The sequence below is a fragment of the Spirosoma litoris genome (assembly GCF_054776755.1).
On record NZ_BAAHBI010000040.1, the window covers coordinates 57672 to 115342 of the forward strand.

The 57671-nt window shown below is 48.0% G+C and carries 35 protein-coding genes (2 of these 35 cut by a window edge); 13 read left to right on the forward strand and 22 right to left on the reverse strand.

All coding sequences use genetic code 11. The annotated features are described in order from the left end of the window. From ACYVGR_RS24790 to ACYVGR_RS24825, 8 genes are all read right to left on the reverse strand, one after another. A protein-coding gene (locus tag ACYVGR_RS24790; RefSeq protein ID WP_460961816.1) for an ABC transporter permease crosses the window boundary here: on the reverse strand, window positions 1-2126 show its 5' portion. It extends 337 nt beyond the left edge of the window; 2126 of the gene's 2463 nt are visible here — the first part of the coding sequence; the start codon lies at window positions 2124-2126; the stop codon falls past the left edge of the window. Between the two features lie 72 nt (window positions 2127-2198). After that, window positions 2199-4625: an ABC transporter permease gene (locus ACYVGR_RS24795; protein ID WP_460961818.1), complete on the reverse strand. Its 2427-nt coding sequence runs from the start codon at window positions 4623-4625 to the stop codon at window positions 2199-2201. A 73-nt stretch (window positions 4626-4698) separates the two neighbouring features. Next, window positions 4699-7134: an ABC transporter permease gene (locus ACYVGR_RS24800; protein ID WP_460961820.1), complete on the reverse strand. Its 2436-nt coding sequence runs from the start codon at window positions 7132-7134 to the stop codon at window positions 4699-4701. A gap of 281 nt (window positions 7135-7415) precedes the next feature. Next, the gene (locus ACYVGR_RS24805; RefSeq protein WP_460961822.1) at window positions 7416-9794 is read right to left on the reverse strand and encodes an ABC transporter permease; all 2379 of its coding nucleotides are present in this window, start codon (window positions 9792-9794) and stop codon (window positions 7416-7418) included. A 77-nt stretch (window positions 9795-9871) separates the two neighbouring features. Beyond that, window positions 9872-11164 carry an amidohydrolase family protein gene (locus ACYVGR_RS24810; RefSeq protein ID WP_460961824.1) on the reverse strand — a complete coding sequence of 431 codons (1293 nt, stop codon included), beginning with the start codon at window positions 11162-11164 and terminating at the stop codon, window positions 9872-9874. Window positions 11165-11470: 306 nt separating this feature from the next. Beyond that, window positions 11471-13855 (reverse strand): ABC transporter permease, encoded by a 2385-nt coding sequence (locus ACYVGR_RS24815; RefSeq protein WP_460961826.1) that lies wholly within the window; start codon window positions 13853-13855, stop codon window positions 11471-11473. A 92-nt stretch (window positions 13856-13947) separates the two neighbouring features. Beyond that, complete coding sequence (locus tag ACYVGR_RS24820) at window positions 13948-16353, reverse strand: ABC transporter permease (RefSeq protein WP_460961828.1); 2406 nt, start codon at window positions 16351-16353, stop codon at window positions 13948-13950. 261 nt (window positions 16354-16614) lie between these two features. Beyond that, window positions 16615-19017: an ABC transporter permease gene (locus ACYVGR_RS24825; RefSeq protein WP_460961830.1), complete on the reverse strand. Its 2403-nt coding sequence runs from the start codon at window positions 19015-19017 to the stop codon at window positions 16615-16617. Window positions 19018-19070: 53 nt separating this feature from the next. On the opposite strand from ACYVGR_RS24825, the gene ACYVGR_RS24830 reads away from it, so the two are divergent. After that, window positions 19071-19550, forward strand: a complete 480-nt coding sequence (locus ACYVGR_RS24830; protein WP_460961833.1) for a Uma2 family endonuclease — start codon at window positions 19071-19073, stop codon at window positions 19548-19550. 18 nt (window positions 19551-19568) lie between these two features. Here the strand turns inward: ACYVGR_RS24830 and ACYVGR_RS24835 are convergent, their stop codons facing one another. Together ACYVGR_RS24835 and ACYVGR_RS24840 are read right to left on the reverse strand one after the other, a co-directional pair. Then, on the reverse strand, window positions 19569-21995 hold the full coding sequence (locus tag ACYVGR_RS24835) for an ABC transporter permease (RefSeq protein WP_460961835.1): 2427 nt from the start codon (window positions 21993-21995) through the stop codon (window positions 19569-19571). A 203-nt stretch (window positions 21996-22198) separates the two neighbouring features. Next, complete coding sequence (locus ACYVGR_RS24840) at window positions 22199-22915, reverse strand: DUF5020 family protein (RefSeq protein ID WP_460961837.1); 717 nt, start codon at window positions 22913-22915, stop codon at window positions 22199-22201. 225 nt (window positions 22916-23140) lie between these two features. Here ACYVGR_RS24840 and ACYVGR_RS24845 point away from each other — a divergent pair, with 225 nt between their 5' ends. Then, window positions 23141-24313 carry a hypothetical protein gene (locus tag ACYVGR_RS24845; protein WP_460961839.1) on the forward strand — a complete coding sequence of 391 codons (1173 nt, stop codon included), beginning with the start codon at window positions 23141-23143 and terminating at the stop codon, window positions 24311-24313. Between the two features lie 86 nt (window positions 24314-24399). On the opposite strand, the gene ACYVGR_RS24850 is transcribed toward ACYVGR_RS24845, so the two are convergent. The 12 genes from ACYVGR_RS24850 to ACYVGR_RS24905 all read right to left on the reverse strand — a co-directional run bounded on the left by ACYVGR_RS24850 (window position 24400) and on the right by ACYVGR_RS24905 (window position 37299). Then, window positions 24400-25302 carry a helix-turn-helix domain-containing protein gene (locus ACYVGR_RS24850; RefSeq protein ID WP_460961841.1) on the reverse strand — a complete coding sequence of 301 codons (903 nt, stop codon included), beginning with the start codon at window positions 25300-25302 and terminating at the stop codon, window positions 24400-24402. Window positions 25303-25521: 219 nt separating this feature from the next. Continuing rightward, window positions 25522-26319, reverse strand: a complete 798-nt coding sequence (locus ACYVGR_RS24855; protein WP_460961843.1) for an SDR family NAD(P)-dependent oxidoreductase — start codon at window positions 26317-26319, stop codon at window positions 25522-25524. Window positions 26320-26415: 96 nt separating this feature from the next. Further along, window positions 26416-29040 carry a phosphoenolpyruvate synthase gene (gene ppsA / locus ACYVGR_RS24860; RefSeq protein WP_460961845.1) on the reverse strand — a complete coding sequence of 875 codons (2625 nt, stop codon included), beginning with the start codon at window positions 29038-29040 and terminating at the stop codon, window positions 26416-26418. A gap of 2 nt (window positions 29041-29042) precedes the next feature. Beyond that, window positions 29043-29489 carry a MarR family winged helix-turn-helix transcriptional regulator gene (locus ACYVGR_RS24865; protein ID WP_460961847.1) on the reverse strand — a complete coding sequence of 149 codons (447 nt, stop codon included), beginning with the start codon at window positions 29487-29489 and terminating at the stop codon, window positions 29043-29045. A 104-nt stretch (window positions 29490-29593) separates the two neighbouring features. Further along, complete coding sequence (locus tag ACYVGR_RS24870) at window positions 29594-30175, reverse strand: dihydrofolate reductase family protein (RefSeq protein ID WP_460961849.1); 582 nt, start codon at window positions 30173-30175, stop codon at window positions 29594-29596. Between the two features lie 265 nt (window positions 30176-30440). Then, a complete protein-coding gene (locus tag ACYVGR_RS24875; RefSeq protein ID WP_460961851.1) occupies window positions 30441-31349 on the reverse strand; it encodes a helix-turn-helix domain-containing protein in 909 nt (302 codons plus the stop codon). A gap of 14 nt (window positions 31350-31363) precedes the next feature. Further along, a complete protein-coding gene (locus ACYVGR_RS24880) occupies window positions 31364-31708 on the reverse strand; it encodes a hypothetical protein (RefSeq protein ID WP_460961853.1) in 345 nt (114 codons plus the stop codon). A gap of 20 nt (window positions 31709-31728) precedes the next feature. Further along, window positions 31729-32175: a DUF2147 domain-containing protein gene (locus ACYVGR_RS24885; RefSeq protein WP_460961855.1), complete on the reverse strand. Its 447-nt coding sequence runs from the start codon at window positions 32173-32175 to the stop codon at window positions 31729-31731. Between the two features lies 1 nt (window position 32176). Beyond that, window positions 32177-32965, reverse strand: coding sequence for an SDR family oxidoreductase (locus tag ACYVGR_RS24890; protein WP_460961857.1), 789 nt, complete (start codon window positions 32963-32965; stop codon window positions 32177-32179). A gap of 294 nt (window positions 32966-33259) precedes the next feature. Further along, complete coding sequence (locus ACYVGR_RS24895) at window positions 33260-34258, reverse strand: hypothetical protein (RefSeq protein WP_460961859.1); 999 nt, start codon at window positions 34256-34258, stop codon at window positions 33260-33262. 48 nt (window positions 34259-34306) lie between these two features. Then, complete coding sequence (locus tag ACYVGR_RS24900; protein WP_460961861.1) at window positions 34307-35548, reverse strand: MFS transporter; 1242 nt, start codon at window positions 35546-35548, stop codon at window positions 34307-34309. Between the two features lie 491 nt (window positions 35549-36039). After that, window positions 36040-37299: an arsenic transporter gene (locus ACYVGR_RS24905; protein ID WP_460961863.1), complete on the reverse strand. Its 1260-nt coding sequence runs from the start codon at window positions 37297-37299 to the stop codon at window positions 36040-36042. Between the two features lie 574 nt (window positions 37300-37873). Here ACYVGR_RS24905 and ACYVGR_RS24910 point away from each other — a divergent pair. From ACYVGR_RS24910 to ACYVGR_RS24960, 11 genes are all read left to right on the forward strand, one after another. Beyond that, complete coding sequence (locus ACYVGR_RS24910) at window positions 37874-41857, forward strand: hybrid sensor histidine kinase/response regulator transcription factor (protein ID WP_460961865.1); 3984 nt, start codon at window positions 37874-37876, stop codon at window positions 41855-41857. A gap of 49 nt (window positions 41858-41906) precedes the next feature. Next, window positions 41907-42497, forward strand: a complete 591-nt coding sequence (locus tag ACYVGR_RS24915; protein ID WP_460961867.1) for an RNA polymerase sigma factor — start codon at window positions 41907-41909, stop codon at window positions 42495-42497. Between the two features lie 58 nt (window positions 42498-42555). Next, complete coding sequence (locus ACYVGR_RS24920; RefSeq protein ID WP_460961869.1) at window positions 42556-43629, forward strand: FecR family protein; 1074 nt, start codon at window positions 42556-42558, stop codon at window positions 43627-43629. Window positions 43630-43866: 237 nt separating this feature from the next. Next, window positions 43867-47325, forward strand: a complete 3459-nt coding sequence (locus tag ACYVGR_RS24925; RefSeq protein ID WP_460961912.1) for a TonB-dependent receptor — start codon at window positions 43867-43869, stop codon at window positions 47323-47325. Window positions 47326-47339: 14 nt separating this feature from the next. Beyond that, a complete protein-coding gene (locus ACYVGR_RS24930; protein ID WP_460961871.1) occupies window positions 47340-49154 on the forward strand; it encodes a RagB/SusD family nutrient uptake outer membrane protein in 1815 nt (604 codons plus the stop codon). A gap of 154 nt (window positions 49155-49308) precedes the next feature. Further along, window positions 49309-51765: a glycoside hydrolase family 95 protein gene (locus tag ACYVGR_RS24935; protein ID WP_460961874.1), complete on the forward strand. Its 2457-nt coding sequence runs from the start codon at window positions 49309-49311 to the stop codon at window positions 51763-51765. A gap of 162 nt (window positions 51766-51927) precedes the next feature. Next, a complete protein-coding gene (locus tag ACYVGR_RS24940; protein ID WP_460961876.1) occupies window positions 51928-52230 on the forward strand; it encodes a GIY-YIG nuclease family protein in 303 nt (100 codons plus the stop codon). Window positions 52231-52359: 129 nt separating this feature from the next. Next, on the forward strand, window positions 52360-54042 hold the full coding sequence (locus ACYVGR_RS24945) for a glycoside hydrolase family 43 protein (protein WP_460961878.1): 1683 nt from the start codon (window positions 52360-52362) through the stop codon (window positions 54040-54042). Window positions 54043-54176: 134 nt separating this feature from the next. After that, window positions 54177-54473 carry a GIY-YIG nuclease family protein gene (locus tag ACYVGR_RS24950; protein ID WP_460961880.1) on the forward strand — a complete coding sequence of 99 codons (297 nt, stop codon included), beginning with the start codon at window positions 54177-54179 and terminating at the stop codon, window positions 54471-54473. A gap of 127 nt (window positions 54474-54600) precedes the next feature. Next, complete coding sequence (locus tag ACYVGR_RS24955) at window positions 54601-56886, forward strand: glycoside hydrolase family 127 protein (RefSeq protein WP_460961882.1); 2286 nt, start codon at window positions 54601-54603, stop codon at window positions 56884-56886. A gap of 317 nt (window positions 56887-57203) precedes the next feature. Continuing rightward, a protein-coding gene (locus ACYVGR_RS24960) for a VOC family protein (RefSeq protein ID WP_460961884.1) crosses the window boundary here: on the forward strand, window positions 57204-57671 show its 5' portion. Its footprint extends 54 nt past the window's final position; 468 of the gene's 522 nt are visible here — the first part of the coding sequence; it begins with the start codon at window positions 57204-57206; the stop codon falls past the right edge of the window.

Genomic DNA, 57671 nt, shown 5'->3' on the forward strand with positions numbered 1-57671 from the left:
CCGATAAAAATAGCAATCAGGGCCAGCAACCGGAACAACGAATACATCCGTTCCTCGCTCTTATAGAAATTGGTGAGGGTTTCGTCCAGAAAAGTGTATTTGAACACGAAGTCGGGGTAGGTGGCGTTCCAGGCGGTTTCGACTTCTTTCAATAGGCTACTGATGGCTTCGGGGCTCGTGTGGCCCTGGGCTAGTTTGATGCCTAAACTACGGTACTGGTCGCGGAAGGAAGTCAGTACGCTTGGCTCAATTTTTTGATGTAGTGAAAAGGCGTTAAAGTCTTTCACAACTCCAACAATAGGCTTTTTCAGTTCTTCGCCATTGACCCTCATGAACTTACCGATGACTTGCTCTGGTTTTTGGAAACCCAGGCGCTTCATGAAAGCCTCGTTGATGACAAACTCGCGCATCGAATCGGCGGGTTGGAACATCCGGCCCGCAATCATCTTGAGGCCATAGGTACGCACATAGGCGGTGTCGGCGGGGCGCATCAGAACGCCGTAATCGGGCTCTTTCTCATCGTTTTCGAAGCGGAAACCCGTTGTCCAGTTGCTGGTCGATGAAGGGGTGGTCATGCCAAAACTCATCGACTGAATACCGGGCAGACCAGTCAATTTGGCTTTTAGCCCTTCTAGCGTACCCGCCTTGTTGTCGGGCAGATACACATTAAGTACGGCATCGCGGCTATACCCTAAATCGGCCGAGCGGAAGTACTTCATCTGGTTATAGGCAATGATGGTCCCGATGATGAGCAACTGCGAAATGGCAAACTGTCCGACAATCAGCCCCCGACGAAGTGTGAGTTGATTAATGCCCGATGAACCAGCCTGCGAAGCTCTCATTTTCCCTTTTAAGGCCAGAATAGGTTGATAACCGGATAGCACCAAAGCGGGGTAGAAGCCTGCCAGTGTAGTAGTAAGTATGCCTAGTATAACTAAAAAAACAATCACGATAGGATCGAACAAGGTGGTTGCGCCCGGTTTAATATTGAGCAACTCACTAACGTAAGGCAACGATACCTGCGCGAGAATGAACGCCAATACCATAGCGAGGCCCGTTAATACGCCCGTTTCGCCCAGGAACTGCCGCACTAACTGACCGCGAGAGCTTCCCAACACTTTTCGAACACCCACTTCTTTGGCCCGGCGAATTGCCTGTGCTGTAGCCAGATTGATGAAGTTAACACAGGCTGTTACCAGAATGAACAGACCAATCAGACCCATCGCCCAGATCATTTCCATGCTAACGGTTCGCTTGGCGTAGTTGTCGGTGCGCGTATCCGTATGGATGCTGGTCAGCGGCTGTAGGGTGTACACCAGATCGCGCGCATCTTCGACTGGGTGGTATTTCTTGACAAACGCAACGAGCTGTTGATCCATTTTTGCCGACTCAACTTGCTGATCGGCTGCTGTGCCTGGTAGCTTTAAGTAAATCTGAGCGCCACCGTAGGTCGAGCCCCAGTCGTCCCAGTTCGTACTGGCGCCAAACTGCTTCAGCGACGCAAACGACAGTAAGACTTCAAAGGGCATACTCGTTGTGGCCGGTAGATTCTGCACAACACCTGTTACCACGAAATCCATTTTATTCTCGACACGAAGGGTCTTGCCCATTGGGTTGCCTGAGCCAAAGTACTTTTGAGCCATTTGCTCACTGAGCACAACCGTATTCGGATTGTTGAGCGAGGTTTGGGGGCTACCGCTTTTCCAACCGAAATCGAATAGCCGGAAATATTCAGGCTCGACAAACGCGACCACTCCGTCGCCCTCCTGAAACTTCTTAGCCGATACCCCCGATTTATTGCCCACCGTTACGACCACATTGGCAATGCGGTTAACCATCGTGACGTCGTGTTTCAGGTTCGGAAAATCATTCCGAAGGGCCGCCAGTGCAGGCAACGGAATACCAGCCTGCCGACGATCTGTGTTGTTTTTCTTGTTGAACGAAATTAGTCGATACGTTTGGTCGGCCTGTGTATTGTGCTTATCGAAACTCAGTTCGTAGCGAATCGCCAGAAACAATAGCAGACAACAGGCCAGACTGAGGGTCAATCCCAGCACATTGATGACCGAATAACTCCAATTGCGCTTCAGGGCGCGGAGGGCGGTAGTTAGATAACTTTTAAGCATAGGGTTGGGGCGCGGAGCACGGGGCGCGAGGCAGGGTTAAAAACCGTGCTCCATGCTCCCGGCACCATGCATTTATTCTGAACGTAATGATTTCACTGGATTCATCAACGCGGTGGCAATCGTTTTACTACTAATGGATAGTAAGACCAGACATAAGACCAATAGGGCAGGTACCGCAAACAGCCACCAGCTTAGTTCGATACGAGCCGCATAATTTGCCAGCCAGTTTTTGACTAAAAAGTATGTAATTGGAATGCCGATGGCTATGGAGACCAGAACGGTCTTTATAAAATCTTTGGACAGTAAAACCATTAAGTTCGTGGTACTGGCTCCAATCACTTTACGAATACCAATTTCCTTCGTTCGCTTGGAAACCGTAAACGTAGCGAGGCCAAACAATCCCAAGCAGGAGATCAGGATGGCGAAGCCCGTCAGAGCACCAAAAACCTGCTGAAAGCGCTCATCCGCTTTGTATTGTTTGTCGTACTCGGTATCCATGAAGAAGTAGCTAAACGGCGAGTAAGGGAAGTTCGCCTTGTACACCTTTTTCAGCGTAGCGAGTTGCTCGCTGGCATTGCCGCCTGCAAACTTTACGCTGGCAAACGAATCGAATGTAGAGGAATATAGGTGTATGATGGGAATATAGGCGGCCTTCGGTGATTCGTAGTGATAATTATTAACAACTCCCCGAATCGTTGCCTTGTGTCCCCAGAAATCTACCCGCTTGCCAATGGCCTCTGCAGGCGAAGGAATCCCCCAGAGACGAATGGTTTCCTCATTGACAATAAGTTGTCGGTTCGTTGTGTCTGAAAAACCGGGTTGGGTTGTTAGATCGAAGTTTTTGCCAGCCAGTAATTTAAGGCCCATCAGGTTGATAAACGACGTGTCGATCCGGGCCAGGTAATAATTATACGAGGTTTTCTTAGCAGCATCCGACAAATTGACCCCCGTTGTTGTGCCCATTTGAGACGAACTCAGGCCCGGTACTGTACCCGAAAGTGAAACCGCCTTTACCTGCGCTTGGTTAAGCAGCATCTGCCGGAACCTACTATAATCCTGATGGCTATCAATTCCTACCGGAGCTTTCACCACTAGAGTATGGTCAATGCTTATCCCTAAGTTTTGCTCCCGCAGAAAGTTGACCTGCCAATACACAGCGAATGTTTGTACCAACAAAATGAGGGTAATCGTAAATTGAAAAACCACCAGTGACTTGCGTAATAATAGCCCTTTGGTAGATCGTGAGAAACTTCCTTTGAGTACCGTAACTGGATCGAAGGAAGACAGCACGAAGGCTGGATAAAACCCTGACAATAAAATACTCAGCGACAGAAACGCACCGAGACTTTCCCAGAAAAATACATCTCCGAACACAGTAAAGCCTTCGGGTAGCCCCGACACCTCAACAAATACCGGACTTAGGATCGTTACTAACCCGACCGCCAATGCACCGGCAACAATATTGATCAGAACCGTTTCTGTGAAAATCTGCGCTTTTATCTGTCTCTGGGTGGAACCGATCACTTTTCTCATACCAATTTCCCGTGCCCGATCAAGCGCTTTGGACGTAGTTAAATTCACGTAATTGACAAACGCACTCAGAAGCACCAGAAAGGCTACGCCCAGCAGAAAATATACCGACCGTGCTTCGCCATTTGGCTCAGTTTCAAACGTTTTGTGAGAGTGCAGGTGAATGTCGCCGATTTTCTGACCGATCAATTGCTCATTTTTAATTTTTTGGTCTTTAATCAATCGATCGCTGAAGGCCGCCAGCGATTTAGTAAACCTTTCATACGGGGTATTTGGAGCTAATTGTACATAGATGTAGGTGTTATTGTTGTTCCAATTGTCTTCCCATTCGCCGAAATCCGAAAGCATGGTCGGATAGGAGAGCAGCATATCGAACTTCAGATGCGTATTCGCTGGGCTATTGGGTACAACGCCGACTATGTCTACCAGAACGCTGCCTCTTGACTTGGGAATTTTCAGGGTTTTCCCCACTACATCGAGCGTCTTGAAATAGGTCAACGCTGTTTTTTCGGTCAGCACGGCCTGACGGGGCTTGGTAAAAATACCGTTCCGATTTCCCTGAAGCAGCGGGTAGTTAAATAGGGTGAAAAAAGAAGGATCGACGGCGTAGATTTTATCCAGCAAGAAATAATTAGTACCAATTTGGACAGTTGGATTAGGCTTGATAACATCATAGACGCGGGTATAGTCGATTACCTCACTCATTTCCTGCTTGGCTTTGGGGCCAATTGGGGGGTAGTTTTCGGCATCCTGTGCGTCGACTGAGCCACCATTCATATAATCTATAGTGAGTCGCACGAGCTGATTAGCCAACGGATTTGCCTGTTCGTAACTCAACTCGAAGCGCACATACTGGATAATGAGCAGGGCCACAGCCAACCCACTGGCCAGTCCTACCACATTAATGAGGCTAAACGTGGTGTCTTTCCTGATAATTCGCAGCGCTATTTTGAGGTAGTTTCGTAGCATAGGGGGGTGGGCATGGAGCAGGGAGCGCGGAGCCTGGTTTTTAGCCCTGCCCCGCGCTCCCTGCTCCATGCATTTATTCAGATCGTAAACTCTTCACCGGATTCATCAGCGCGGCTTTGATACTCTGGAAACTCACCGTTAGTAGCGCAATACCTACTGATAGCACGGCGGCCAGCGCGAACATCCACCACGAAATGTCAATTTTGTAAGCGAAATCATCCAGCCAGCGGCTCATGACATACCAGGCTACAGGCACGGCAATGATGATGGCAATGGCTACCAGTTTCAAAAAGTCTCTCGAGAGTAAAGCCACAATACTGGCAACGGACGCACCGAGTACCTTCCGCACGCCGATTTCTTTGGTTCGCTGCTCGGCGGTGAATGTAGCCAATCCAAACAGACCCAGACAGGCGACGAAGATGGTCAGCCCGGCAAAGATGCCGAGGATGCGGCCAATCTTCTGTTCGGCCCGATAGGTGGCCATAAAACGCTCATCCAGAAACGAGTAGGCGAAAGGAGCGTCGGGCATGAGTTGGCTCCACTGCTGTTTCAGGCTGGCCAGAAGTCCCGAGATGTCTTTCGTTTTTACCTTCACAATCACGGTTCCGGAATTACGCCCCAGCACCATGACTAAAGGCGCAATTTTTTCATGCATCGATTTGAAGTGGAAATCTTTTACGACGCCAATCACATGATAGGTCAATTTTTTTCCTTCATTGGTGGCATTGGTAATGGTGTGGCCTAATGCCTTATCGCTCCAGCCGAAGGTTTTGGCGGCTGTTTCATTCAGAATTACGCCTGATGAATCGGTGCCGTATTGCTGAGAGAAATTCCGGCCAGTTGCCAGTTTCATACCCAGTGTTGGGATGTAGTTGTAATCGACGTCGTACCGGAGGGTTTTTACCAGTTGCGTAGAATTGGTTTCAGGATAAACCGTGAAGTTGTTATTGTTGCTCGGACCAGCGGGCAAGTAGCCAGAGGTGCTAACGTTCACAACGCGAGGGTCCTGCATAATCTGGTTTCGGAATACATCTTCCTTTTTACCCAACAACCATGTTTCGGGCAATACTAGTACCTGATCTTTATCGTAGCCTAATTTCTTGTTCTGAATGTAGCTGAGCTGGCGGTACACCACAGTCGCACCGACCATTAGCGAGATCGAAATGAAGAATTGAAAAACGACCAAACCGCTGCGTAGCCCGATGCTGTTTCGGCTCGATGTAAACTTCCGAAATGCCGTACCACCCTTCAAAACAGCAATCGGTTTGAAGGACGACAGGAAAAAGGCGGGATAGCTTCCGGCCAGCACACCTACCAGCAAGCCGAGTATCAACAAAGCTGGCAATAACCAGGCATTCGTTGTAAAGTTTAACGTTAATTCCTTGCCCGCCAGTTGGTTGAAAAGCGGCAATGCCATATAAACTAACCCAATGGCCAGGAGCAACGCAATCGCCGTCAATAGGAGCGATTCGACCAGGAATTGGTTGGCTAGTGCCATTTTAACTGAGCCCAGCACTTTTCGAATGCCCACTTCTTTAGCCCGTTTGGAGGCACCCGCTGTAGACAGGTTCATAAAATTGATGCAGGCAATCAGCAACATAAATAGCGCAACAGCCCCGAAAATATAGACATAGCGAATGTCGCTTCCTGCTTCCAGATTCATCGTCATCTTCGAATGCAGGTGGATGTCGGTCAGTGGTTCCAGAAATAGGCCAATATCGTTGCCTTTTTGGCGGAACTGGGCCAGGGTCATGCCCATTGCCTGCTGCAACGGAGGAGCCATGTACTTTTCCACCACCTGCGGCAGTTTGGCTTCCAGCTGTCGGTAATCATACCCCTTTGGCAAGACTAAGTAGGTATGGAATTCGGACGTCATCCAGGAGTTTGATTTGGCATCCGGGTGAGTGGCCATCGAGACAAACAGATCGAAATGGAAGTGTGCGTTGGTGGGCACTTTATCCATGACGCCAGTAATTTGATAGGTTGTGTTCCAGTCTTTAAGGGTTACTACTTTGCCTATAGGATTCTCATTCCCGAAATATTTCCGGGCCATTGCCTGGGTAATAATCGCCGTATTGGGCCGGATCAGGGCAGTTTTGGCGTCGCCCTGAAGAAGAGGCAGCGTGAATACCTGAAAGAAGTTAGAGTCTACGTAGGCGATGGCGTCATCCTTGAATGTTTTATCGCCAACCGTAATGAGCGGAGCACCACCTATACGTAACCGAGTGGATTCCAGAACTTCTGGATAATCGGCTTTGAGGGTTTTGGCAACGGGCGGCATCACGTGCGCTTCGTTCATTTGACCACCCTGTATCGAGCCTTTGAAAATGACGCGTACAATCCGATCGGCCTTTTCGTTGAAACGGTCATAGCTGAGTTCATCGAGTATAAACAGGCTGATGAGCATACAGGTGGCTAATCCAAGGGCTAGTCCTGTAATGTTGATGGCTGAGAACGCCTTATTGCGAACCAGATTCCGCCAGGCGATTTTGATATAGTTTTGCAGCATGTGTACTTGATGTTTTACAAGCTAAGCTAAGAGGCTGTAAATACATTACCAAATGGTGTACCATGATTGCAAGTGGTTGACTATGAGTAATATGTGATTTTTGGATAGCGAAATTATGTCCGCAAACGGACGTCAGTCGGACAATGGCGGACAATCCGAACCGGGATTTTTATGATTTAATTGACCGACTATGATTTAAAAAATTAAGCTTTCTTCGAAAGCAGAAAACATATTATTCAAATCACAGTCAGTCAGTTAAATCATAAAAATCCCGGTTCGGATTATTCCGACCGCAAACTTTCTGTCGGATTGTCCAAAGCGGCCCGGTAGGTTCGAATACCAATAGTTAAACCACCTAATAGGAGTAGACTGCCAAAGCAGAGGGCGAAGGTTTCGAACCCGATAGAGACGTGATAGGCAAAGTTGATCAGAAATGCATAGCCTGCCAGATATCCAAGCGGCAGAGCAATAGCAGCCGCAATAAGCAGCAATCGTACAAAATCCCGCGATAACAACCAGACGATCTGACTTACCTGGGCACCCATTACTTTGCGTACGCCCACTTCCTTCACGCGGGTTTGGGTGTTGTAGGTGACCATACCTAATAGGCCCAAACAGGCAATGGAAAAGGATAAAACGAGAAGTAACGTCATGAAATCCCTGTCTTCTGGATGCGTATGGCGCTGCTCTAGAAAATCCGAATACCATTGCCCTGCAAACGGTTCATACGGACTCAGGCGCTTCCAGATGCGTTTGGTATCGGCCAGAACAGCGTCTTCGGTACCAGCCGCTACACGAACGGCCAGGTAGCGAAATTGGCCTGGGTTGTTCTGAATAATTAACGGCTTAATCGACCAGGCAAACGACGTATAACGGAAGTCCTTCAATACACCGGCAATTTGGACCTCGCTACTATCATCGAGCCAAAGCGATTTGCCAACTGCTTCCCGAGAGTTGCCCAAGCGAAACGTTTTAACCGCTTCTTCGTTGATCAGCACCAGGCGTGAACCACCCGATGCTACCGAATCGGCCGTGGCTGGAGGGAGATTCTGACCGGCCAGCAAGGTTAAATCCATTGTAGCGATAAATTGGGGATCGGTTGCCCAAACAAACGCTTCCGACGAATCTAATGCGTTACGCTTCTGCTTTACGAAATGACTATAGCCATACGAACCAAATAATTCCGACGTACCCGAAACGTGTTCAACACCCGCCAGTTGATTGATTTCATTGGCCAGTCGTTGGGCCGGAATCGTGTTGAGTGGAATGGTCAGAACTCGGTCGCGTCGAAACCCGTAATCAGCTGTCGCCATGTAGTCCATCTGTCGATTCATAGATAACAGGCTAATCATGGCAATCATGGAGATGGCAAACTGAGCCACAATCAGCGATTTGCGGAGCGAAATTCCCCGGATAATCCGTAATCCCGTCTGACTACGCAAAACCTGCGAAGGCTGAAAACCAGAGAGAACTCGGGCCGGCGCAATGCCCGCCAACAAACCAGCCACTACGCTGAATGCCACAAAAATCGCCGTGAGTTGCCAGGTCCATTCGACTCCATCAATGAGCCATTTCTGAACAAACGGCATGGGCTTGATAAACTCGAGCATGACATTAGCTAGCCCCAGCGATAGCAGCGATAGAATAACCGACTCAGCCATAAATTGTCCAACCAGTTGCCAGCGAACAGCCCCGGCTACTTTCCGAATACCCACCTCACGGGCGCGACTCAGCGAACGAGCCAGTGTTAGATTTATGTAGTTGAACACGGCCAGCAACAACGTCAACAAGCCAACGCCAGCTTCTACCAAAAGGCCACCCACCTGAGGCTCATGCGTAGTAAACATAAGTTCCCGGCGGGCAGGCGACAGTTTTGTAAATGGCTGAACACGTAGACTATACCCCTTTTCGGTTTTGAAATGCAGGTTTTGGGTTGCCCGCTGGGTTACACTGGGCAGAACTTTTTCGAGTGCATCAGCTGATATTCCGGGTTTAAGCAAGACATAGGTAAGGCCAGTCTGATAGTTTCGCCAGTCGGCAAAGGAAGTGCGCTGTTGCGGAGTCCAGGCTGTTTGCAACGAGATCAGCATATCGAACACCAGGTGCGACTTCGCGGGCATATCAGCCAACACACCTGTGACCGTGATTGGGCCTAAGTCGGTGTTTTGTAAAACCCGTCCAACCGGATTCGCCGTACCAAAAAACTTTTCGGCAGTTTCGCGAGTCAGGACAACCGTATTCGGCTCCGTAGCGGGTCGGCCTTTAGCGAGCTTATAGCCGAAGATGCGAAAGAACGCCGGATCGACGGCATACGACATTGTCATGAAGCGCTTCTGGTTGCTTGAAAACTCCCCATACATTTTACTCGCCCGGGTGGCTTCTTCCACAAACGGATACTCTCGTTTCAACACCTCGGCCAGCGGCATGGGTGAGGTTGCGAACGGCGTTACATCATTATCTTTCCCAACTACATCCGTAAGAATCCGGTACGTTCGGTCGCGATTGGGGTGAAAGTTGTCATAATCAAATGATCCCTTGATGTGCGCAATAGCCAGAAAGCAAACGACCAGGCCAGAAGCAAGGCCAAAAACATTGATCACCGAAAACAGCTTGTGTTTCCAGAGGTTCCGCCAGGCAATTTTGATGTAGTTCGTTAGCATAGGGGCAAGGGGTTTGGAGCGTTTATTCGTTTACCAGTTGTCAAGTCTTTCAAGCATATAAACCTGGTTCGATTTTGTTAGTAGTCTTTTCTCTTTTTCCAGTCAAATTTGTCTTTGCCAAGGTTAGCCTTATTCTTCATTTCCAAATCGGAAAGCATTTTGTCAATTCGTTGTTTGGCTACCCATTTCCCATTTACAAACACCCCGGCTATTTTCTTGAGATTGCTAATGTCATCTAAAGGATTGGCCTCGAGCAGGGTTAGGTCTGCATATTTTCCCGTCTCTACCGTACCAACTTTATCCTCAATACCTAACCATGTAGCGGGTAGTCTGGTAGCTGAAGCCAGGGCCTCTTCTGGAGTTAGTCCTGCTTTTACCAGCAATTCAAGCTCATCGTGCAACGAAAACCCCCAAACCACGCCCGAAACCCCGGCATCCGTTCCTGCTACAATAGGAACACCCGCTTGCTTAAACGCTTTGACAAGTGCCAGATGAAAGGTGGTCATTTGGTCAATACGCGTAATACGTTTGGGGTCCCTTTCATTGTTGTAGTGATTTGAAAACAACCACTTACTCTGCATGAGTGGGTGGACGTATTTAAGGCTGGGCAACTGTCGGATCTCGTCAAGCGAATGCGTCTGTTTGGCAATCCGCTCCATGGTGGTTAAGGTAGGCGTAAGCCATGTTTCATTCTTTTTCGCCAGTATGGCAAAGCGTTGCGCATCCTCATCGCTCAGCTCTTTGCTTTGTTTGGAGAATTCTTCAGCGTGGGCAACCATACCAAAATTAGGCACAAAGGCTTCCTCCAATCGGCCCTTGAAAGCGTTAGGAATATGGCCTACGACTTTCATTCCCTGTTGCTTAGCTTCGTCGACGATGGCTGTAAAGGTTTCAACAGTCAGCCCAGAGTACACTTTAATAAATTCATATCCCTGTGCTTTGGCGATCCGAACGGTTTGCCTGCCATCTTCAGGCGTATTGGCGATGTTGCCGGAACCGTTTCCCCCATCTATCAAAAAAGCGAGTGCAATGCGTGGGCCTATTACCTTTCTTTCGATGATTTCATTTCGTTGCCCAAAATGCTCTGGCCTCGCACTTAGCTCAAATACGGTCGTTACGCCGTTGGCAATATACAGCAGCATGAAATCCTGCGTATCGGTAAATAGTGTAGCCCCCTTTGTCGGATAGTTGGAACTAAAATTGATAGCTGCCAGATTATGAACGTGCATATCAATAAGCCCAGGGGCTAACCACTTATTTTTCCCGTCTATGATGGTTGCTCCATCAGGAATAGACCCATTAATTGACTCTATTTTATTGTCTTTAATAACCACTGTTGCCTGTTGAATCACGCTATTTGTCGTGGTCATTGGAACAATATTCACGTTTTTAATGACATAGGTGTTATCTGTCCAAACGTCTTCCTTGGCTACAACTTTTGTGGATGAATGTTTTGAAACAGTACATCCCACTGCAAGTAGTAAGATGAAAAGAGATAATAAAGCGTATTGATAGTGCTGGTTTTTCATTGGTTAAATAACTTCTGCCTACTGTTTCGGAACATAGCGTAGTGTTGGCATTACAAAACGTTATGCAGACAGATACAGATAAGCTAAAGGTGTTGATGGTTACGAATCGACTTGCTTCCCACCCTGCTCCGTGCACCCCGCTCCATGCTATTCACTTCGTAAACTCTTCACTGGATTCACTAAGGCCGCTTTTAGGCTTTGATAAATCACGGTTAACCAGCAAATCAGCAACGTAAGTAGGCAGGACCCCACAAAAACCCAAATGCCAATGTCGGTTTTATAAGGGAAACTTTGCAGCCATCGGCTCATTGAGACATATGCGATGGGAATGGCAATAGGAAACGAGAATACGACCAACTTCGTAAAATCTTTAGAGAGTAGCACCACCACGCTCGATACCGATGCGCCCAGAACCTTACGCACGCCAATTTCTTTGACGCGCTGTTCAGTCGTAAAGGTTGCCAGACCAAACAAACCCAGACAGGCGATCAGAATTGTTAAGGCAGAAAAGGCCGTGAAAATTTGACCACGTAGCTCGTCGGCTCGGTAAATCGATTCGAAGTCCTGGTCTAGAAACCGATACTCAAACAAACGGTCAGGATAGATTTCACGCCATTTCTGACCAATGAACGCCAGCGTTTGATCCACATCTTTCGCTTTTACTTTAATCTGCATAACAGGGTTTGCCGGGTGGTAAAGTATGATTAGTGGCTCAATCGGGTTATAAAGCGATTGTTGATGAAAATCCTTGACCACACCCACTACCTGAGCGATGTTGGGTGCCTTTTGACCCGCCTGCGACCTGCTACCCAGCATTATTTTTTTGCCGAGGGGATTCTTCCATCCCATTCGATCAACTACAGCCTGGTTAACGAGTACGCTGTTACTGGTATCAGCGGGTATCTTTTCTGAAAAATCACGCCCTTCAATGAGCTTCATCCCCATTGTTCCAAGATAGTCATGATCGATGACCAGGGGTTTAAATCCCATTTCCTTCATCCCGGTATTGGATTCAACCGTGAAAATTACCCGTCCGCTGATGTAGTTGGCAGGAGCCGAAGCCGAGGCTATGCGTTGAATATTGGCATTGGCCAACAGACTCTTTTTGAAGGCATTGTATTGACTTGCTGATTGCCTATCCTGATAATCGATAGTAAGTACCTGATTGCGGTCATAGCCTAAATCTTTGTTGCGCATGTAGCTGAGCTGCTGGTAAACAATCCAGGTACAGATGAGCATAATCAGCGAAATAGAGAACTGAGCCACAACTAGCGATTTACGGAAAAAACTACCTCCACCCATATTGAATGTGCCTTTTAATACGGCGGCTGGGGCAAAAGCGGATAAGTAAAAAGCGGGGTAACTGCCACTGATAAATCCGGTAAATACGACAATAGCCAGCACAATTAGTAGAAATTGCGGCTGGAGCAATGCCTCAAATTGAAGTTCTTTGCCCGAAACCGTATTGAAAAAAGGCAATAATCCCCAGACAAGAAATCCACTGGCAATCAGGGAAATGGTGGTCATCAGCACCGATTCGGTCAGAAACTGCGCGATTAATGCTCCCCGTATCGACCCCATCACTTTCCGAAGGCCAACTTCTTTGGCCCGCTTGGCCGACCGGGCCGTGGCCAGGTTCATATAATTGATGCTGGCCAGCAGTAGCATGAAAAATGCGATGGCGCTGAACGTATACACATACCCAATATTGCCACTCTGTTCACCTTCGAGTTTTGAGTAGAGATGAATACTCGTGAGTGGCTGTAGGTCATAGCTTATCCTGATGCCCATTTTTTTGAAAATGGGTGCCATGTACTTCTCATACAGTTGCGGGAACTTGCTCTCAAGAACGCGTAGATCTGCGTTCTTAGCCAGCACCAAATAGCTGGTAACATAGAAATTATCCCAGCTATTGGCCTGTCGTTGCCGTTGATTCAGGGATAGCAGGGCATTAAACGTAAGATGGGAGTTCTTTGGAACGTCTTCAATAACACCTGTTACCCGAAAAGAAGTCGTATCATCGGTTTGAATAGCATTGCCCAATGCACTGCCTGACCCGAAGAATTTTTGTGCCGTTTTTTGCGTCAATACTACACTGCCCGGCGTATTCAACGCTGTTTTAGGATCACCCTCTACGAATTTATAACTAAATATATCGAATACCGTTGAGTCGGCTGAGTAGATATTGTCTTCGTACAATCGTTTCTCACCCTGCCGGAACGTAATCCGATCGGAGGGGAAGAACCGAACGTAATTTTCTACAAATGGATATTGCTCCTTAAGTGTTTGGGCTAACGGTGCCTGTATACCTACCCAGTGGTTTGTTTTATCCGGTTCACGGATGTTAGCGACGATCCGGTAAATTTTCGAAGCGTTGGTATGATAACGATCATAACTCAACTCGTCAGTAACGTAGAGCAATAGTAACATCCCGCAGGTGACGCCGATGGTCAACCCCAAAATGTTAATAACGCTGTAAAACTTATCTCGAAAAATATTCCGCCAGGCAATTTTGATGTAGTTGGTTAGCATAGGGGTAAGGGGCTTGGGCGTGGAGCGCGGAGCAGGGTGCACCCTGCAGGGTTTGTCTAGTACCCCGCGCCGTGCTCCCTGCTCCGCGCAATTTATTCACTCCGTAAACTTTTCACCGGATTCGTCAATGCCGCTTTTACGCTTTGGAAACTTACGGTCAGCAGGGCAATCAAGACGGTAAGCGCACCGGCCAGCAGGAAAACCCACCAGTGAATATCGGTGCGATAGGCGAAATCGTTGAGCCAGCTGTGCATGGCGTACCAGGCTACGGGTGAGGCAATGAGCAACGCAATGACCACCAGCTTCATGAAGTCTTTGGAGAACATGGCAACCAGACTCACTTCCGATGCGCCGAGCACTTTCCGAATGCCGATTTCCTTGGTGCGTTGTTCGGCCATAAACATCGACAAACCAAACAGACCCAGGCACGAAATCAGGATGGCAACGCCGGCAAAAATGCTGAACAAAGTCTGCTGCGTTTGCTCGCGGTTATAGAGTCGGTCAAAGCGTTCGTCCAGGAATTGGTAATCAAACGGACGCTCCGGGAAGAATCGCTTCCAGACCGTTTCGACCTGTTGTAAGGCGGCTGGGATGTTGCCCTTAAGCGGAACAGATATCCATCTGAAGTTTTGCGTACCCATCACCATCGCCAGGGCAGCCATTTGCTGATGTAGCGATTCGAAGTGGAAATCTTTCGTCACGCCGATAATCTGCCCTTTAGCCCGGCCGTACTGAAAAGGCTTCCCGATGGCCTGCTCGGGTGTCCAGCCCAACTCGCGTACGGCGGTTTCGTTCAGGACAATCATGGATGTATCCGTTGAGTGAGAACGGTCGAAGTTGCGCCCGGCAGCCATCGGAATTTGATAGGCCGAAATAAAATCGTAATCGACCCGCAGCGACCGCAGATTTACGTTGACCGGAGCCATTGTATCACCTTTAGGAGCCATCGCATTGTCGGAATCCAACAGCCGACCAGATGGTATTCTGGACGAACGAGCCATTCCGTTGACCGCTCCCGTTTGGATAAGCTGCTGTTTCAGCGTCTCGTAATTCGTGGTCGAATCGCCTACATCGGGCAACAACAGGACCTGATCTTTAGCATAGCCCAGCCGATAATCCTGAATGTACTTCATTTGGTTGTAGACCACCGCTGTGCTGATAATCAGGGTAATGGCAATAGCGAACTGGGTGATGACCAAGGCTTGCCGGAGTTTGCCAGTTCGCATGGTGGAGGCAATCTGGCCTTTTAAAACGCCCAGTGGCCGGAACGAGGTCAGGAAGAACGCCGGATAGCTGCCCGCAACCAAACCTGTCAATAACGTAATGCCAATCAGAATGCTGAGGAAAACGGGATCGACTAACTGTTGAAACGCCAGTTGCTTTTTGGTGAAATCGTTCAGCGCAGGTAGCGCGAGAACGACCAGGAAAATGGCGATACCCAGCGCGAGAGTTACCAACACAATGGATTCGCTCAAAAACTGTCCAATGAGCTGGGCGCGCAAAGCCCCTACAACCTTGCGCATCCCAACCTCTTTGGCTCGCCCTGCCGAACGAGCGGTTGCCAGATTCATGTAGTTGATGCAGGCGATCAACAGAATGAACAGCCCAATAGCCGAAAACAAATAGATATAACTGATATCGCCCGTTGGCTCCACTTCCGAATCGGTATGCGAATACAAGTGAATATCCGTGAGTTTTTGCAGATTCAGTACCGACCAGGTCGACGCTTTACGCCCTTCGCCCGATGGGACATGCTTATCCTGAAAAGCTGGAAAAGCCGCTTCCATACGGTTAGGGTCCGCACCGGGTTTTAACAGCACATAGGTATTGAAAGCGTTGTTGCCCCAGTTTGTCCGAAGCTGCTCGGCTCCATAAACTCGGTTGTCGTTAAAAGTAGAAAACGACAGCAGGAACTTGGGGTGGAAATGCGATTGAGCAGGCAAGGGTTCATAAACGCCCGTAACGGTCAGGTCGAACTGGTTATTCAGGCGAACGGTTTTCCCGATTGGGTTTTCATTTCCGAAATACTTCTCGGCCATGGGTCGGGAGAACATAATCGAAAACGGATTGACCAGTGCCTGATCTGGATTGCCACTCAGTAGTTTAAAATCAAATACCTTAAACAGGTTGGCTTCAGCAAAGAACATATCGTCTTCGTTGAACGAGTGTTCGCCGTATTTCACCAGCCCGCCGTTGTCGATGGTACGCACAACCTGTTCGGCTTCTGGGAAATCCTGTTTAATCAGCGGCCCAAATGGCGGGGCTGCCTGCGCTAGTTTCAGAGAAGGCACGCCATCTGAGGAAAGAAAGGTTCGTGCTACCCGGTAGATACGGTCCGCATGAGTATTGTAGCGGTCGTAGCTCAGTTCATCTTTTACATAAAGTGCGATGAGCAGAAAACACGCCAGGCCGACGGCCACGCCGGTAATGTTGATGAAACTGAATGTCTTGTGTTTCCGCAAATTGCGAAAAGCGATCAGCAGATAATTGCGTAGCATAAGCGGTACAGCATTTGACGTCGAATTATGTTGCCCAAATGCTGTACCAGAAATTTAAGTAATTGATTGTCAGTGTTTAATTTTAATCTAGTGGGGTCTGATGTCCGTTTATGGACGATAGGCGGACAGTTGCGGACAATGTCAGAACCGGGATTTAGCTGATTTTATTGACCGACTATGATTTTGTTTATTGATTCGCTTCGAAGAAGCGTAAGGCAAAATCACAGTCGGTCAATAAAATCAGCTAAATCTCGGTTCTGACTACTCACTCCGCAAACTCTTCACCGGGTTCATTAAGGCCGCTTTTACGCTTTGAAAACTAACCGTCAATAAGGCAATGCCGATGGCGAAAAGTCCGGCAAGACCAAACACCCACCACGCGATGTCGACTTTGTACGCAAAGCCTGCGAGCCAGGTGTTCATGGCCCACCAGGCGAGGGGAGAAGCCAGCGCGATAGCCAGCAGAACCAGCTTCAGAAAGTCTTTCGAGAGTAACCCAACGATACTGGCCACCGATGCGCCCAGCACTTTGCGAATGCCAATCTCTTTGGTGCGTTGCCCAACCGTGAACGCCACGAGACCATAAAGGCCAAGCCCACAGATGACCATCGCCATCAGCGCGAACACATTGACGAGTTGTGAAATCGTCGTTTCGGTTTCGTAAAACTTCGCCAACTGGTCGTTCAGGAATTCGTACTCGAATACATCGGTTGGGTATAGACGCTGCCAAACACTCCGAATGTGAGCGAGCGTTTGTGTAGATGATGCACCTGCCATTCGAATGCCCGCCTGCCGATACATGTTGGGCAACGAGGCAATAAAACAGGGTCCAATAACCTCATGCAACGACCGTTGATGGAAATCTTTCACGACGCCCACTATGGGTAGCGGCACCGACGACAGATAATACTGCATCCGCTTGCCAAGAATATCCTGCGGATTGCGGAAGCCGAGTTTATGAAGCAGCGTTTCGTTAATGACATATTCCCGAATCGAATCGCCTTCCACGATGTTTCGGCCTGCGATCAATTGTAAATTATAGGCTTTCAGGTAGTCGGCATCGGCGAGCCGCTCACGGACGGGGAAGGGGAGCCAGTCGTTTTTAGGACCAAATTTGAACGACCCGCCATTCATGACCTTGGCCGATGGGGGACGGTATTGCAAGGTGACGGCTTTGATATCGGGATATTGACTTAGTTCGGTTTTAAACGCTTGCCAGGATTTCTTCTCGGAATACGGGAGGTTCACAATCAGCACATTATCTTGACGGAAACCCAAGTCGGTTTTGTGTATAAACTGCATTTGTCGCATGACAATCAGTGCCCCAACCAGCAGTGCCTGACAAACGATAAACTGTAAAACAACCAGGCCTTGCCGCAACGAGTAACCACCCACTGAAGCCGCCGTCAATTTTCCCCGCAAACTGGCCCAGGGGCTGAACCCAGATAACACAAAAGCCGGATAGCCACCTGCCAACAAGACGACGATGCCCATTAATAGGCCGATGAACAGCAACATCGGCCCATCGGGCGTGAAAGTGAGATGAATGTGAACCCAATTATTGAACAGGGGTAGGCTTACAAACGCCACCAGCATGGACAGTAGCGTAGCCATCACTACAATCAGGCTGGTTTCGAGCAGGAATTGCCAGGCAAGTTGTGTTCGAGAACTGCCCAGGGTTTTACGAACCCCTACTTCTTTACTCCGTCGGAATGCCTGCGCTGTAGCCAGATTAACAAAATTAATGCAGGCCGTCAGGACCAGAAACAAGCCAATCAACCCCAACGACCATAACAACGATTTCCGAATAACACCTCCCACCCGATCCACATCAAAATGCACATCGGCCAGCGGTTGGGTATGAAAATGAAACGCATTAGCGACATCGCCGAAGTGCTTTTTCGAGAGGGCCGGAAAGGTGGCGTCAAGTTGTTGAGCGGTGGCTGGCGCGTTGTCTTTTAGCGTACAATACAGTCGGTAATTACTGTTTAACTGGCCCCATGCATTGACATTAAAGTCGGGGTCGAGCTGCCGGATGGTGGGCATGGAAATAAACAACCCAATGTTTGTATCAGTCGGTTGCGTTGGGTCGGCAATGAGGCCTGTTACGGTTGCATTGACTTTGTGATCCAACTCAATGACTTTGCCAATAGGATTGCTATTTCCAAAATACCGCTTAGCCCACGACTGGGTTATGACAACGGTGTTGGGAGCCTGGAGAGCTGTTTTCGGATTGCCACTGACCCATCGATAGTCGAAAATCTGGAAGAACTCCCCTTCAACAAGAGCCGTTTCGTCATGTTCCAAAAAGCGTATAGGAGCTGCCTGCCCGGGTTGACGTACACTAACGGTCAGCGAACGGTTGACATTTAAAAAAGCCGCTTGTTCAACCTGTGGGTAGTCGGTTCGCAGGGTTTTTGCCATAGGTAGTGGAGCCTCGGGATACCGTTCAACGGACCCATCACCGAGATGTAAATCCACTACAATCCGGTAAATCCGGTCGAATGTGGTGTGATAGCGATCGGTGCTGAGGTGATGCCGGATAAACAGAAAAATGAGCAGCCCACCCGCCATGCCAATGGTAAGGCCAACGACGTTGAGAGCCGTGTAGCCACGTTGCGAACGTAGGTTTCGGAGGGCGATTTTGAGGTAAGAACGGAACATATTGGTGCTGATTTATTATATTTGATTATCACTTGGAGAAAATCTCGTTACGCATGGAAGCAGTCATTGAACAGGTATCTGATTACGAGCGCGAACGTGGAAAGCCTATGCCTACCCTGAATCACGCTTACCTACAAAAAAATCTGCTTGTCAGCTTAGATTACCGCTACCGTAAAACATACACTATCCTGTCTGAACTCAATATCACGATGCCCGAGCGGCCAGATACGGTTCCAGACATTGCTATTTATCCTAAGCTGCAAATTGATTTTCTGCATGATGTAACATCTATGACTGCCATGCCGCTGACGGTGGTTGAAATCGTGTCTCCTTCCCAATCCGATGCTGAAATTCTAACTAAGTTCGAACGGTATTTTAACGCAGGGATTCAGTCATGCTGGTTGGTAATGCCCAGTCTTCAGGCCATCGCCGTATATTCAGCTATTGGTAAATACCAGTTTTTTACGGATACAACTACGCTTATCGACTCGGCTACGGGCATCGAATTGGTATTGAGCGAGATCTTTGCCTAAGCATCTTCTCTACACTCATTACTCACTCCGCAAACTCTTAACGGGATTCACCCTAGCCGCCCGGATGGCCTGAATACTGACAACCAGACCCGTTAATAGCGCCAGAATAAACGCCACCAGCACAAAAGACGCCCACGATAAATTGGTTCGATACGCAAAATGCGTTAGCCAGTCGTTGAGCAGATAATAAGCGAGTGGCCAGGCGATGGCGTTGGCAATCAGCAGGATCAGTACAAATTCCTTCATAAACAGATTGACAATGCTGATTGTCGAAGACCCCAGCACTTTGCGGATGCCGATCTCTTTGGTACGTCGGGTTACGTTCAGTGAAACCAGGCCCAGCACGCCCAAAAGCACGATAATCAGCGCCAGCGTAGTCGCTAGTCGGGAGGCTTTCTGGAGTTGCTGTTCGGTTTGGTAAAGTTTCTGAAGCGTATCGTCCATGAATGAATACTCAAACGGGGCCTCGGGAAATAAGCGCGTCCATTCGTGGTTAATTGCTGCTATCGTTTCCTGCAAATGCTCGGCGCTGCCAGGCGCAAGTTTAACCGAGAAATAGCGATAAATAAGATTCGCCCGGACATGGATAAAAATGAGGGGGCTGATGGGTTGGTGCAGCGATCCAAAATGAAAATCCTTGAGAATGCCATCAATACGAAGCGGAACGTTACCCCCCGGAAACCGCACAAGCTGACCAATGGCTTTGGCTGGATTAGTCCAACCCAGTGCCTTAGCCGCCGATTCGTTCAACACAACCCGCGTGGAATCATAACTACCACCATTCGCATGGAAAAACTGGCCCTCCCGTAATTGAAGTCCATAGGTTTTCGCAAAGTGTTCATCGGCGGTAAGTACTTCCATGGTAACGGCATCCGTAGTATCATGTCCGTGCCGGAATACCTGCCCACTGCCACTGCTTTTGCCATCGGGAATAACAAACGAAAAACTCACGTCGCTCACGCCGGGAATACGTGCAAGCTGATTCCGAACGCCTTCCATGCGTTGCACGCCATCTTTCGACCAATCGCGGGGAACGGAGGCCACTGTCATGATCTGGTCTTTCTGATAGCCCAGGTCTTTAGTGAAAAAATAAGCTACCTGCCGACTGATGACCATTGCCCCTACAAACACGAAAATGGCAACTGTAAACTGAAACACAATCAACGTCCGACGCAGGCCAATTCCTTTCTGCACCGATGCCGTTAATTTCCCTTTGAGCGATTCGACAGAAGGCATGCTCGACAGAACGAAAGCCGGATAACCACCCGCCAGAAAAGCAATCAGTACTACGCCACCGACCAACCCCGCAAACGCAACCGGCGACCATGTAATTAACGACGGAACCGGACGATCCAGCAAGTCGGCGAAGGTAGATCGGAACAGTTCGTGGCATCCCAGCGCCAGTAGTGTGGCAACAGTTGTGAGTAAAAGAGCCTCGGCCATAAACTGGCCGATCAGTTGTTTTTTCAGGCCACCTAATGCTTTCCGAACACCAATTTCCCGTAGTCGTGTAGCCGATATGCCAATCGTGATATTGACGAAGTTGACCACGGCCATGAGCAAAATAAACACCCCAATCAGGATCAGTGTAAGGATCATTTTTTCGACCAGCCCATTGTTACCTTTCAGATAAAATGTAGCCAATGGGCTAAGCGAAATCCGTAGATTTTCCTTGAAAACCGGTGGGGCATACGTTGCCAGCAATCTGGCTATCGGTTGGGTGAGTTGATCGGCAGTGACGCCGGGTTGTAACTCCAGATAGGTGGGAATATACTGGTTCTGCCAAAAACGCATACTGGCTTCGAGGGTGAAATAGCCAATGTTGCGCATCGGAATAAAGACTTGATTCTGTATAGGGACCAAATCTGTAACGCTGTTCTTAGGCAGGTTCTGCAATACGCCTGTGACCGTAAATACCTGTTTGCCGCCAGCGGGTGTCTGTACCGTTAGCTGTTGCCGAAGCGCATCCGGTTTACCGAAAAATTTCTGAGCCAGGGTTGCTGTAATGACAATAGAGTTTGGCTCACTGAGCGCTGTTTGAGGATCACCGTAGGCCATTGGAAACCCAAACATGGGTAACAGCGTCGAATCGCCCACCTGAATACTTTCGCGGAAGTGCTTCTGACCGTTCGAGATAATAGCGGTGATACCATAGAACCGATAGTAGTTGGCGACCAGATTTGGGTACAACTGCTTGAGTGTCGGCCCGATGGGTGCCAGCGTTGTAATGTCCATACCCATTGTGGCTTCTTTCCACTGGCTTCGTACCAGATAGTGCTGACTGGCATTCCGCAGGGTTTTATTGACGGCCAGTTCGCCCTGAATATAATTGCTGATGAGCAGCAAAAACGTAATGCCCACTGTCAGGCCAAGCAGTGTCACGAGTGCATAGAATCGACGCCGAAGGAGGTTTCGAAACGCAATTTTGAGGTAATTCTGGAGCATAACGTGACGGATTTATCGGTGGTGAATTTGCCGCCACGAAGGTATTTACGGTTCTGATTTGCAGTCCGTTAAAAAATGTTAAGGTTTTTGCGTAGAGACGCATCTTTGCGTCTCCTCTCGCGTCAGCCATTAGTGCCCATTTACAGAAAAGCATCTGGACGAAAAGCCGTCTGGTCAGGGAGACGCAAAGATGCGTCTCTACGTTAAAACTGATTCTTCAACGCCAATGTAGGGTACACCTGAATCTGGTTGGCATTCGTTAGCGTGTGGTAAAACAGATTGATCCGCGAACCGACCGAAATGGATTTGGTAAGCTTAACCCAGCACTGAGGATCACCGAAAAAGGCAACTTTTTTGCCGCTCTGGTCTTTCGTAAAATCATTACCCTGATTCCGATTTTCACTCCAGGCAACCAGACTGCCAGCTATCATAACCCGGTAGTTGAAAAAGCCTCTCCCGAAGTAGAAGGTGAACTGCGGATCGTGGCTTGGCTTCGGAAAGAAACTCGTCCGGCAAACCAGACTTGTTGTAAACCAGGCGCCTTTCCACCGAAAGGGGTAGGCCGCTCCAATGCCGAACGTGTTCGTGATGTAAAAGCCATACGACGGCGGAGCAACACCCAGACCACCACTGTACGTCAGCGCCAGTTCTACTTTTGGTTTCCAGTAGCGGATATTCTTGGAGACTTGCATGAAAACCTGTCCGACATTGTTATTTTCGCCGGATAAGTCGGTTTGCATCTTGAACAGGAAAGACCCCGTCGAATCGTTTCCCTTAAAGTATTCGAAGGTGATCGACGCAAAATTGGTTCGGTTCAATTCGGGGTCGAGCGAATGCCGGAAATCGTAGTGAAACTGGAGTTGCTGTGCCTGACCAGCCAGTGTTAGAGCGCAAAAAATAAAAAACAGAACGGTTTTCATGGACGACGAATTTTTTGGTAAATCTTCGTCAGGAGCAGAAAAACGAACGGAATTCAGGCGGAAACGTCACGGAATTGTGAATACCGTAGGTTGTGTACTGGCGCGAGTATTTACTCGTGTCTCTTAATTTAGTCAGCATTCGCTGACGCGAGTCAATAAACGGGCAGTGAATACTGGCTAGATTAAAAGGCACGAGTAAATACTCGCGCCAGATACCATAACCATATGGATGAATTTGACCGGAGGGCGTTTGCCGATTTAGTCAATGCGGTAGTCATGAAGTGCTTTGGCCATCCATTGAATAGTCCCCTTTCTGAGCCAGAAAGCAAACACCTAAGCACCGAAATAGAAGAAAATACCGGACTGGTGATCGGTTGGCGGAGCGTGAAAAACTATGCCGCTTTCGTACTTAACCCCTCGCCAGATAAGCAGGAAAATCCGTCGATGGCTACGCTCGATACGCTGGCGCGTTACGTGCTCAATGCACCAGTCACTACAGAAGCCGAGCGAAAAAAGCTGGAAGAGCATTTTCCGTACTGGTTCCGTTATCGGGAACAGGTGATTATGCGGCCCAGGCCTGAAGTAGCCATCAATGTTCCCCAAAAGAAACATTGGCTCGCTGTCGTTGCGGGCAGTTTTTTAGTGGTAGTAATTGGTGGGTTTCTGTTTTTTCGGCAATCATCCGTTAAGCAGATTCAGGATGATTTTCAGGTGACAGATGATGTCTCTCTATCTAAAAACGGTTGGTTTCTTCAGGGTAAAAACGATCAGTACTGGAATCGGCGGACAGAACAACCGGGGCGTCTGACGTTATTCACACTCAAGGGGGATAACTGGCCCAAAACGGGCGAAACGCCCCGCGTGCAAAATCTGCTATTGCGTGAAATTCAGACGGATTGTTTCCGAACGGAGGTTCACTTTTCGGATTTCGTACCCAGTGGAAACTGGCAACAGGCGGGACTTTTGTTGCTGGAAGACACGTTGTTTACAGGGAAAAGTATTCGGCTATCGCTCTCTTACAACGATTATTTTGGCGGCTACAACAAACCCGGCGAAATTCTTATTCAAGCCATTGCTTCTTACGGAAAAGGCGATAAAAATCTGGAAGAGTTCGTTCATCAGCCCTTGTTTCCACTAGCCAACGCCAATGATCGACGTATCGCTGCCACCAACCTGAAAAACCTTGCGTTTCGAATCGAAAAGCAGGCTGAGAAATTCCGACTATTATATTCGGTTAGCCCTGTCGATAATTTCTCGTTTAAGGAAATAACCACCTATCAATTCGGAATGGCTCCAAAATACATCGGCTTATTTGCCCTGAAAGGCTTTGTCGATTCTACAGCCGCGATGCCCGTATCTGTCCGGTATTTTCGGCTGGATGGGCAGCAGTGTGAATAGAACGCTGATTTTTATGATTTTCTCTGATAATTCATGATTAGATCATAACCTTATTATGGACATCATAAAAATCAGCGTTCTATACATCAGTTAAACGACTGCCGATATGCCAGCGGGGAGGTATTCGTTTTGTTCTTGAAAAGTTTGTTGAACGATTGAGGATAATCGAAACCCAAAGCGTAGGCGATTTCGCTGACCGATAACGTAGTTGTGGCCAGTTGTTCTTTGGCCTTTTCAATCAACTTGTCGTGGATGTGTTGCTGGATACTTCGGCCAGTGAGTTGCCGAAGCAGATCGCTTAAATACTTGGGGGATAGGTTAAGTTGGGCAGCTATAAACGTGGCGGTTGGTAAGCCTTTTTCGGCTCCTCCGTGCGCTTCCAGATAATCGGTCAATAGTTTGTCTACTTTGCTCAACAGGGTTTGATTCGTGGGTTTGCGCGTGATGAACTGCCGGTTGTAATAGCGATTACAAAGGGTAAGCAACAGATCGATATTGGCGACCAGCACATCCTGACTAAACGTGTCGATGGGCAACTGATATTCTTTTTCGAGTTGACGAAAAATGCCATCGATGGAGGCTTCTTCATCTTCACTCAGAATCAGGGCTTCGTTTACAGCATAATCAAAGAAGCCATACGCCTTTATTTTTTGATTGATAGGATACGTTTGCAGAAAATCGGGATGGATAACCAGCAACCAACCCGATGGTGGCAATACATCACCGGGTTCCAATATCGTCACTTGCTTTGGCGAAAAGAAGGACATCACCCCTTCGTCGAAATCATAGTGGGTTTGCCCATATTTCAATTTACAGGGGCAGTCCTTTTTGAGCGTAATCTGGTAGCAATCGGAGAGGAGTTTCACCCGGTTTTCGCTTTCAATTTTCGGGAAATCATCAAACCGAAGCACGCTGAACAGCGGATGTTTGGGCTTCCCAATCCCAATCAACTGATGCTGTTGGGCTACGGATTGAAGGTGGATTTCCATATGGGTAAGTTGATCAGTAATGGATAATGAACAATGGAAAATGACTTAATGATGCCGTTAGGTATCAAATGTTTGTAGCACATAGAAGAGTACGTCTGGGCCGCATGCCGAAGGTATGCAACGTCATATTGGCAATCTTAGTAGCATACCTTCGGCATGCCTCTACTAATCAATGATTTATTCTATAAACATTCGACCCTTGCTGGGTCAGATTACCCATTATTCATTTTTAAGCCTGCTCCGATACGATTTTGCTATATAACTAGCTGAAAACGAATTGGGTGCCAACGCTGCCATTTTCGCCATAAACTTATTAGTTGCGCCGGATACAACCATCCGTTTTCCGGCATCTATGCCTTTCAGGGCTTCATGAGCTACCTGATCCGGTGTTTGTAAGGGTGCGCCATCGGTCAGGGCTTTGCCGGTGGCGTTGGCGATACCTGCTGCATCCATAAAGTTGGTTTTGGTCAGGCCGGGGCAAAGCAATATCACCCGTACATTGTAGGGCTTACACTCTTCATAAATAGCTTCGGTAAATGAACGGACAAATACTTTGGTCGCGGCATAAACCGCCATGTACGGAGAAGGTATAAATGCGGCCATTGAGGCTACATTGATGATCGTGCCGCTTTTTCGGGCATACATGGTTGGTAGAAAATAATGCGTCAGTGCCACTAGCGAACCCATATTGAGTTGCATCATAGCGAGTTCGCCTTGTAAGGGCAACTCAACAAACTCGCCACCAGAGCCGATTCCGGCATTGTTGATGAGCCAGTCGACGGTAAGGCCCCGTTTCGTTGTTTCCGCGAAAATCGCTGCCGCAGCGTCGGGTTTCATTAAATCGGCGGCAATGTACTGGGCTTGTATGCCAAATTTCTGGGTCAGCTCAGTGCATAAGTTGGCTAGCTTATCCGCACTCCGGGCGATGAGCAATAGGTTTTGTTTTCGTTCGGCCAGTTTGTGGGCAAGGGCTTCGCCAATGCCGCCCGATGCTCCGGTGATAAGGGTTACGTTCATAGTTTACGCTGGTTACGTTTCTAACACAAAGGTCAGCACCCGTAACGAGTGGAACGTATCCAAATGGCGGAAGGCTGTGTTCAAATGGCGGGCCATTCACAAAATCTCCACATACCCCTCCGTTCCATTCACGCGAATGCGTTGACCATCTTTGATTAGCTTGGTCGCATTTTCTACGCTGACAACGGCGGGTAGGCCATATTCACGGGCGATGACGGCGCCGTGGGTCATCAGTCCGCCCACTTCGGTGACCAGGCCTTTGATGGAGACAAATAAGGGTGTCCAGCTAGGGTCGGTGAAGGTGGTCACTACTATATCACCGTCTTCCAGATTGGCGGCCTCCATGGTTAAGATGACACGGGCTCGTCCCTCAATGACGCCAGAAGACACAGCCAGACCGGCAATCGCGTTGGCGGGTAGATTTTCCCGTTTGTAGGCCCCTGAGAGGACTTCCCCGTCTGACGTAACCACGCGGGGAGGAGTTAGTTTTTCGTAGGATTTGAACTCGTCTTTTCGCTGCCTAATGAGTTGATAATCCAGTTGATGCGTGCGTACTACGTCGCGAAGTTCCTCAAGCGTAAGGTAGTAGATATCGTCTGGCGACTGAATCACATGGGCTTGTACAAGCTGTTCGGCTTCTTTCAGTAACGCCTGTTTATAGATGAAATAGCGATTCACCATGGCGTATTTCGGGTATTCGCGATAACCGGCAAAATTCCGAATCAGGTCGATCTTTCGTTTGGTTTCTTCAGCTTTTTGTTTGCCATCCGGTAATTGGGCCAATCGCGCAAGCAATTCCTGTTCTTTTTTTAACGCTTCCTGTCGCCCCTGCTCAAATTTTTGAGTAGCGGCATTCGGTGCGAAGTTTTTGATGTTGCTAAGAATCAGTGGGATAAGTGTCGTTGGTTTTTCGCTCCAACGAGTTTTCGTAATGTCGATTTCTCCGGCGCAACGCATGCCGTATTTGGCTAGAAAAGCGTCGATAGCATCTCGGGCCTGCTGCCCGCCCTGAATCGTAACCAGGTCATCCAATGCGTTATCCTCTTTTGCAGTCTGTAAATGAGCAATGACAGCCGGGTAAGGACGAATCACATCGGCGACATCCAGGAGCGCGAGGCCCATCTCCGACGTAATGTTGTTTGGGACGGATTGAGAAAGCGTATCGGCTGCATTTTTTTCGCCCAACCATTCCTCCATGTGGTCATTGATCCAGGATGCGGCATTCATGGCCGTCATAATCACACCAAAGCTCTGGGAATCAGCTAAACTCTGTCTTAACTGATCTTTATCATCCAGAATAAAATCAATTACATCCGGTCCTGATTTTGTCTGAATGGCCCGTTTTAACTCGGCTATCGAGGCTTGACTCTGTGTAATCAGCTCAGAAACAATGGCCGGATCATATTCTTTTAGGGTTTTAAAATCGGCCGACGACTTATCAGTATTGGGTTTACCAGCACTCTGTTTCGGCTGATCGGGTGGTAAGGAAGGAAACATATCTCCCCGCTCCAAAAGGGTCATGAGGGCGTCTTTTACGAGCGGATCGGATTTGCCCAGGACATTGAACAAAATTTCCCGACCCTCAGCGGACGTTACCATTTGCGTGACATCAACAAACAAGCGTCCGCCAGCTACATACATAGGGCGGGCCGCCGTCAACTGCCATAACGACAAACCCAATGGTTTCATGGCGTCGGTCATCATTTGCTGATGACCGACCGATACATAGACATGCGGTTCGGAGTCATTTGCTTGAGGGATCGGGAATAGCGTAGTGATGGGTCGACTCTGGACAATATAAAACGTGTTATCGGCCAGACACCATTCAATGTCCTGGGGGCTGCCGAAATGAGCTTCAATTGTTCTGCTCATAGCGGCAAGATGTATAATCTGCTCATCTGTCAGTGCCTGCGTATTCTGCTGTTCAGATGGAAGCGTCTGTTGGGTTGTGCCACCCTCGTTTAACGCATAAATAGCCAGTTTCTTGGTGGCTATTCGCTTATCGATAACCTGGCCGTTGCGCACTTTATAGGTATCCGCATTTACCAGACCGGAGACTAATGCTTCGCCAAGCCCGAAACTGGCATCAATGGATAACACGTTCCGGTTAGACGTGACAGGGTCGGCTGTAAATAGAATACCTGCCACTTGTGGGGAAACCATTTTCTGCACCACTACCGCCAACTGGACTTTACGATGATCGAAGTTGTTTTGAAGACGGTAAATGATCGCCCGCTCGGTAAACAACGATGCCCAGCACTTGCTGATGTGCGCCAGAATTGCCTCTTTCCCGATAATGTTCAGGTATGTATCCTGTTGGCCTGCAAACGAGGCTGTTGGTAAATCTTCTGCTGTTGCGCTGGATCGTACCGCGTAGGCATTTTCTTCACCAAGGCTGGCGAGGTGACTAGTGATTTCGTCAGTAATATCCTGAGGAATGGCGATCCCTTCGATAATCCTACGAATCTCACCACTCAATTCTGCGATTTTATCCCGGTCTTCTATTGTCAGTAGCGACAACTGATCCAGTAATTCGTTAATCGACAACGTTTCTCCGACAACCCGTTTAAATGCTTCGGTAGAAATACAAAAACCATCCGGTACGTGGATTCCTTCAATCCTGGAAAGCTCCCCCAGATTCGCGCCTTTTCCGCCGACCAGGGTAAGCTTTGTTTTATCAATGTGCTGAAAGTCAAGTAGGTAAGGGCTCGTGGTTTTCATGTCTATTTTTCGTTGAGTGTAGTTGTGGTTGCGGTCATGATGTCGATGGCCTTTGACAAGTAGGTGGCGATGACGTTGATTTCCTCATCAGAGAATGAAGCAAGTAGCTCTGCTGATTTGCTCCGGAATTCCTTGTAAAGCGGTGCGATAAGCGTCATTATGTTCTCCGTGTTGGGCACGATGATCACCTTCCGTCGGTCGTCTTCCGCAAATAGTCGTTGAACGAGGCCTTTCTTCTCAAACCGGTCGATCAAACCCGTAACGGCACCTGTTGTCAGGCCGGTTAAACTGGATAGTTCGCCCGCTGTCATCTGCCCCTTTTGCAGGAGAAATCCCAAATACTTATGGTCAGTCCCTGGAAGCCCTGCTTTTCGGGCAACAGCTTCGTGCATCTGAATAGAGGTGTATGCATAGTGTTGGCTGAGCCTTCTTACCGCGTCATGATCCATAACTATCTTTGTTGCTAAATATCTTAGTGGCAAAGATAATATTGGCTACATAATCTATCCAAATCGTTCTGGAAAAAAATAAACACAGGAATGGTCAAAGAGTGCTATTGGGTTAATTCGTAACGTAGCTCTACCATGCCGCTTTTGTAGGCTGTCACGTCTTTAAGATGCAAGGGTTGTTCCTGAGGCATCTGCTCGAAAAAACGGATTCCGTCGCCTAGCGTAATGGGCAAAATGGATAGCCTTAGTTCGTCCGCTAGTTTTAACCGGATAAACGCTGTAGCAAGCGCGGGACCGCCTACCACCCAGACAGTCTTGTAATTTGGTTTCAGACGTTGATTCACCAGGTTGTGCAGATCGCCCGAATACGTTTCAACGGTTGGTCTGTCGATTGGTAGGTTTCGCTGCGTGACGACAATGGTTGGTACGTCGCCGTAGGCCCACCCGTATGTTTTTGACAGTTCCAGCGCGTGCTCGTAGGTGCGCGACCCCATGACATAGCAGTCGATTGTTTTAAGAAATTCCTGAGTAGCCTGTTCGGTCAGTTCTACGCCTTTTTCGTAGTAATCAGGCGTCTCGAACCAGGAAACGCTGTTGTCTTTTTTCGCCACAAATCCGTCGAGGCTTGATACCATGTGTATCGTAATCGTACATGGGGCTGGCGTATCGGGGTTGTTGTCTGACATTGGCTACAACGGTTTTAGGATTGGTTGACTAATGCTCAAAGCCCCACATCGTCTGTTTTTCGATAAAGGCAGATTCCCAAAACTCAAAGACATCGCTGTCATTCGCCATACTCGTATATCAACCAAACTTCCTATTAACATTGCCGCTGACGGCTACAGAGATAGGACACATCTTAAAGCTGTTTAGTAATTAGAAAGCTACACCAATCTAAACAGTAATAAACAGAACCTGTGTACTGCATTCAAGTAAACCCTTTAAGATTATTCAGTTAAACGAAGCTCTAAACTCCAGCGGACTCTGGTTGGTCTTGGCTTTGAATAATTTATTGAATGACTGCGAATGCTCGAAACCTAATTCAAACGCAATCTCGCTGACAGACAATTCCGTGGTTGACAGGCGCTCTTTGGCTTTTTGGATCAGTTTTTCGTGGATGAGTTGCTGCGTAGTTTGTCCAGTGAGTTGCTTGAGTAAACTGCTCAAATATTTGGTAGAAACATTCAGCGTTTTGGCAATCTGCTGAACCGTGGGAAGTCCGTTGGAAATCAAGTCCTCCCCATTGAAGTAATTCGTCAGCATATCGTCTAACCGTTCTAATAGCTTACTGTTGGTTATTTTTCGGGTGATAAACTGGCGCTCGTAAAACCGCTGTGCATAGGTGAAAAGCACCTCCAGATGAGCAACGATTACGTCCTGACTGAATTTATCGATATTGGCATTGTACTCATGTTTGATGGTATCGATAATGCCGTTGATGAGGGTTTCTTCCTTGTCGGACAGAAACAGAGCCTCGTGGGCAGAATAGCCAAAGTATTCGTACTGTTTTATTTTTCTGGACAGGGACGTATTCCACAAAAAGTCGGGGTGAATAAACAGCATCCAGCCTTCGAGCTGATGCGGCACACCCCCTTCCTCACCCCGTAGAATCTGGCCGGGAGCCATGAACGCCATCAAACCCTCATCAAAATCGTATTTCTGCTGCCCATACAGCAGTTTATCGCAACCTCGTTTCAGCGAAACCACATACAGATCAAAAATAACGGCATTGACAGCTGGGGCCGCTTTAAGGTCTTTCAGATCGATCATACCGATCAAAGGATGATGGGGTTGGGGGAGGCCCATCAACCGATGTATTTGGGTTATGGATTCTATTCGGTACGGTTTCGGCGTTGCCATGGTACAAAGCGGTTTCAAAATTTAAACGGATACTTTAACCAAATCAAAACCAGCGGCATGGCGAGAAACGGAATTTCCATCAACGCCATTGTTGTATTGCCCGCTCGCAGCGACAAAGCCATAATCAGGACAATGGTTACTGCATTTAGTAGATTACTGATAAAAAAGGTTTGCGGAAAAAGCAACATCAATCCGATAACGATGGATAATATGCCGAAAAACGGCATAATGGCTTTACTGATGCCTAAATCAGCCATCATTTTGGTTTGTTCTGCGTTGGCAGGCTGGAAGGCATCCCAACCGTGTTTGATGCTCAGGAATGCTGAAACTAAAATAAGTAGTATGCTTATGATTTTCATCGGTTAACTGGTTTTACGGTTTATTGAACTCGTTTGAATTTCATCGTCTGCCCCAAGAGGGAAATTCCTACATAGCCGCGAAATTCCAATTGATTGACGCTTTTTAATTTTGCCTTTAGACTGTACGTTCTCCCATCATCCGGGTTGTACAATTTTCCGCCCGTGTATTCACCATCGTCATACGAAAGATTGGTAACGTTAACGATGTTTTGTCTGGATCGGCTACGTAGTTTTGGGTCCGGATTATTAACGTCTTTTTTAGCCGTTTTTCCATCTGCTTCGAACATGGTTGAAGCCCACACCAATTTCCCGAAGTAGTTATTTTCTGATTTGAAAATTTCAAACTTAAGCCCTACATCCGATCCATAGCTGAGCCATATACCGGTTATCGAATCGGTAGGTACACTTTGCGCAAAGGTTGTACCAGTAATGAACAGTATTAATACGATAAGCAGTGATTTTTTCATTTTATACATGTTCTTGCTGACCATACATAAATGAAGCTCCCATTTTACCTGATTGCGAAATGATAAATTTGGGCGCCACTCGGCTCAAAATCCGCATTAATTTGGCAAGACCAGGATAAATCTCCTCTTTATCAGTTTGCATTCCTTTGATAGCTGCATCGACTATCTTTTCAGGAGCCATCAAAGCACTCTCACTAAAGCCGTCTTCGTTTCGAAATTTGTCGTTCAGGGCGGTGGAAGAACCGGGAGCAACAAGCTCAATCACGCTGATGTTGGTGTTTTTTAGTTGTACCCGTAACGCTTGTGTATAAGAGCGAAGCCCCGATTTGCTTGCACTGTAAATGGGTGATATAGGAAACGCCATAAGCGCAATACCTGATGTAACATTGAGGATAGCAGCCGTTTTTTTTGTTTTGAGATGCGGCAGAAACTGTTGTACCATCCTGATAGGACCGATCAAATTAATGTCTATCTCACGGGTAATATCGAACAAGTCGTGTTTTTGATGGAGACTAATCTTCCGCATCTCTCCCGCATTGTTGATAAGGATATTCAGGTCAGGAAATTCCCGTATGACCCTGTCGTATAAACTGACAATATCGTCGGCCTTACTTACATCACTCTGTATAGTATGCACAGCCGGTAGTTTACGTTTTACTTCCTGAAGTTTTTCCGCATTTCTACCGGTGATAATCACGGTGTTCCCTAGAGCACTAAGCCTGGAAGCGAATTCATAGCCGAAACCACCTGTTCCGCCCGTAATAAGAATAGTGTTATTTTCTAGTTTCATTGTTTCTGTATTCTGACGCTGCAAATTTCAATAGCAGCCCGAAAACAGATGTAGTCGAAAGTCGCAATGTTGTAGTTGAAAGGGAAGGTACCTGTTAGCGAGTGGTCAGTTGGCTCGCTGCAAAATCCCAAACGGCGTTTACTCCTAAAAACTAGTACTTGGCCAATTTAGATTCTTTTGATTCTAATTGATAGATTAGGTATTGATTATCAGTAAAATACCGCCAATAGAATCGACAGAATCGACAGAATCGACAGAATCTACTTTGGCAAAGTACTAGCTGTAGTTAGGCTACTACTTTTTGGGTGGGCGGACAATCTCGTTGAGCAGAATAGTCAGGTCATTGTTCATCAACTGAAGCTCAGTGGCCAATTGCCCCAGCATTGTCGAGCGGACAGTTAAGTCTTCGGCCGTGTAGAGATCACTATCCCCAAAATAATCAACCTCTTTACGACTGGACTTCCGGGTTCGCTTGGCATCTGCGTTGAGCGAGACCAGAATGTCCCATCGGCTCCGTAGCCCATTAATCACTGAGGGCGTACCCGCCGATTTAGGCTTGTTGAGGTAATACCAGACCAATGGCGGAAAAACGGTCGACGTAGTTGGGGGCATCCAGATATCCCGTAGTGGATTGCGCAGGTGACGATAGTCGGCTTTGGGTGGTTTTTGTAACAACGATGTGATGCCTAAACTGGCTTCGGCCAGCCCACCACCAATGCCAGTCCACTCGCCAGCATCATCGTGATCGCCCAGTTTAAGAAACCCAACCATCAGGGCGGTTAATGCACCAGTGGTAATGGCGCTAATGGTCATTCGCTTTTCCCGACTGTTCTCCTGACGGGTTAATAATGTAGCCGTCAAGGCAGCCCGTTTACTATCACAGTCGACCAGGGCCACTGCCGTAGCAATATCGAAGCTGGCCAGTTGAAGCTGGTCGGTTATTTTCTGCCGAATTGCCAGGTATTCGTTTGAGGCTGGCTGATCGGGATTTTGCTGCTGCTCCAGCCGCGTGATACGTATCAGCAATGGGGTGAGCCCTACAGCCTGCGCCATTCGAAGGCCGCGCTCACCGTAGCGATGCCGAAGCAGCGAATCGTCCGGTGAACCTATTTGTAGATCAATGGGGTGAAAGACGTAGCCCGATGTACCGCTGGAATCGATGACACAATTATCACTAGCCACTTTTGCTAAGGTAGACGCTGTTTGTCGGGAAGTCAGACAGCCGGTAAGCGTAGCCGCAAAAAGTAAACTTATCAGGCAACAGACTAGAGGATAACGTCGATGATTTTTCATGTAGTCAGTTCAGTTGTAGAAAGAAGATTACCTGTTGCCAGATAGAATTTAGGTTTTCTGTGAACTCGTTTCCGGAACAAAAAACCATAAGACGCCCAGGGCGACAACAGCCAGCGCGGCTAGGGTTAGGAAAGCAAAGTGGTAGCTCGTACGTTGTAGCAAGGCCCCGGCAAATGCATTGCTAAGCGAAGCCCCCAAGCCAACCGCCGTGGCGATGGCCCCTTGTGTGGTGTTGAACAGTCCAGAGCCACGCGTCAGATCCGAAACAATCAGGATAGACAAAACGCCAAAAATCCCTGCACCAACGCCGTCCAGAATCTGAATGGCAACCAGTAATATTGGATCACTGGTCAGCGTGTAGAGTAGTCCCCGAATGGGTAATACAGCAAAGCCAATAAGCAGCAAACGCTTACGTCCCTGTGGTGCCAGTTTTCCGGTTAGATAACTAACGGGAATCATGACGAGCTGCGCCACAATGATACAGGCCGACATGTAGGCCGACGATGCGCCCGCATTGATTCCCTGAGCCAGTCGCTGACCAAGCAGAGGCAGCATTGCAGCATTGGCAAAATGGAAAAGTACACAGGCCAGGGCAAAAAACAGGATGGACCGATTGCCGAGCACAGCCCGCCAGCCGGAAGGTTTATCGTCATTAGCCTGCTCCTCTTCCTCTGTGCAACCTCGGGCCAGTTGATGATCAATGTCTTTTTCCTGAATGCGCCAGACTGAAAGACTACTCAGAATAGACATGGCGGCCAACAGCAGGAAAATTCCCTTTGTACTGACATAATAACCCAGCAATCCGGCCAGCAGGGCTGCAAATACGTTACCGGCATGATTGAACGTTTCGTTACGACCAACGCGTCTATCCAGGGCTTTAGGCCCAACCAATCCAAGCGTAATGGCGGCTACTGCCGGAGCAAACCAGGCGGCTGCTACGCCCATAATAGCTTGTCCGCCCATGATCACCGGGTAGGTTGGCACAGTAATCGTGATGATAGCGGCCAGGGCAATCAGAAGTGAGGCAATAATTGAGTAAAGGCGCTTCTGTCGGGTTTGGTCGACCAGTGCGCCCGCCGGTGTCTGAGCAACTACAGTAGCAATTCCCATTACCGACATGGCAATACCGATGTCCTGAGCCTGCCAATGTAGCGTCGTCAATAAATAAATAGCCAGATAGGGACCAAGCCCATCCCGAACATCGGCTAAAAAGAAATTGGCGGTGTCCAGTGCCCGCAGGCTGGTTTTGCTGGGTTGCCGGGTAGTTGGTTCAGACGATACGTTAACCATTTTTTAATGGGGCACTTGCGTTGAGTAAAATGAATGGTGAGATTCCTCATTCCGATTGCGTAAATTTCGTACCAGGCTAGGCGGATGGCTTTAATTATAGACCATCTCCTGAAAATCAAGAGATAGCTTTATGCACATTTCGGCAATTACTCAACAATACTGTAGAGAAAAATACCTAACTATGTTTCCTGTTATGCCCACGTTTCTGCGAGTTATTCTGGCATGATGCGTGTGCCATCATAATCGTGAGCATACAATCAAAAGATCACGTAGCCTAAAGAGAAGACGATTGGCCATTTGCAGAGGTCGGAGTAGTTTCTACTTTGGTCTGATTGTGAAACATGTTCTTTGCCAAAGGGGGCATATAAGAGCTGATGGCTGCGTATCATAATTGTGACTTGATTATTTACGAAGCAAACCTATAGCCGCTGTCTAAAGACAGTATGAGAAACGAATTAATTTATCTTAAGCTGGAGCTTAAGATAATTAGGTCAAACGTATCGGTAATAAAGCCAGATCGCGCCCAGCGTACAAAGTAATGGTATCGTCATTACCAGGGCACCCAGTTTGAGAAATTCCCATGCGCTGACCGACTGGCCTTCCCGGCGCAGCGCAACCAGCCATAATATCGTAGCCAGCGAACCTGTAACCGACAGATTAGGCCCCAAATCAACACCGATCAGGATTGCGCTTTTAATCACTTCGGGAACCTGACCAGCCTGCACGACTGTGCCTGCAATTAATCCGGCAGGTAGGTTATTAACCAGGTTACAGGCAATTGCTACGCCGATGCCACTCAGCCAGGTTGTTTCCGTTACGGACTGGGCTGTATTAGTCCGTAACAGCGTAGTTAGCTCCTCAATAACACCAGTCTTAGCCAGGGCTTCCACCAGTACAAACAGCCCCGCTACCAGCGGCAGCACCGCCCAGGACACGTCTTTGATGACCACCCAGGGATTTTTTCTGGCCCTGATTAGTACCAGCGCGGAGGTGAGACAACCGGTTATAGCCGTGGGTAGACCCAGCGGTTCATCAAGCGCCGATGCCCCCAGCAGAATAAGCGCGGTTATGGTAAGACCGATGATGGCTAAACGCCCACCCGGCGACAGGATCGGAATGAAGATATCCTGCGCAATAGACTCTCGTAACTCATCGCGCTGAGTGAAGCGCAGGATTACGTAGGTAGTGGCAACTGATACAACAGAGGGCAATGTATAGTGGCCTAACCAGACTACTAAAGGAGGCATGTGCGTACCGTAAATAACCAGATTGGCCGGGTTAGAGATCGGCAATACAAACGAAGCGGCATTGGCAATGAAGGCACAGATAAACAAATAGGGCAGTGGATTCTTAACCTTCGCCGTTTTAACGGCGGCTGCTACGGCTGGGGTAAGCACAACGGCTGTAGCATCATTGGACAAAAAAGCCGTAACCACGACACCTACCAGATAAATCAGCCCAAACAGCCGGATGGCCGATCCATTAGCCTGCCTGGTTGCATGGGCTGCCAGCCAATCGAAAAGCCCTTCTTCCCGGGCCGTTTCGGCCAGCAGCATCATGCCGATCAGGAATAGGTACACATCCGTTCCTTTGGCAATACCCGACAGACCTTCAGCAGGGGTAATCAGGCCAAGAATAAGCATGAGGGTGGCCCCGGTAACCGCCCAGATAAATTCAGGTATTTTTAAAGGGCGAATGATGATTCCACCAATCGACAAAATGGTAATTATCCAGATAATACTATGAGGCATATGAATGGTAAGTAATCAAATGATGCAGGTCACTTCAGGCATGGCCGTGTAGAGCAGATTAACCAACGGAACTAGTAATGGTTTCACACACGCTTAAGAACAAAGCTGTAATCCTCCATAATCTTGAAAAGGGCTCCCTACAAAACATCGCCCAGAATACCCTAAACTCCCAAACGTAGTTCTTCAACCAAATTAATTTATAAAATGTAACATGGGCAATTAAACATGTAACATGCTTTTTGTGTGTTTTGGATTATGTCAATATACTTTTGTCCTCAATTGTTATTCTATGATCCTTCTTATCGTGAATGTTTCTACCGATGACAAAATGTTACAGAAAATCTTTGGCAAGCGAAAGTAAGATGAGTTGATCTTTGGAGTGTTTTAAGCTTAAACTGAGCTTATCCGGGAGGATGCAATAGTAACTTTACTAAAGCTATCGTAGGCGCTAAGACCTTAAGTCGATGCAGATGTTTTGGTGGCAAAATAAAAAGTATAATACATGCCTCTCAGAATCGTAGTTTATATTTTTTGGCTGTGGTGTCCATTAACCGCACTAGCCCAATCCGGTAAGATGTTTACATTCGAAAACGGTCTATCTGGTAGTGTGGTGAATGATATCCACCAGGATCGAAGTGGCTTCTTATGGATTGCAACCGATGACGGCTTAAACCGATTTGACGGAATCACCTTCACGGTTTACAGGCACGATAAAAAAAATGACACAGGGATTTCAACGAACCAGCTTCAGACCTTGTCTGAGGATAAGACTGGCAGAATGTATGTAGGTTCGCTCAAGGGCTTGCAGTATTACGATCCGGCCACTGATTCCTTCCATAAAATACCCCTTAAACTAGATGATGGAACTAGTGTAAGTGCACGTGTAATGAGTATCTGTGAACGACAAAATGGGGATATTCTGGTTGGTACTTCTGGACGTGGTCTCTTCATCCTTACGAAGAAGGAAGGTCAGCTTCTTGGGCAAAAAATGCACATGAATGTTCCTAGTGATCTGATTGTCAGGGTTTTTGAAGATACGGATCGGAACGTATGGGTATCTACGGAAGACAAAGGATTATATCGATTTGATGGCCGCTCCATCAAGTCCTTTTTTGTATCCAAAGGGGTACAAAATAATGTCATAAACAGTATCTGTCAGGACCGATATGGGCGCTTGTTTGTTGGCAATATGAGCAGTGGCCTGTATCAGTATGACCCTGCCAGTCAGACCTTTATGGCTATCCCGTATAATGGTCGTACGGATTTGCCCATCGGTGACTTACTCGTCAATCGGAACAACCAGATCCTGATGGGCACGACTGGGAAAGGGGTGAAGTATGTTGATCCAACTACCAGTAAAATTCTGGATTTGACTACGAATGTGACCAGCTTCGATTTCTCCAAATCCAAGGTGAATGCCATTCTGGAAGACAAGGCAGGAAACATTTGGATTGGTATTTTTCAGAAGGGGCTATTGCTGTTGCCGGGAAACCCCAACCGGTTCGGATATATAGGCTACAAATCGGTTAGTAGCAACTCCATCGGTTCAAGCACGGTCATGGCTTTGTTTGAGGATACGCAAAAAACGATTTGGGTAGGTACCGACAATGATGGCTTATATGCGCTTTCGCCTGGCTCTAACACCAGCGTCCACTACCAACCCGATACGGAGGGTGGGCCTGTGCCGTCCAATATTATGGCCATTTACGAGGATTCAAGGAAAAATCTCTGGCTTGGTTCCTATTTAAGTGGTCTTGTTCAATTCGACAGGAAAACAGGAAAAAGCTACTCCATCCCTAGTCTTCTTGATAAACATGGCGATAACGTTCAGCGGGTTTTTAGTATTAAAGAGGATTCCCGGCAAAGATTGTGGGTGGCTACAATGGGTTCTGGCTTGTTCTGTATGGACCTGCGCTCTGGAAACGTCAAAAACTTTGACGCGCCACCTCGTAAACCGGACCGGTCTACCGATAATCAAATTCCGAATAACTGGATCAATTGCCTGCTCGTCTCCAAAGACAATAAGTTGTTTATTGGGACATTCGACGGCCTGGCCTGTCTGGATCTGGATACGGAAAATTTTGTCTCCACCTTTGATCGTAATAGCCTCCTGCCGGGTGTCGTAATCTATTCCCTCTTTGACGATAACAAGGGCAGTTTGTGGGTAGGGACATCCCAGGGGTTGAAAAAACTCAATCGTTCAACTAGGGAGATTACCTCATTTGATATAGACAATGGCTTACCCAGCAGCCTGATCTCCGCCATTCGGGGGGATAATAATGGGCATTTATGGCTAAGCACCAACCGAGGGTTGTCGAGAATGGATTTGGAAACCAATACGTTTGTCAATTTCTATTCGGCTGATGGACTACAGGGCAATCAATTTAGCCAGGGCGCATCCATAGAGGCAGATAATCGGGAGCTTTATTTCGGTGGGGTCAATGGAATTACCCATTTTAAACCCGATGAGATTCGTGTTGCGGCCAAACGGCTAGCGGTACAGATTGTTGACCTCTATATTCACGATAAACCAGTACGTAAAGGGACAACATCAGGTGGGTATCAGGTCGTTGACACGACGCTCAATAGTGCGCGTGAATTTCACCTGTCCCATCAGGATAACTCTTTCACACTGGAGTTTTCAACGATGGATTTCATTGATGCCGAACGGGTTTCCTACTTGTATTCCATCAACAACAATAGCTGGATAGCGTTGCGTCCGGGGGGCAATCGGTTGAGCTTCGATAACCTGGCTCCGGGTACCTACGTGTTCCGGTTAAAGGCCAAAGCTAGTAAAGCTATTTCGGATGAGCATCAGGTAACGATCGTTATTCACCCCGCCTGGTATGCATCGATCTGGGCGAAGGTTGTCTATGGCCTACTGATCCTGATCGTTTCAGTATTAGTGTATCGGATGATCCGCAACCGGCGACGGATTCATGAAGAAAGATTGGCTCACCAGCGACTGGAAGAAATTAATGAAGCCAAGCTCCAGTTTTTTATCAACATCGCTCATGAGATTCGAACTCCTTTGACGCTGGTTGTCAGCCCACTGCAAAAGCTACTTAGCCAGGACCAGGATCGGGAGCGGAGGCACTTGTATGACATTATGGGTCGGAACACAAAACGTTTACTGGATCTAGTGAACCAGTTGATGGACATCCGTAAGATTGAAAAGGGGCAGATGGCCTTACAGTTGGAACGTGTCGATATGGTTCACTTCACGAGCGAGATCTGTCAGTTATTCGAAGAGCAAATCCAGACCAAACAGATAGAGTTCGTCACAGATTTCCCGGCAGATCAGGTTCTGGCCTGTATTGATCCCCTGAACTTTGATAAGGTGCTCATCAATATTCTATCGAATGCCTTCAAATTTACGCCTGTTGGAGGCACAATTCGGGTAGCCCTGACCCTAAAGCCAAACCGAAATGGTCAGGATTTGATAATGGCCATCGAAGACTCAGGCCAATGCATTAATGAGGCCGAGACGGAACGGATATTTGATTGCTTCTACCAATCAGCCGATCACCGCGATTATAACCAACATGGCACAGGCATTGGCCTTCATCTGGTAAAACAACTGGTACAACTGCATGGCGCGACTATTCAGGTCGAAAATAAAAAGCCTACTGGCTGCTGTTTTTCTATAGTTCTACCCGTTGAGGAGGTTGTTGCTGTCGAAGCCCCAGGTATGGCAGCCTTGGAAGGCATTCAACTCCTACCTGAACCCAAAATGGAAGTGCCATCGGAGGCCAGGCTGAAAGGGAAATTGAAGCGTGTGGTCATTGCCGACGATGATAGTGAGGTATGTAATTACCTAATTGACGAATTATCTGGTGAGTATACCGTATTCTCCTATGCCAATGGTGAAGAGGCCTATAAGGGAATATTGAAAGAAAAACCAGACCTGGTTGTCAGTGATGTTATGATGCCCGTGATGGATGGCATGACGCTTTGCCGTAAGATGAGAGCTAATCCCTTGATCAATCATATACCCATTGTGCTATTAACGGCCAAAACTGAGGAATCGACTAATGTTCAGGGGCTTGAGTTAGGCGCAGATGCCTACATTACCAAACCGTTCAACATGGACATCTTACTGAAAACGATTAATGGACTGATCAGAAACAGACAGATTCTAAAGAACAACGAACAGGAACAACACTATCAGGAAGAGTTTATTTCAAAGATCAGTATAAAGGCCTCCGAGGAAAAATTGCTGGAAAAAGTCCATCTGATCATCAATCAGAATCTGGCCAATCCTGAGCTGAGTGTTGAAATGATTGCCGGTGAAATAGGCATCAGTCGGGTGCATCTGCATCGTAAACTGAAAGAACTAACCAATTTAACGACCAGAGATCTCATACGAACGATTCGGCTAAAACAGGCTGCGGAACTACTTCATGTTAAAGGGCTAAGTGTTTCAGAAGTTTCTTTCGCTGTTGGCTATTCGAACGTAAACAATTTTTCTGTCGCGTTTAAAGAGCAATACGGCGTAGCGCCAACCGGATACGCAGCGCAACGTGATACCTATAAAAGAACTAAGGTTATCAGTTGATGTATGTATGATTTTTCTATTCTGAATTAAGTATTTATCCCTAAACTTCATGACTTCCGACGATCATTTGTTATGGCAATTATACCGTGAGGGCAATAAGAAGGCCCTGGGGCGACTGGCTGAACGCTACTACCGTACGCTGAAACACTATGGTCTAAAGTTTATGGTGGATGAAGACGTAGTTGAAGACTGTATTCAGGAATTATTTTTACAACTCTGGCAAAATCGCTTGCAGATTAATGAAACAGAGTCGGTTAAGCATTATCTGTTAAAAGCGCTCAGGCATCATGTAATGCAGTATTTACGGAGTCTGAAACGGCTGAATCAGGAAGATCTGGATTGGGATAATTCAATAACTGATGAAACGGATTCGGAAACGCTATTGATTCAACGGGAATCTCTTACGTTGCTTATCAGTACCATACAGACTCAATTAGCCACTTTACCAGGTCGTGAGCGGGAGGCTCTCTACCTACGCTTTTACGAAGACTTATCCATTCCGGAGATTGCCGAAATGATGAATGTTAACCGGCAGTCGGTTTCTAATTTTTTGCAGAAAGCCCTCAATAAGCTTCGTAATCAGTGGCTTGTCCATACGTTTCTAATTAGTTGCATTTTTTTTCAAAAAAATTTCCTTTAAGTAGGGTATCGTTGGGGTGATTCTTCATACTATCAATGAAAATCGAAGAAAAGTACCAATGCTCCGTTCTTTCGAGAATTTTTCCACGGTTGAGGATTTTTTAGGAAACGACGCTTTTCGGATCTGGGTCACAGAACGACGGTCGGAGGATCAGGTATTCTGGCAACAATGGCTAACGCAGCATCCCGAAAAAAGGGAACTCTATGAGGAAGCTGTTGCCACGTTTCTGGTGCTTCAAGGGGAGCAACTTTCGATTTCCGATCAACAGGTAAAAGAAAAAACAGAAGAACTAGTCAATCAGCTTCCCGACACCCCAACGGTTGTAAAGTCGCTCGTTAGCTGGCAATGGGGGAGGTGGGCAGCTGTTGCTGCGGTAGTTGGCTTGACTATGTACTGGCAATTAGGTGGCCCACTTTCCAGGTTATTGGCCGTGGCTAGTAAGCAGGAAGTGCAGCCTACAGGGGATATGGGCTGGAAACTTGTTAAGAATGAGACGGGGCAACCCTTGGTTGTCCTGCTGCCGGATAACTCTTCGGTAGTGCTGTCGTCGGGAAGCCAGTTGCGATTTCATAAGCAAAGCGCGCCTAAGCTTCGGGAAGTGTATTTGCAGGGAGAGGGCTTTTTTGAAGTGAGTAAAAATCCGGCTAAACCATTCATCGTTTATACCGCCAACCTGACAATGAAAGTACTGGGAACCAGTTTTCAGGTTCGCTCTTTCGACAACGAAGCGGCTGCTTATGTGAACGTAAAGACAGGTAAAGTTTCTGTTACCCCGGTCGATTCACCTGACAAGCCGATTCTGCTAACAATGAACGAACAACTTAGACTAGAAACCAAAACCGATAAACTAGTTAAACATAGCGTCGTACCATCGAAAGAAAACTTGTCGGCCATCGTCAATCAGCCATTTACGTTTGAGTTTACGCCCGTACCCGAGGTGTTTGCTCAGCTAGAGTCCAGCTACAATATGCCCATTCGCTATGATCGACGCTTGCTTGCCAACTGCACCTTTACGGGTCAACTCAACGATGCCCCTTTCATAGAAAAAATCAAATTAATCTGTCTAACGATCGAATCGACATTCGAGATTATTGATAACCAGGTTGTTATCCACAGTCGTGGGTGTAATTAAGTATCCCGTTAACCTTTAAACCAGTCCTTTACCTATGGTATAAAAACTATCCTTTTTTAACAGAAAAGCGATAGTGCTACCAACACTATCGCTCGAATGTCCCTAAATGTGTCTGATACACACATTATCTCTTCAAATAGAGAAGGGACGGTTTTTTTGTCATTTCTACCAAAAACAACAAAAACGCATAAATGTATGCAGTATCGTTTCATCAATCGCAATGGTTGGATCAGGATTATGAAAATTTCAAGCCTGCAAATTTTGCTTGCCCTTACCCTAACTCATGTTTGCCTTGCCCTTGACGGCAAAGCACAGGAAGTTTTGAGTCGACGCGTCAGTATCTCCGCCCAAAATGAAGACGTGGAGGTGACGATCCGACGAATTGAAAAACTGACGAGCGTTCAGTTTCTGTTTAGCCGGGAGATGATTCAGTCGAAGCGAAAAGTGAATTATCAGGCTAAAAATGAACAGCTTTCGCAGGTACTGACACAAATTCTGGCTCCACTTAATTTAAGCTACGAAGTAGTAGGCCAGCAGATTGTTATTAGAAGGGAAGGGCTGCCTGCTAGTATCCAGCAGGATAAGACCTCCGGCGAGATTAACCTGGAGCAATCACAGGATATTCAGGTAACTGGTCGGGTTGTGGCTGAAAATGGCGAAGGTTTGCCTGGGGTCAACATTCAGATAAAATCTACGCAGCGTGGAACCACAACAGATGGCAATGGTACGTACCGAATCAGTGTACCGGACCGGAACGCCATTCTGGTTTTCTCTTTCATTGGGTACGTTAGCAAAGAAGTAGCCGTTGGATCGCAATCGACAATCAATGTTACGTTAGCAACCGACGACAAAACACTGAATGAAGTGGTCGTGGTGGGGTATGGCGTGCAACGTAAACGTGATATCACAGGATCAGTCGTTTCGGTGAATGAGACTACGTTAAAAGAAGTGCCTGCTTCTAACATAGTCAATCAACTAAAAGGCCGGGCTGCCGGGGTGTCTATTGTTAGTAACGGTTCGACACCCGGTTCGCAGGGGCAAATTCGTATTCGGGGTAACCGAACCCTGACCAGCAGCACCAACCCGAGTACAGGCGATGGCCTGGATGGTCCGCTGGTCGTTGTCGATGGGATTCCGTATGGTGGGCTGAATGACATTAACCCCGATGATATTGTTAATATGGAAATTCTGAAAGATGCGTCGGCAACGGCTATCTACGGATCGCGGGGATCAGGTGGGGTTATTCTGGTCACTACCAAGCGAGGAAAAGTGGGCAAGCCTGTATTTAGTTATGATGGCTACTATGGCGTAACCAATATCATGGGGAAATACAACGTCTTTAATGGCCCGGAGTATGCGCAGTTTAAAGCCGATGCCACCAAGTATAACCGCTCGGCTCCCGGCACAACGGCCTATCCGCTTACCCAGGCAGAACAGGATGCGCTGGCTGCCGGCGTTTCGACCGACTGGCAGGATTTGATTTACAAATCCGGATTCATGACCAACCACCAGTTGAGCATGACGGGGGGCGTTGAGAATACCCAATATTCGCTGGGCTTAGGCTATTTCAACGAGACCGGCATTATTCCCGGACAGAATTTTACCCGGGTGAACATCCGAGCCACCATTGACCAGCGGATTGGCCAGCGGATTAAAGTTGGAGTGAATACCCTCAACACCTTGACGTACACCAATACACCAGGCGGTGATGGTATTCCAGGCGGTCTGGTAAGCTTGACTCCATTGGCATCGCCTTATAATGCCGATGGTTCGGTAAACCTGTTCCCGGCCGTTGGTTCGATTGATGCAGCCCGGATCAGTCCCCTGACGATCATCACCAAAAAAGATTCGTATTTCAATCGCACGCGTTCGATCCGGACGTTCAATAGTCTGTATGCCGAGGTGAATCTACTACCTGGTCTGCGTTATCGGTTCAATGCCGGTTTGAACTTTAGCCAGTCGAATTTTAATGGCTACAATGGCCCACTGACCTACTTCAACTCCGCTACGGTTCAGTCCTCGTCCAATGCCGAAATCAGTAACACCGAATATTGGGATGTAAACCTCCAGCATTTGTTATACTATGATAAAACGTTTGGCAAACATAAACTGGGTGCTACTGCGCTGTATGAATACACCAAAAACCACTCGCTGGGTAGCCGGTTTACGATAACGGGGGTTCCAGCCGATTACATTAAAACATCGAACTTCTCACTGGCATCCGGTACACCAGTAGCTGCCTCTGACTACGGCAACTCGTTTTCCGAAACAGGCCTGCTTTCCTACATGGGGCGGGTCAATTATAGTTACAACGACCGCTACCTGCTGACCTTGACCCTGCGTCGGGATGGTTCGTCAACCCTCTCCCCAGCAAACCGGTACTTTAACTACCCGGCCATTGGTGCGGGCTGGAATATTATCGAGGAACCGTTCATGAAAAGCGTTCCGGCTATTTCGAACCTGAAACTACGGGGAAGCTGGGGTCTGTCGGGTAACCGAAACGTGGGGGCCTATTCAACGTTGGGAGCCTTAACGGCGGGTTACTATAATTTCGGGCTTGGTACCGCAGGGCAGCAGTTGGCCTATACGGTGACTAGTTTGCCAGCTGCCAATTTAGGCTGGCAGTCGACGGCACAGGTCGATATTGGCCTTGACTTTGGCTTACTCAATAACCGTATTACGGGTTCGGTGGATTACTATCACCAGAAAACGAAGGACATTCTGTTGTCTGTTCCCTTGCCAGCCAGTAACGGGGCCGGCTCAACCCTGAAAAACCTGGGAGCCACCGAAGGCAAAGGTCTGGAAACTACACTGACCGTCGATATTTTCCGGCAGCCGAAAGGTTTTAACTGGAGCGTGGATGCCGTTTACTATTTTAACCGCGAAAAAATCACGCAGCTTACTACGCCAACCGAGCTTTCCAATGTGGGAGCTGGCTGGTTCGTAGGGCAACCCCTGTCGGTTATCTACGACTACAAAAAGATTGGTATCTGGCAAACATCCGACAAAGAAAATGGGACGCTGGCCAAACAAACCTCACCTGTTGAGCAACCGGGTCAAATCCGGGTGGAAGATGTCAACGGCGATGGCAAGATCGATCCGTCTGATCGGCAGATTCTGGGCAATTTTCAACCCAAATTTGAAGCGGGTCTGACTAACCGGTTCAACTTCAAAAACTTTGATCTGTCGATTGTTACGTTTGCTCGTATGGGCATGAAAGTGGTGGTGCCATACCTGACGGGTAATTCGGGTGGCGGTGGCGGTTTTGCCTTCTTCAACCAGGCGCGCTCCAATCAGGTCAAAGTTGATTACTGGACCGAAACCAATCCAACCAACGCGTTCCCGGCACCCGATGCAGGGGGAGCTGTTCAGTATTTTGCCTCGACGCTGGGCTACTATGATGGCTCGTTTATTAAAATCAGAAGCATTAACCTGGGCTACACGGTTTCGGGGCAGTTTCTTAAAAAAGTGGGCATGAACTCGGCCCGGCTCTACCTGAACGTTACCAATCCGCTTATTCTGTATTCGCCGTTGGTTCGTGATAAACTGGCTGTTGATCCGGAAGGCAATGGCTATGCCAGTTCGACCGTAAGCTCACAGGGCGCTGAAACGGCAACGCAGGCTCGTCAGATTGCCATAAACCTCAACAACCCGCCCGTTCGGCAATTTACGTTCGGTGTAAATATTAAATTCTAACTGTAGACTTTTCCATGAAAGCAATAAAAATTGGGTTTATCCTTAGCTTGACCGCTCTCTTGAGTACCGGTTGCGAAAAGATATTAGATGAGCATCCACAGTCGCAAATTGTTCCTTCCTATTTTAACAGTGCATCCGGGGTGCTGGGAGGAATTGCTGGTGTCTACAACGACATTCGAGGTCAGTGGGGCACCGAAGGGTTCACGGTAGAAATGCAGGCGGGAACCGACGAGTTTTTACAGGGGGCCAGTAGCGGAGGGGTTCCACCCTATACCTATAATGGTCTGAACGGGAGTAACTTCGGTTCTGCCTGGGGGGTAGCCTTCCAGGACATTAATACGTTGAATGGGGTGCTGCAATATGGGCAGACGGTTGATTTAGCCGAAGCTACCCGTAAACAATATCTGGCTCAGGCTAAGTTTCTCCGAGGGTTCTGGTACTTTTATTTAGTGCAGACCTGGGGCGATGTACCGCTCAATACGACCTTTATTACGGTGCCCTCGCAAGCTGCATCCCGCCAGTCGGTGGCCCAGGTTTATGAGCAGATTATCAAGGATTTGACCGAAGCTGCTGCTGATCTACCAAATACGCCAACCGCTCCGTTTCTGGGCAAAGCAGCCACTAAACCCGTAGCTCAGTTCCTGTTGGCCAAGGCATACCTAACCCGTGGCTGGCTCAACAATACAGCCGCTGATTTCACACAGGCGGCCAGCATTTGTGCCGATATTATCGCCAACAAATCCTCGTATGGACTTGATCTGTGGCAGGACTATGGCGATGCGTTTGTACCCGCTAACGACTACGGTAAGGAAACCATGTTCGTCAGCGATCACGTGCTTGACCCGAAATATGGTTATTATACAGTAGGTGGTGCTGCTGGTGGTGGGGCCGCTCAGAATCTGAGCCCCTGGTTTACCAACTGGAATTATCCTAATACCAGCGGCATCAATTCCTACAAAAATGCGTCGGGTGTGTTGGTTAACAATGGTACCTCGGGCATGATCCGGGATTCACAATACGGACGCCCGTATGTTCGGATGCGACCCAACAGTGACAAACAAAAAAGTGGTGATAATGCTGGTAAGAATTACTTTCTGGACCAGGCCTTTACCATGCGTGATGTCGATTCACGGTTTATGAATTCATTCTATACCGTTTATATCGCCAATACATCGGTTACCAATACGGCAACGGCTGCCAATAACAGTCGGGGCATCGGCTATACAACAGTTGTGGGTGCCGATACCGCCGTTTGGCTACCGGATTATGAAGTAGCAGGAGCACCCCAGTTCGTCGGTAACCGGCCTTTTAAAGGGATCGTGGTGCCGCCCAGTCTATGGAACAATGGGATTTTTCCAGCGCTGAAGAAATTCATGGACCCTAGCCGTGGCGCTAACTTCAACGACCCTTCTACTCGTCCCTGTGTGCTGTATCGCTTTGCCGATGTGTATATGACCGCAGCTGAAGCCTACTTCAAAGCCGGTGACAACACGAAGGCAGCCGCTATGATTAACGTTATCCGGCAACGAGCCGCTTATCGGAAGACGAACACAGCAGCTCAGAATGCGGCTGCCGTGACAGCTATGACCATTCAGCCATCAGACGTTACACTGGACTTTATTCTGGACGAGCGCAGCCGGGAATTCTTTGGTGAGTGGCAGCGGTGGCACGATCTGGTACGGACCCGTTCGCTGGTACGACGCGTGAAAGCCTGGAATCCGGAGGCCGCACCCTATATTCAGGATTTTGATATGCTACGACCAATCCCACAATCGCAGATTGACCGGGTGGTTGACGGGCCTAAGTTCCCGCAAAACCCGGGCTATTAGGGAGGAGTATTGTAAATGAGCGTTTTTTGTCATCCTGACGATAGGAAGGATGACAAAAAATACTTTATAGTGATATGGCGTATGGGTAAGGATACGACTTGAGCCTTCTTTTGTCATCCCAGCAAAACTATTCCTGAATACCCACTTACAACTGATGAAACGATTCCTTTACTTCTTTTTACTAAGTCTGTCAACCGTCAGCTTTTCTCAAAACAAGCCGACGTTAAAACTCTGGTACAACAAACCTGCCGGTCAAATCTGGGAAAATGCCTTGCCCGTCGGCAATGGTCGACTGGGGGCAATGGTGTATGGAAACGTAGCAAAGGAAACCATTCAACTCAATGAACATACGGTCTGGAGCGGTAGCCCAAATCGGAATGATAACCCCGATGCACTGGCCGCTTTGCCCGAAATCCGGAAGTTGATTTTCGACGGCAAACAGAAAGAGGCTGAGCAGCTTGCCAATAAATCCATCATTACCAAAAAATCGCATGGGCAAATGTTTCAGCCCGTGGGAAATCTACTCCTTACCTTCGACGGTCCTGAAAACGGTACGAACTATTACCGGGAACTGGATATTGAACGAGCCGTTGCCAAAACGTCTTACACCATCGGGGACGTAACGTACACGCGGGAAGTACTGGCTTCATTTCCCGACAATGTCATTGTGATGCAAGTAACCGCCAGCAAACCTGGCAAGCTGTCGTTTTCCGCTTCATTTTCCACCCAGCATAAGCCATTCGATATCAAAACCACACCGGCTAAGGAACTCACGCTTTCGGGTACTACGTCGGACCACGAGGGCGTAAAGGGCATGGTGAAATTCAAAACCATTGCCCGGATTAAAACGTCGGGCGGTACGCTGGCTGCCAACGATACGTCGCTCATCGTAACTGGTGCAAATGCAGCCACGATTTACGTAGCGATTGCCACTAATTTCAACAACTACAAAGACCTTAGTGGGGATGAAAACGCTCGTGCAAAAGCCTATCTCGACAAAGCGTACCCCAAAAGCTACGCGGCTGTTTTGGCTCCACACGTAGCTGCTTATCAACACTATTTCAACCGGGTTAAACTCGACTTGGGCGTTACAGACGCGGCTAAACTGCCCACTGACGAACGTCTGAGCAATTTCCGCTCGGTCAATGATCCGCAGTTGGTAACCCTCTACTACCAGTACGGGCGGTATCTGCTGATTTCGTCCTCGCAGCCGGGAAGTCAGCCCGCCAACTTGCAGGGAATCTGGAACAACAAAATGCGCCCACCCTGGGACAGCAAATACACGATCAACATCAACGCCCAGATGAATTACTGGCCTGCGGAGAAGACCAATCTTAGCGAACTTCATGAACCGTTTTTACGGATGGTTCGGGAACTATCGGAAACGGGGCAGGAAACCGCTAAGGTTATGTACGGAGCCGGTGGCTGGATGGCGCATCACAACACCGACATCTGGCGCATCAACGGTCCGGTAGATGGGGCTTTCTGGGGTATGTGGATAGCCGGTGGCGGCTGGACCAGCCAGCATCTGTGGGAACATTATCTCTACAACGGCGATCAGGCGTATCTGGCGTCGATTTACCCGATCTTGAAAGGATCCGCCCAGTTCTATGCTGATTTTCTGGTCGAACATCCAAAATATCACTGGTTAGTGATCAATCCGGGTACCTCGCCCGAAAACGCGCCCAAAGCGCACGGCGGTTCATCGCTCGATGCCGGTACGACGATGGACAACCAGATTGCATTCGACGTATTTAGTACGGCCATCCGTGCTGCCGAGATACTGAAAAAAGATACGGATTTCGTGGTAATGCTGAAACAGAAGCGAAGCAAACTGCCGCCCATGCACATCGGACAGTATGGTCAGTTGCAGGAATGGCTTGACGATGTCGACGACCCTGAGGACAAGCACCGGCACGTTTCGCATTTGTACGGTCTGTTTCCGTCCAATCAAATCTCGGCCTACCGCACACCAGACTTATTCAGTGCCGCCAAAACGACACTAACGCACCGGGGCGATGTATCGACCGGCTGGAGCATGGGCTGGAAAGTGAACTGGTGGGCCAAACTTCAGGACGGTAATCATGCCTATACATTGATTCAGAATCAACTGACTCCGCTGGGCGTCGTTAAAGGCGGAGGTGGTACATACAACAACCTGTTCGACGCGCATCCGCCGTTTCAGATCGATGGCAATTTCGGCTGCACGTCAGGAATTACCGAAATGCTCATGCAAAGTAGCGACGGTAGTCTTCAGTTGTTGCCAGCCCTGCCCGATGTCTGGCCAACGGGTAGCATCAGCGGCTTACGAGCGCGCGGTGGGTTTGAAGTCGTGAGTATGGACTGGAAAGATGGCAAACTCACGAAAGTGGCCGTTAAGTCCAATCTGGGCGGCAACCTTCGCGTACGGGTGCCGAACGCCCTGAAAGTCAATGGCGTGGTAATGAAATCGGCATCAGGGCAGAATCCGAATCCGTTCTACGCGGTGGAAGAAACACCCGCAGCTATCAAATCGGCCCAGGCGAACCTAACGGCACCAACGCTGAAAGAAACGCTAGTGTATGATCTGCCAACGCAGCCTGGGAAGGTGTATACGCTGGTAGGACAGTAGCTTTTTTGTCATCCCGTTTTTGTCATCCCGACGCAGGAGGGATCTTCGGGAGAAGCCCAAAATACCCATTTACCGAAGATCCCTCCTGCGTCGGGATGACAAAAACGGGATGATAAAAAAGAAGAGAAAAGAATGATTGAAAAGTTGTAAAAATGTAGTGTTATGAATGGGTATGCTTTCTATGTCTATATCGTTACTAATCCTGAAAAAACGGTGCTGTATACGGGTATGACAAACGACCTGATCAGGCGGCTACAAGAGCATTATGAGTCGCGTGGACAAGCGGAAAAGTTTGCAGGCAAGTACTACTGTCATCGGCTGGTCTATTGGGAGCATCATCAGTACGTTCGCAATGCGATCACTCGCGAAAAGGAGATCAAAGGTTGGCGGAGAGAAAAGAAAGTAGCATTAATTAACTCGATAAATCCTGAATGGCGCTTTTTAAACGATGACATTCAATCATAACTAAGATTAGAAATCCCGATTTTTTGTCATCCCGACGCAGGAGGGATCTTCGGTAGATAACCAACCTGACAAGCCTATTCCCGAAGATCCCTCCTGCGTCGGGATGACAAAAAAATACTCAAATACAAAATGAAAAAACGAATTCTATCATTTGCCCTAAGCCTGTGCTGTTATGCACTCATCCACGTCAGCGTTGCTCAAACCACCCTGGTCAATCCAATTCTAACAGGTTTTTATCCCGACCCTAGCATCGTGAAGGTTGGTCCGGATTATTACCTGGTTAACTCGACCTTTTCCTACTTCCCCGGTCTGCCGATCATGCATAGCAAAGACCTGAAAAACTGGAAGCAAATCGGCAATGTCATCGACCGGCCCGAACAAATGGATTTTATGGGTGAACGCCTGACACGTGGGCTATTCGCACCCGGCATCAGCTATAATAAAGGCACATTCTACGTGACCTGCACCGACATCGACCACGACGGTAACTTTGTCGTTACGGCCAAAAATCCCGCTGGTCCCTGGAGTAATCCCGTTAAAATTCCGCAGGTTAAAGGCATTGATCCCTCCATTTATTTTGATGAAAGTACCGACAAGGCCTACATCATCTACAACAGCGACGCCCCCGACCGAAAGCCCCTTTATTCGGGCCATCGGACGATCCGCATGTATGAATTTGACCCGGTGAATCTGAAAGTGGTAGGCGAAGAAAAACAACTGGTCAACGGTGGGGTAGATCTCTCCAAAAAGCCGGTCTGGATTGAAGGGCCGCACATTCTGAAACGGAACGGCTGGTATTACCTCTACGCGGCAGAGGGCGGTACGTCAGTTAATCACTCCGAAGTCGTATTACGCAGTAAAGACGTCTGGGGGCCTTACGTACCGTTTGAAGGAAATCCGATCCTGACGCAACGCGAGTTACCTGCCGACCGGAAGGATGCCATTACGTCGGCGGGGCACGCGCAATTTATAGAAGGTCCGGACGGAAAATGGTATTCGATTTTTCTGGCGGTACGTCCTTACGAAGGCGATTATTACAACACTGGCCGTGAAACCTTTATTGCGCCCTTGACCTGGAAAGACGACTGGCCAATGATCGAGCATGGCGAGAAGGCCATCGCCTATAGTTATCCTGTTAGTTATAAGGAAGTTAAGCAAAAAGGGGCGGTTCCACAATCGGGCAATTTTGCGTACACAATCTCCTTTGACAAAGAACTGGACCCATCACTTTTGTTTCTGCGGACTCATGATAAAAGTTCATATTCGCTATCCAAAAAAGATGGGTTGATGTTGAAACTGAAGCCTGAAACGATCATGGAATTCGGAAACCCGGCGTTCATTGGGAAACGCCAGCAACACCTCAACAGCACCGCCGAAACCGAGCTGACGTTTACGCCAAAATCAGAAAAAGAAAAAGCAGGGCTTGTGATTTTACAGGACGAAGGCCATTTCTATTTTCTATGTAAATCGCAGTCGCAGGGTAAGGACGTGCTTCAACTCTACAAAGGCGTTCCCCGATCAAAGGAAATGGAATTACTGACCGAAGTGCCGTTGGACGCCAAAGCGGGCAAAGTAGGTTTACGCATCACATCGCAGGGTGATAGCTATAGTTTTTATACGTCAACCGATGCCAAAAACTGGAGCCTTTTAAAAGACAAAGTAGACGGCAAATTCCTGAGTACCAAAGTGTCGGGTGGATTTGTCGGTTGTGTATACGGCCTATACGCTACGTCGTCGGGTGAGTCAACGACCAATACGGCTTCGTTCCAATACTTGAAATACGCGGGCGATGACCCGATGCTGAGGAAGTGAATCATTTTTGTTTTGTTTTTTGTCATCCCGACGCAGGAGGGATCTTCGGAGACTAATAAAATCTCCTGTTACCGAAGATCCCTCCTGCGTCGGGATGACAAAAACAAAACAAAAAACTCTAAAAATGCAGTTAGATGAATGAGTATTCGTTCTATGTCTATATCGTTACTAACCCTGAGAAAACGGCGCTATATACGGGAATGACAAACGACCTGGTTAGACGCTTACAGGAACATTATGAGTCGCGAGGGCAACCGGAAAAATTTGCGGGTAAGTACTACTGTCACCGACTAATTTATTGGGAGCACCACCGGTACGTTCGCAACGCAATCAGTCGAGAAAAAGAGATCAAAAGTTGGCGGAGAGAAAAGAAAGTAGAATTAATCAATTCGATGAATCCAGAGTGGCGGTTCCTGAACGATGAGATTTAGTCATGAAAAGAGATCTGCGTTTTTGTTATTCTATTTTTTTGTCATCCCGAGGAACGAGGGATCTTCGGTAAACGCGAAAGAATCACCCATTTACCGAAGATCCCTCGTTCCTCGGGATGACAAAAAAATGAAAACAAACACATGCTATATCGTAACCTTTCTGCTGCTTAGCCTCCCGGCGTTGGCACAGATGCAGTCATTTCCCTTGCAGGAAGTCAGGTTAACGGGCGGTGCCTTTAAGAACGCTCAAGATGTTGACCTAAAATACATACTGGCGCTCAACCCCGATAGGCTTCTGGCGCCGTACCTGATCGATGCTGGTCTGCCCTTGAAAGCCGAGCGTTACGGCAACTGGGAAAGTTCGGGTTTAGATGGACACATCGGCGGGCATTATCTGTCGGCACTGGCCATGATGTATGCATCTACGGATAATGCTGAAGTCAAAAAGCGTCTGGACTACATGGTTTCGGAACTGGCTCGATGTCAGGCCAAAAACGGGAATGGTTATGTAGGGGGCATTCCACAGGGGAAACTCTTTTGGGAGCGTATTCACAAAGGCGATATTGATGGAAGTAGTTTTGGGTTGAACAATACGTGGGTACCGCTGTACAATATTCACAAGCTGTTTGCGGGTTTGCGCGATGCCTACGAATACGCTGGAAATCAGCAGGCTAAACAGGTGTTGATTGGGCTGGGCGACTGGTTTATCGATCTCATCAAGCCGCTCTCCGACGATCAGATTCAGCAGGTGCTGCGTACCGAACATGGCGGCATCAACGAAACCTTTGCCGACCTGTACATTCTGACCAAGGATAAAAAATACCTCGAAACCGCCCAGAAAATCTCACATCGGGCGCTGCTGAATCCGCTGCTGGAAAAGCAGGATAAACTGACGGGATTGCACGCCAATACGCAGATTCCGAAAGTGATTGGCTACGAAAAAATAGCCATGCTCACGGGCAATACGGACTGGTCGAATGCGGCTCAGTATTTCTGGCAGAATGTCTCGCAGAAACGTAGTGTGGCATTTGGTGGCAACAGCGTGCGGGAGCATTTTAATCCGACGAACGATTTTAGCCGGATGCTCAAGTCGAATCAAGGGCCTGAAACCTGCAATTCGTTCAACATGCTCCGTCTGAGTAAAGCCTTGTTTCTGGATAAGGCTGATCCCGGCTATCTGGACTTCTATGAACGGACGCTCTACAACCATATTCTGTCGACGCAGCATCCTGAAAAAGGGGGATTTGTGTATTTCACGCCCATTCGACCCAATCATTACCGCGTGTATTCACAGCCCGAAACCAGTATGTGGTGTTGCGTGGGATCAGGGCTGGAAAATCATACCAAATATGGCGAACTGATCTATAGTCATTCCGACAAAGACCTGTTTGTCAATCTGTTTATCCCCTCTACGCTGGACTGGAAAGAAAAAGGCATTCAGCTCAGTCAGGCCACAGGCTTCCCGTACAAAAACGAATCGGAACTGGCCCTGACGCTGAAAAAGCCGCAGGTCTTTTCGATCAATATTCGCTACCCGAAGTGGGCTGAAAATTTGGAGGTTCTGGTTAATGGTAAAGTGCAGAAAATTGCTGGGAAGCCTTCAACCTACGCAACCATCAGCCGAAAATGGCAGACCGGCGATAAACTAACCGTTCGTTTCACGACGTCCACGCAGTTGGAGTACCTGCCCGATGGCTCCAACTGGGCCGCTTTTGTGCATGGTCCTATTGTTCTGGCCGCCAAAACATCGACCAATGATCTGACCGGACTTTTTGCCGACGATAGCCGGATGGGGCATGAAACAAAGGGGAAACTTTATCCCCTCGACAATGCCTACGCGCTCATTGGCAATGCGGATACCTACCGTTCGAAAATTAAGCCTATCGAAGGACTGACATTCCGCCTGGATTCGTTGACGCTGCAACCGTTTTATGAAATACACGATGCTCGTTATCAGATGTATTTTCAGACGTTTACACCAGCGGCCTATAGCGAACAGAAAACCCGGCTAAAGCAGCAGGAAGCAGAAGCGTTGGCTATCGAAGCGAAAACGGTTGACAAGGTGGCTTGTGGTGAGCAGCAACCCGAAGTCGACCATGGCTACAAAGGCGAAAAAAGCGAATCGGGTTACGATGATGAGCGATTCTGGAGACGTACGCGTTCATCTATTTCGTATGAGTTGCAAAATAAGAATCGGGCGGGTAAATTTCTTGATATCAGTGCTTTAGATACTATAAAGACAAGTGATGTTAGCTTTCTTCTCAACGGCAAACCTGCTGAAGTAATTTCAAGTGAGGGTAAAACTATTCGATTAAAAGCGGTTGATGATGAGGTTGTTACGTTAAAAATCGTTGCCCAGAACGGTATAAACACCCCCCGGTTTTCTCAGATCAGACTTTTAAACCACGACTAAATGATTCATTCTAGAATGATTAGAAAGGGGAAAATTGTCGCTAATTTAAAAAGTGTCAAATTAACACTATTCATAGTGGATAGACTGATGGATTAATGCAGATTATGGGTAAAACACATTTTATTAGACTGATTACTAGTGCATTTTTTGTCATCCCGAGGAACGAGGGATCTTCGGTAGCAGGCGATTTTATTAGTCTCCGAAGATCCCTCGTTCCTCGGGATGACAAAAATGCGATGACAAAAAAGAGGAATAATAAAAAAACACAATGACAATCAGTAATTAATGTTCAAAGAGTACAGCAAAACTTAAAATTCATGAAAAAATCGATCCTAAAAATTTCCTTAGTGATTGCCGCCACCCTGATGAATTATGTCGTTTCGGCGCAATCCAGCTTTACCAGTAAAGTTATTGGCGTAGGCGTTGTTGTCGCTGACCTCGAACGCTCGCTTGACTTTTATGTGAATGGAATTGGCATGGTCAAAACGGGCAGTTTCACAATCAACGAAGATTTTGGTAAACGCTCGGGCCTGACGAATGGGGTAGCCGTGGGAGTCACCATCCTGAAGCTCGAAAACAGCCCCGAAGCCACCGACTGGAAGCTGATGAGCTTCGGCAAAAAAGCTTCGCATCCCAAGCCAAAATTTATTCAGGACGATACGGGTATGCAGTACATCACCCTTCAGGTAAAAGCCTTACAGCCCATTATTGACCGATTGACTAAGATGAAAGTGCCGTTTCTGGGTAGTACTCCGACGCCACTGAACGAGAAGTCGCACTTTGTG

Excerpts from the sequence above, each read along its gene's own strand:
- ACYVGR_RS24795 (WP_460961818.1), bottom strand. The coding sequence starts at position 4,625 with ATGCTACGAAACTACCTCAAAATAGCGCTGCGAATTATCAGGAAAGAC.
- ACYVGR_RS24800 (WP_460961820.1), bottom strand. The coding sequence starts at position 7,134 with ATGCTGCAAAACTATATCAAAATCGCCTGGCGGAATCTGGTTCGCAAT.
- ACYVGR_RS24805 (WP_460961822.1), bottom strand. The coding sequence starts at position 9,794 with ATGCTAACGAACTACATCAAAATTGCCTGGCGGAACCTCTGGAAACAC.
- ACYVGR_RS24810 (WP_460961824.1), bottom strand. The coding sequence starts at position 11,164 with ATGACCACGACAAATAGCGTGATTCAACAGGCAACAGTGGTTATTAAA.
- ACYVGR_RS24815 (WP_460961826.1), bottom strand. The coding sequence starts at position 13,855 with ATGCTAACCAACTACATCAAAATTGCCTGGCGGAATATTTTTCGAGAT.
- ACYVGR_RS24820 (WP_460961828.1), bottom strand. The coding sequence starts at position 16,353 with ATGCTACGCAATTATCTGCTGATCGCTTTTCGCAATTTGCGGAAACAC.
- ACYVGR_RS24825 (WP_460961830.1), bottom strand. The coding sequence starts at position 19,017 with ATGTTCCGTTCTTACCTCAAAATCGCCCTCCGAAACCTACGTTCGCAA.
- ACYVGR_RS24830 (WP_460961833.1), top strand. The coding sequence starts at position 19,071 with ATGGAAGCAGTCATTGAACAGGTATCTGATTACGAGCGCGAACGTGGA.
- ACYVGR_RS24835 (WP_460961835.1), bottom strand. The coding sequence starts at position 21,995 with ATGCTCCAGAATTACCTCAAAATTGCGTTTCGAAACCTCCTTCGGCGT.
- ACYVGR_RS24840 (WP_460961837.1), bottom strand. The coding sequence starts at position 22,915 with ATGAAAACCGTTCTGTTTTTTATTTTTTGCGCTCTAACACTGGCTGGT.
- ACYVGR_RS24845 (WP_460961839.1), top strand. The coding sequence starts at position 23,141 with ATGGATGAATTTGACCGGAGGGCGTTTGCCGATTTAGTCAATGCGGTA.
- ACYVGR_RS24850 (WP_460961841.1), bottom strand. The coding sequence starts at position 25,302 with ATGGAAATCCACCTTCAATCCGTAGCCCAACAGCATCAGTTGATTGGG.
- ACYVGR_RS24855 (WP_460961843.1), bottom strand. The coding sequence starts at position 26,319 with ATGAACGTAACCCTTATCACCGGAGCATCGGGCGGCATTGGCGAAGCC.
- ppsA (WP_460961845.1), bottom strand. The coding sequence starts at position 29,040 with ATGAAAACCACGAGCCCTTACCTACTTGACTTTCAGCACATTGATAAA.
- ACYVGR_RS24865 (WP_460961847.1), bottom strand. The coding sequence starts at position 29,489 with ATGGATCATGACGCGGTAAGAAGGCTCAGCCAACACTATGCATACACC.
- ACYVGR_RS24870 (WP_460961849.1), bottom strand. The coding sequence starts at position 30,175 with ATGTCAGACAACAACCCCGATACGCCAGCCCCATGTACGATTACGATA.
- ACYVGR_RS24875 (WP_460961851.1), bottom strand. The coding sequence starts at position 31,349 with ATGGCAACGCCGAAACCGTACCGAATAGAATCCATAACCCAAATACAT.
- ACYVGR_RS24880 (WP_460961853.1), bottom strand. The coding sequence starts at position 31,708 with ATGAAAATCATAAGCATACTACTTATTTTAGTTTCAGCATTCCTGAGC.
- ACYVGR_RS24885 (WP_460961855.1), bottom strand. The coding sequence starts at position 32,175 with ATGAAAAAATCACTGCTTATCGTATTAATACTGTTCATTACTGGTACA.
- ACYVGR_RS24890 (WP_460961857.1), bottom strand. The coding sequence starts at position 32,965 with ATGAAACTAGAAAATAACACTATTCTTATTACGGGCGGAACAGGTGGT.
- ACYVGR_RS24895 (WP_460961859.1), bottom strand. The coding sequence starts at position 34,258 with ATGAAAAATCATCGACGTTATCCTCTAGTCTGTTGCCTGATAAGTTTA.
- ACYVGR_RS24900 (WP_460961861.1), bottom strand. The coding sequence starts at position 35,548 with ATGGTTAACGTATCGTCTGAACCAACTACCCGGCAACCCAGCAAAACC.
- ACYVGR_RS24905 (WP_460961863.1), bottom strand. The coding sequence starts at position 37,299 with ATGCCTCATAGTATTATCTGGATAATTACCATTTTGTCGATTGGTGGA.
- ACYVGR_RS24910 (WP_460961865.1), top strand. The coding sequence starts at position 37,874 with ATGTTTACATTCGAAAACGGTCTATCTGGTAGTGTGGTGAATGATATC.
- ACYVGR_RS24915 (WP_460961867.1), top strand. The coding sequence starts at position 41,907 with ATGACTTCCGACGATCATTTGTTATGGCAATTATACCGTGAGGGCAAT.
- ACYVGR_RS24920 (WP_460961869.1), top strand. The coding sequence starts at position 42,556 with ATGCTCCGTTCTTTCGAGAATTTTTCCACGGTTGAGGATTTTTTAGGA.
- ACYVGR_RS24925 (WP_460961912.1), top strand. The coding sequence starts at position 43,867 with ATGAAAATTTCAAGCCTGCAAATTTTGCTTGCCCTTACCCTAACTCAT.
- ACYVGR_RS24930 (WP_460961871.1), top strand. The coding sequence starts at position 47,340 with ATGAAAGCAATAAAAATTGGGTTTATCCTTAGCTTGACCGCTCTCTTG.
- ACYVGR_RS24935 (WP_460961874.1), top strand. The coding sequence starts at position 49,309 with ATGAAACGATTCCTTTACTTCTTTTTACTAAGTCTGTCAACCGTCAGC.
- ACYVGR_RS24940 (WP_460961876.1), top strand. The coding sequence starts at position 51,928 with ATGAATGGGTATGCTTTCTATGTCTATATCGTTACTAATCCTGAAAAA.
- ACYVGR_RS24945 (WP_460961878.1), top strand. The coding sequence starts at position 52,360 with ATGAAAAAACGAATTCTATCATTTGCCCTAAGCCTGTGCTGTTATGCA.
- ACYVGR_RS24950 (WP_460961880.1), top strand. The coding sequence starts at position 54,177 with ATGAATGAGTATTCGTTCTATGTCTATATCGTTACTAACCCTGAGAAA.
- ACYVGR_RS24955 (WP_460961882.1), top strand. The coding sequence starts at position 54,601 with ATGAAAACAAACACATGCTATATCGTAACCTTTCTGCTGCTTAGCCTC.